The sequence below is a fragment of the Agromyces sp. NBRC 114283 genome (assembly GCF_030268405.1).
GTDB lineage: Bacteria > Actinomycetota > Actinomycetes > Actinomycetales > Microbacteriaceae > Agromyces > Agromyces mediolanus.
Genome location: NZ_BSQP01000001.1, coordinates 1839007 through 1896069 on the forward strand (window position 1 = coordinate 1839007; position 57063 = coordinate 1896069).

A 57063-nucleotide genomic window follows, 5' to 3' on the forward strand; every position below is an offset into this window, starting at 1 on the left:
TCGATCGGCACGATCGTGCACGCCGTCGTCGAGGAGGCGGGCGCGAGCGGCGAGACCGAGCTGGAGACGCTCTGGTCCGGGGTCGAGGCCCGGCTCGAGGCGCTGCGTTTCGAGGCCGGTTGGGTGGCCGAACGTGAACGTCGCGGCGCGAAGCGCATGGTGGAGGGCGCGGCCGACTATCTCGGCCAGTTCGCCGACGACGCGAAGGTGCTGCTCGGCGCCGAGGGCCGCTTCACGCTCGAGCTCGGCCGGGTGCGCCTCAGTGGCACGATCGACCGCGTCGAGGCCTCGCCCGACGGCACGACCGTCATCGTCGACCTGAAGACCGGGCGCACCCCGCCGACCGCCGCCGAGACCGCGGCGCACCCGCAGCTCGCCGCCTACCAGCTCGCGGCCCGGCACGAGCAAGTGCCGAACCTCGGCAGGCTGGGCGGGGCGAAGCTCGTCTACCTCGCCCGGCCGCTCCGCGGCGCCGCCTACACCGAGCGCGCGCAGCAGCCCTTCGACGACGCCGACGAGCAGGCGTTCCGCGAGCGCCTCGACGCGGTCGCCGCGATCATGAGCGGCGCGAGCTTCGAGTCGCCCGTCGAGATCGGGCCGCGCTCGCGCTTCGGCGCCTGGCATTACCGGGTGCACCTCGTTCCGGCGGTGTCCGCATGATCGCCGCGGCGGAGATCGCGAGCCGGCTGGGCCTGCACCCGCCGACCGAGGAGCAGCGGGCGGTCATCGAGGCCGACCCGCGGGGCCGCTCGCTCGTCGTCGCCGGCGCCGGCAGCGGCAAGACCGAGACCATGGCGAACCGGGTCGTGTGGCTCCTCGCGAACGGCCATGTGCAGGTGCCGGAGGTCCTCGGGCTCACCTTCACCCGCAAGGCCGCGGGGGAACTCGCCGAACGCATCCGCGCCCGCATCGGGCAGCTCGTGGCTGAGGGCATCGCCGAGCTCGAGCTCGATCCGCTCGAGGCGGCGACGGTGTCGACGTACAACGCCTTCGCGAGCGCCATCTACCGCGAGCACGCCCTGCTCATCGGTCGTGAGCCGGACGCCGCCGTGCTGGGCGAGGCCTCCGCCTGGCAGCTGGCCCGCTCGATCGTCGCGGCGGCCGCCGACCCTCGCCTCGTCGAGCTCGACGCCTCGCTCGACAAGGTGACCGGTGCGGTGCTCGGGCTGAGCCGGGCGCTCGGAGAGAACGTCGCCGACGCCCGCGACGTGCGGGCGATGGCGCGCGAGTTCCTCGGCCTGGCCGATCTGCCGATCGGCGCGCCGCGCAAGCGCACCCCCTACGACTCCTTCGTCTCCGCGCTGGGCGCGGTGGACGCGCTGCCGCCGCTGCTCGAGCTCGCCGAGGCGTACGCGGAGGCGAAGCGCGCCCGCGGCTACGTCGAGTTCTCCGACCAGGTCTCGCTCGCCCTCGAGATCTGCACGGCGCACCCCGAGGTGGCGGTCGCCCACCGCGAGCGGTTCCGCACCGTGCTGCTCGACGAGTACCAGGACACGAGCGTCGTGCAGACCCGGCTGCTCGCCGCGCTGTTCCGCGGGCACTCGGTGATGGCGGTCGGCGACCCCGACCAGTCGATCTACGGCTGGCGAGGCGCGAGCGCGGCCAACCTCGCCCGCTTCGGCGGCGACTTCGCGGCCGAGCGAGCCGAGGCGCGGGCCGGCGACCGCGACGATGCGAGCGCGGCGAGCGACGCCGTCGTCTACGACCTCTCGACGAGCTGGCGCAATCCGCGGATCGTGCTCGACGCGGCGAACGCGATCATCGAACCGCTCGACGGCGGCATCGACAAGGCCCCGCTCGCCGCTTCGCCGTTCGCCGGCGACGGCGTGCTCGACTGCGCCTGGGCCGAGACCATCGACGAGGAGGCGGAGCACATCGCCCGGTGGTTCGCCGAGCGCCTCGGGCACGCCGAGCCCGGCGGCCCGTCGAACGGGGACGCCGCCCGCCCGCGCGGCAGCGCGTCGGCGGCCGCCGCGCGCACGGGCGCCCTGCTCTGCCGCACCTTCGCGAACGTCGACATCTTCACCGCCGCGCTGCGACGGCACGGGGTCCCCGTGCACGTCCTCGGCGTGGCCGGGCTCCTCGATCAGCCCGTCATCGCCGATCTCGTCAGCACCCTGCGCGTGCTGCACGACCCGACCGCGGGGGCGGAGCTCGTCCGCGTGCTCGGAGGCGCCCGCTGGGCGATCGGCCCCGCCGACCTGTCCGCGCTCGCGGGCCTCGCGCGCTGGCTCGTCGACCGCGACCAGGCGATGCGGCGGCTCGAGGACGGCGTGCGCGCGGGCCTGCGGGCCTCGATCGCAGCCGAGGAATCGCCGTCGATCGTCGATGCGCTCGACTTCCTGCTCTCTGCGCCCGACGACCACCGCGCGCTCGCCGCCTTCACGGCCGAGGGGCTCGCCCGCATGCGTCGGGCCGGCGCACAGCTCCAGTCCCTGCGCCGGCGCGCGGGGCTCGGCCTCGTCGACTTCGTCAGCCTCGTGCAGCACGAACTGCTCCTCGACATCGAAGTGGCCGCGAACGCCGAGCAGCCGCTCGGGGCGCCGAGCCTCGAAGCCTTCGACGAGCTGCTCGCCGGCTTCGTCGACGTCGCCGAGCATCCGAACCTCGGGGCGTTCCTCGGCTGGCTCACCGAGGCCGAGCAGCGCGACCGGCTCGCGCCGCGCCAGGACGAGCCGGAGCCGGGTGCCGTGCAGGTGCTCTCCATCCATGGGTCCAAGGGGCTCGAGTGGGACGTCGTCGCGATCCCGCGGCTCGTGACCGACGAACTGCCGGGCAAACCGCGCTCGGCGAAGGGCTGGCTCGCGTTCGGCGAGTTGCCGAACGAGTTCCGCGGCGACCGCGACGAGCTGCCCGAGCTCATGTGGCGCGGCGTGCAGAGCCAGCTCGAGTTCGACGAGGCCGTCGCCGGCTTCGCCGAGGAGAACCGGGAACGCCATGCCGAGGAGGAGCGCCGGCTCGCGTACGTCGGCCTCACGCGCACGCGCGACGAGCTGCTGCTCACCGGCTCCTGGTGGGCCTCGCAGAAGCAGCCGCGGCAGCCGAGCGTCTTCCTGCGCGAGCTCGTCGCGCACGGGCTCGTGCCCGCTTCCGCGCTGCCCGACCGCCCCGACTCAGACGAGAACCCGCGCGCGATCGGCGAGGAGCGGGTGAGCTGGCCGCTCGATCCGCTCGGTCGGCGCCGGCTCGGTGTGGTGCGCGCGGCCGACGCGGTGCGGGCCGCCGCCGAGGGGCCGAGCGGCGCGGGCATCGGTCAGCGTCTCGGCGACCAGCTCCGGCTCCTGCTCGAGGAACGGCGGCGGCGGATGGCCGGTCAGGCGGCCCCCGAGATCCCCGCGCGCGTGCCGGCGTCGCGCTTCAAGGACTACGTCGACGACGCCGCCGCCGTCGCCGAGCAACTGCGCCGCCCGATGCCGCAGCGACCGTATCGCGCGACCCGCCTCGGCACGCTCTTCCACCGCTGGGTGGAGCATCGCTCGACCGGCGAGCTCGAGGCGAACGCCCTCGACTGGACCGAGAGCGCCGCTGACGACGAGCTCTTCGCGTGGCCGGAAGCCGAGGCCGGGAGCGAGACGACATCCACTGCGGGCGCGGCACCCGGCCACGCAGGCTCGGCCCTCGTCGACGGCTCGGCGGCGCGCTTCGCCAAGCTGCAGGCCACGTTCGAGGCATCCGAGTGGGGTCAGCGTCGCCCGAGCGCGGTCGAGCTGGAACTGCACCTGCCGCTCGACGAGCACGTGTTCGTCTGCAAGCTGGACGCGGTCTACGAGCTTGATCCGGCGAGCGAGCTCGGCCGGCAGGGGCTCCGCTACCAGGTCGTCGACTGGAAGACGGGTCGCGCGCCGCAGGGGGAGCGCGAGCTCGAACTCCGGCAGACGCAGCTCGCGCTCTACCGGCTCGCCTATGCGAAGTGGGCCGGGGTGCCGCCGGAGCAGATCGACGCCGTCTTCTACTACGTCGAGGACGACCGGCAGATCCGCCCCGAGCGGCTCTACGACGAAGCGGAGTTGCGGCGCGCCTGGTCGTCGGCGCTGCGCTCGGCGGAGTCCGTGAACGACGACTCGGCGCCGTCCGCGGCGTCGGCGGCCGTGCTGCCGCGCTGAGCCGGGTCGGCGTCGCGGCTCGCGCCGCTGTCGTCGGTCGACTCGCTCGCGTGCGCCGGGTCCGCGTCCGGGTCCGCCTTCGATTCGGGCGCGGCGTCCCCCCAGTCGCTGAGGTCGAGCGGGATGGGCGCCGTCATCGAGGCGTCCGGCTCCGCGTCGGCCTCGCGACGCCGCAGCGCCGTGAAGTCGTAGCTGTCGGTCAGCATCGCACCTGCGGGCTCGCGCTGCGCGTCGAGCTGCGGCGTGCGGTCGAGCATGCGCTCCACGTCGCCGACGGTGAGGATCGGGCCGGTCTCGGGGGAGAGCGGCTCGCTCGAACGGTCGTGCACGCTCTCGACGAGCGCATCGAGCATGCCGACGGCATCCGCGATGGTGGCGTCGTCGCGCTGCTCGACGCCGTGCAGGAGCCAGCGCGCGAGCTCCAGCTCGCCGTACAGCAGCGCGCGCTGCGGGATGTGCGGGTCCGCGCCGCCCTCCCGGGCGAGCAGATAGGTCTCGAGCGCACGCTCAGCCGAACCGCCGCGCGCGGTGAGCAGCCAGTGCAGGTCGACGGCCGGGTCGCCCTGCCCGAGCTCCGACCAGCCGACGATGCCGGTGACGGTGTCCTCGAGCACCAGGAAGGAATCCGCGCTGAGCTGTCCGTTCACCACGGTCGGCTGGAAGCGCCAGAGCGACTCGTCGTCGGTCGCCTCCTCCCAACGGCGGAGCAGCGCTGCGGGCAGATGCCCGGTGTCGGTCGCGCGCCCCACGAGCGCGACGACCTCGTCGCGCACCTCGCCCGGCGTGCGGCGCGGAAGGCCGGCCTCGCCGATGAACCCGGTCGGGAGGTTGTGCACGGCCGCGATGGCGAGCCCCACCGATTCGGCGATCGGGTCGGAGCCGGTGAGCTCATCGGCCGTTCGGCCAAGCCCGGGCACGAACGTGGTCACGACGCCGCGGGTGCCGTCGACGGGCGCCTGACCGACGTACTCCGCGAGCTCGAACGGCAGCATCGCGCGCACCCCGTCGCTGAGCGCGTGCAGGGCGAGCAGATCGGCGGACTGCTCGGTCTCGGCGGTCTGGTCCCGCGGGACGCGGATGAGCAGCTCGCGGTCGTCGCTCGAGCGGAGCCGGACGGCGTCGTACGAGCCGCCGGAGTTCCGGGTATGCACCCGGACCGCGCGGACCTCGAGGCCGGGGACCGCCGCCGTCGCCAACGCGGCTAGAGTGAGTGGGGGTCTGGCCATGGCAGACAGCTTAAGCAGCCGACGCCTGTGACCGGGCGACCGCCACACCTCTCCGACGAGTCCGCGAGCGCCATGCGAAAGGTGGTCATGCCCGAATCGAGCCTTCCGCCCCTGGCCCGCGCGGCGATCGATCGCGATGCCGCGGCGAGGTCCGATCCGGAGCGCGCGGCGCGGTTCGATGCGGATGCCTCGGCGCTGGTGCTCCCCGTCCACGACGGTCGGCTCCTCCTCGCCGAGCAGCACGAGGGCTCGGCTCCCGAGCTCGGACTCGTCGCGCCGCTCGGGCTGCCGACCGAGGCGCTGCGCTGCTACCTCGGACGCCTCGAGCTCGGGGGCGGGCGGGCGGCGCCCGTCGAGCTGCGCGTCTACGATGACGCGGCGGCTGCGGCGATCGAGACCGAGGAAGCCCGCTGGGCGCCGCTGCGACGCGCGGCCGCGCTCCTCGACGATCGCGGCCAGGCGCTCGCGGTCGAGGCGATCGCGCTCGCCTCGTGGCATGACGCGCACCCGTTCTGCCCGCGCTGCGGGAGCCCCACCGAGGTGAGCGACGCAGGCTGGGTGCGGCGCTGCATCGCCGAGGAGCGGCAGCTCTTCCCGCGCACCGACCCCGCGGTGATCGTGCTCGTCACGGACGACGACGAGCGGGTGCTGCTCGGCTCGAACGCCCTGTGGGAGCAGCGGCGCTTCTCGCTGCTCGCCGGCTTCGTCGAGCCCGGGGAGCCGCTCGAGCACGCCGTCGTCCGCGAGATCGCGGAGGAGGCGGGCATCCCCGTCGACCGGGTCGAGTACGCCGGTTCCCAGCCGTGGCCGCTGCCCGCCAGCCTCATGCTCGGCTTCCGCGCCCGGCTCGCCGCCGGCGCCGACCCCGCGGTCGCGCGGCCGGACGGCGAGGAGATCCTCGAGCTCCGCTGGTTCTCGCGCGACGACATCGCCGCGGCGGGCGAAGAGCTCTTCCTCCCGACCGGCACCTCCATCGCCGGGTGGCTGCTGGAGCACTGGTACGGCGGCCCGCTCCCCACGGATGTGCCGTGGCCGAGCTCGTGAGCGCAGAGGACGAGCTGCTCGACGCGCTCGACGAGGAGCAGCGGGTCGTCGCTGAGGCACTGATCGGCCCCGTGTGCGTGCTCGCCGGCGCCGGCACGGGCAAGACCCGGGCGATCACGCACCGCATCGCGTACGGCGTCGCCTCGGGGGCCTACGACCCCGCCCGGGTGATGGCGTTGACGTTCACCTCGCGCGCGGCCGCCGAGATCCGCGGCCGGCTGCACGCACTCGGCGCCGGCCGCGTGCAGGTGCGCACCTTCCACGCGGCGGCGCTCGCGCAGCTGAACCACTTCTGGCCGCTCGTCGCGGGCGGCGGCCCCGCGCCGCGGGTGCTCGAGTACAAGGGCCGGCTGCTCGGGCACGCCGCCGAGCGGCTGAAGATCCGGGTCGACACGGCGACCCTCCGCGACATCGCGGCCGAGATCGAGTGGCGCAAGGTCTCCGGCCTCGGGATCGCCGCCTACGAGGCTCGCCTGGCGAGCCGGGGCCGCCCGGTCGGTGCGCTGAGCGCCGAGCAGCAGCTCGCGCTCATGCAGGAGTACGAGCGGGTGAAGGACGAACGGCGCTCGATGGACTTCGAGGACGTGCTGCTCGCCACCGCCGGCATGATCGAGTCGGAGCCCTCCGTCGCGATGCACGTGCGCGAGAGCTACCGGCACTTCGTGGTGGACGAGTACCAGGATGTCTCGCCGGCTCAGCAGCGGCTGCTCGAGCTCTGGCTCGGGGACCGCAAGGAGCTCTGCGTCGTCGGCGACGCGAGCCAGACCATCTACTCCTTCGCCGGGGCGAGCTCGGAGTTCCTGCTGGGCTTCGAGCGGCGCTACGACGACGCCACGGTCGTGCGGCTCGAACGGAACTACCGCTCGACCGAGCCGATCGTGGGGGCCGCGAACCGCCTCATGCGCGGGCGATCCGGTGCGCTCCGACTCGAGGCCGCGACGAACGGCGCCGCGGCGAACGCGTCCGCGGTCGAACCGCAGTTCGCAGAGTTCGCCGACGACCTCGCCGAGGCGCGCGAGGTCGCGAACCGGGTGCGGGCCTCCGTCGACGCCGGCACCCCGCCCGCGGAGATCGCCGTGCTGCTGCGGGTGAACTCCCAGTCCGCGATGTACGAGCACGCGCTCGACGAGGTCGGCGTGCCCTACCGGGTGCGCGGCGCCCAGCGCTTCTTCGATCAGCCCGACGTGCTGAAAGCTGTGCACGCGCTGCGGGCGCAGGCGCTCGTGCCGAGCGACGAGCCGCTGTTCAAGTCGGTGAGCGACGTGCTGCGCTCGCTCGGCTGGTCGGCGCAGGCGCCGGAGGGGCCGGGCGCCGTGCGGGCGCGCTGGGAGGCGCTGAACGCCCTCGCCGGCCTCGTCGACGAGCAGCCGCCCGGCACGACGCTGCGCCAGTTCGCCGACGAACTGCGGGCGCGGGCCGAGTCCCACCACGAACCGGCGGTGCAGGCCGTGACGCTCGCGACCCTGCACTCCGCGAAGGGCCTCGAGTGGGACGAGGTGCATCTCGTCGGACTCAGCGAGGGGCTGCTGCCGATCGCGTACGCGAAGGGGCTCGAGGCGATCGACGAGGAGCGCCGCTTGTTGTACGTCGGGCTCACCCGAGCGCGTCGGCGACTCGCTCTGAGCTGGGCGCGACGCGGTCAGGCGGGGCGCGGCGAGCGGGAGCCGTCGCGGTTCCTCCGTGAGCTCGACATCCGCACTCCGGGTGCGGCGGCTGCAGCGAGCTCCGGGGCGCAGCCCCCGAGACGGGGACGCTGAGCCTCCAGCCGGCGACCGCCGCGCGGTCGAGGAGCCGATCGAGCGCGGCCGCGGCGTGCGCAGCGGCGACGCCGAGCACGGCGGCGGGCAGGGGCGGGGCCGGATGCGTCGCGAGCTGCGCCGCGATCGCGGGCCACGCGGGGTCGAGGTCCCGGCGGTGCAGCTCCCCGCAGCGCACGCAGGCGCCCCCTCCGGGGAGGACGAGCGGACCGATCGTGATCGCCTCGCCCTCGTGCACGACCGGCAGGTGCGGCACGTCGCGTCGGAGCCAGCGCACGTGCGCGGCCGGCGGGACGACCCACGCGGCGGTGAGCACGACGGCGGCCGGCCGCTCGGGCCCGTGCGACGCCAGCACGGGCCGGATGCCGAGCGCACCGAGCGCGGTGGCCACGGCGCGCGCGAGCCGCGGCTCGGCATCGTCGATCGCGACGATCGGGGGATCGTCGGTGCCCGCCATGCCGGCCGAGCCCGACGCCGATTCCTCGCGCAGCGCGGGGGAGAGGAGCTCGAGGAGCGCGTCCAGCCGCGCGGCGGGGATGCCGAGGGTCGAGACGATGGCGTGCAGGGCGTCGCGCCCGGCCCCGCGCTGGAGCAGCGCGAGCACCGCGTTCTCCAACTCGCCCGGATCGCGCAGGACCAGGGCGGGACGGCTCGCGCCGATCTGCAGCTCGGTGGGTGAACGCCAGACGAGGGGCAGCGCCGGGTCGAGTCGGAGGGTCATCCCGAGAGCCTGGCGCACGAGCGCCCGGGGTGGCCCGGGCCATCCACAGGCCGTGATCCGGTCGGCGTCCGCGTTCGCGCGACGCCGACCGTTCTGGCTCAGGCCTTCGGCGGCTCCTCGCCGTCCTCGCCGGGCCCGGCGGGCGTCTCGCCGCGGAGCAGCTGCTCGAGCGCCTCGTCGAACTCGGCGTCCTCGGCGTCGATCGGGGTCTCGCCCGTCAGCCGTGCGATGAGCACCGCGGGGTCGTCGAGGTCGGCGGCCGTGGGCAGCAGATCGGGGTGCGACCACATCGCGTCGCGCTGCTCGACGCCGACGGCGTCGGTCACCGCCCGCCACATCGCCGCGGCCTCGCGCAGGCGCCGCGGCCGCAGCTCGAGGCCGACGAGCGTCGCGAGCGCCGACTCCGCAGGGCCGCCGGACGCCCGCCGGCGGCGGATCGTCTCGGCGATCGCGACCGACTTCGGCAGGCGGGCGGTCGCCTCGGCCGTGACGACGTCCACCCAGCCCTCGACGAGGGCGAGCATCGTCTCGATGCGCGCGAGCGCGGCCTGCTGGGCCTCGCTCTTCGGCCGGATGAGCGCACCGCTCACGACGGCCTCGCGCAGCGCCTCGGTGTTCGAAGGGTCGAAGCTCTCGGCGAGCTCCTCGAGCCGCCCGGTGTCGATGTCGATGCCGCGGGCGAAGGAGGTGATCGCCGTGATGAAGTGCAGGCGCAACCACTTCGCGTGCCGGAACAGCCGCGCATGCGCGAGCTCCCGCACCGCCAGGTAGAGCTCGACCTCGCTCGAATCGACGTCGAGGCCGTCGCCGAACGCGGCCACGTTCTGCGGCAGCACGGCGGCGCGGCCGTCCTCGATGATCGGGATGCCGATGTCGCCGCCCGAGACCACCTCGGCCGAGAGCTGCCCGACGACCTGGCCGAGCTGCATGGCGAAGAGCGCCCCGCCGATGCTGCGCATCATGCGGCTGGCGCCCTGCACCATCTGCCGCATCTCCTCGGGCGCCTGCTCGCTCATGACCCGGGTCAGCGCGTCGGAGATCGAGAGGGCGACGGGCTCGGCCAGCTGCGTCCACACCGGCATGGTCGCCGCGACCCAGGCGCGCCGGGTCAGCAGCTCGGGCGGCGAGGGCAGGGCGGTCACGTCGACGGTCTCGTCGAGCCAGAGCGCCGCGACCTGGAAGGCCTGGTCGAAGCGGGAGCGCTCGGCGTCGTCGAGCTGGCGCTGGCCGTTCGCCGCGTGCTGCTCGCCCTGCTTCAGCGCCACTGACCAGTCGATGCCGTCGTCGGCGTGGTTCATCGCCTGCTGCAGCTGCGAGAAGAGCGCGGCGATGCTCGCCGGGTCGTTGGGAAGGCCCGCCGCGCCGGCCAATTTGGACGGGTCGATGCCGCCGGAGCCGGAGAGCAGCTCGCGGAGCATTTCGCGGAACTCCTCCTCGGGGTTCTGCTCGCTCGGGTCTTCGCCTCGATCGGCCACGTGCGCCACCTCCAGTCGCGTCGGGTTCAACGCTAACGCGGGCGCACGGTGACGTGACTGGGAAATGGCCTAGGCTGGGCGTTCCGGGTGTCCGCCCTTCGCGAACAGCGCCCGAGCTGCGCCGAAGGCAGAGCCTGGAAGGATGACCGCGTGAGCCTCTTCGAGGACGAGCCCCAGGCCGACCCCCGCTGGCGCCACGACCCTGCCGTCGGCCGTCGCACGCTGCGGGAGCGCATCGGCTGGGCGGCGGTCAGCGTCGCCCTCGTCGTCGGCGTCGTCTTCGCCCTGCTGCCCTCGCCGTACGTCATCGAGCAGCCGGGGCCGGTGTACAACACGCTCGGCTCGCAGGAGCACGACGGCGAGGAGCGGCCCCTCATCGCCGTGCCCGGCGAGCAGACGTACCCGACCGACGGCGAGCTCAACCTGCTCACGGTCTCGGTCGTCGGCAAGCCGGGGCGCACGCCGAACTGGCTCGAGGTGCTCGGCTCCTGGTTCGACCGCACGAAGTCGGTGGTCCCCGTCGAGGCGATCTTCCCGCCCGGCATCAGCGAGAGCGACCGCGACCAGCGGAACCAGGCGGCGATGGTCGACTCCCAGCAGGACGCGATCGCCGCGGCGCTCGTCGAACTCGGCTACGACTTCCCCCGCGAGGTCACCGTCACCGGCTCCGCCGAGGGCACGCCCGCCGCGGGTGTGCTGCAGGAGGGCGACGTCATCGAGTCGGTCGCCGGGCAGCCGGTGCACTCGATCGCCGAGCTGCGCGAGGCCGTGCAGGCGCACGGGACCGAGTCGCCCGTGGCGCTGGTCATCAGCCGGGACGGCGCCGAGCAGTCGGTCGAGCTCACCCCGGTCGACAACGGCGGCACCGCGATCCTCGGCATCGGGGTGCGCATGGTCTACGACTTCCCCATCGACGTCGAGATCCAGCTCGACGACGTGGGCGGCCCGAGCGCGGGCATGATGTTCGCGCTCGGCATCGTCGACACGCTGACCCCCGGCGACCTCACCGGCGGCGAGAGCATCGCCGGCACGGGCACGATCGACTCGGCCGGGGCGGTCGGGCCGATCGGAGGCATCCGCCAGAAGATGTGGGGCGCGCTCGACGCGGGCTCGACGTGGTTCCTGGCCCCCGCGTCGAACTGCAACGAGGTCGTCGGCAACGTGCCCGACGGGCTCACCGTGTTCTCCGTCGAGACGCTCGACCAGGCGCGGACGATCGTCGAGGACGTCGCCGACGGCGCGGTCGACGGCGAGTACGCGAGCTGCAGCGCGGGCTGACCCCGCGACGCCACCCCTCATCGCGGGGCGGTTCCCCGCCCCGTTCCGGGCAAGCTCCAAGACTCGGCCGCCTAGGATGGGTGTTCGATCCATTCCGACCGACTCCGTTCCGACCGAACCACAGAGGCCAGAGTGTCAGCAGAGACGCAAGACCCCCGTCCGTCGCGCCGCAGGGCGCCCATCGCGATCACGATCGGGGTGGTCGCCGTACTGCTGGTCGGGTTCTTCCTCTTCGCCGGGGTCTACGCCGACATCCTCTGGTTCCGCCAGCTGGGCTTCTTCGACGTCCTCGCCACCGAGTGGATCGCCCGGATCGCCCTCTTCCTCATCGGCTTCGTCGCGATGGCGCTGCCGGTCTGGGCCTCGATCTTCATCGCCTACCGCACGCGTCCGGTGTACGCGAAGCTCAACTCGCAGCTCGACCGCTACCAGGAGGTCTTCGAGCCGCTCCGCCGCCTCGCGATGTACGGCATCCCCGTCGTCCTCGGCGTGTTCGCCGGCGTCTCGACCGCCTCGCGCTGGGACGCCGCGCTCGCCTGGCTGAACCGCACCCCGTTCGGCACGACCGACCCGCAGTTCGGCCTCGACGTCGGCTTCTACGTGTTCGAGCTGCCGTTCTACCGCTCCATCGTGGGCTTCGCCTCCGCCGTCGTGCTGCTCTCGGGCTTGCTCGTGATCGCGACGAACTACCTCTACGGCGCCATCCGCGTCTCCGGTCGCGAGGTCGTCATCTCGAAGTCGGCGCGCGTGCAGATCGCGATCACCGCGGGCCTCTACCTGCTGCTGCAGGGCGTCAGCATCTGGCTCGACCAGTACGCCACCGTGACCGAGCAGGGCACCCTGTTCACCGGTGCGAGCTACACCGATGTCAACGCGGTCATCCCCGGGCAGTGGATCCTCGCCGCGATCGCCATCGGCGTCGCCATCCTGTTCTTCGTCACCGCCATCATGGGCCGCTGGCGGCTGCCGCTCGTCGGCACCGTGCTGCTGCTCGTGTCGAGCCTCATCATCGGCTCCATCTACCCGTGGGTGGTGCAGCGCTTCCAGGTCGAGCCGAACGCGCGAACGGCCGAGGCGCCGTATCTCCAGCGCAACATCGACCTGACCCGCGACGCCTATGGCGTCGACACGGTCGAGGAGATCCCGTACGCGGCGAAGACCGACGCCGAGCCGGGCGCGCTCCGGGCGGATGCCGAGACGACCGCCTCGATCCGCCTGATGGACCCGCAGCAGATCAGCCAGGCCTTCGGCCAGCTCGAGCAGTTCCGCCAGTACTACCAGTTCCCGCAGAGCCTCGACGTCGACCGCTACGAGATCGACGGCAAGTCCCAGGACGCGATCGTCGCGGTGCGCGACCTCAACCTCGAGGGCCTGAGCGACGCGGCCACCTGGTACAACACGCACATCGTCTACACGCACGGGTACGGCCTCGTCGCCGCCGCGGGCAACCAGCGCTCCTCCGACGGGCAGCCGGTGTTCATCCAGTCGGGCATCCCGCAGACCGGCTCGCTCGGAGAGTTCGAGCCGCGCGTGTACTTCGGCGAGCACTCGCCGAACTACTCGATCGTCGGCGCGCCCGAGGGCTCGAAGGCCGTCGAGCTCGACTACCCATCGGGCACCGAGGGCTCCGAGCGCACCGAGACGACCTTCACGGGCGACGGCGGGCCGAAGCTGGACAACGCGTTCACGAAGCTCATCTACGCGCTGAAGTTCCAGTCGGAGCAGATCTTCCTCTCCGACGCGGTGAACGAGGAGTCGCAGATCCTCTACGACCGCGACCCGATCGACCGCGTCAAGAAGGTCGCGCCGTACCTGGAGCTCGACTCCGACACTTACCCCTCGGTGGTGGACGGCCGGCTGGTCTGGATCGTCGACGGCTACACGATGACCGACCAGTACCCGTACTCGAACAAGGTCAGCCTCAGCGAGGCGATCGCCGACAGCGAGGGCGCCGCGCCGTCGCTCGCGTTCGACGAGATCAACTACATCCGCAACTCGGTCAAGGCGACCGTCGACGCGTACGACGGCAAGGTCACGCTGTACGCGTGGGACGAGTCCGACCCGATCCTGCAGACCTGGCAGAAGGTCTTCCCGTCGACGCTCGAGCCGATCAGCAAGATGTCGGGCGATCTCATGAGCCACGTGCGCTACCCGTCCGACCTGTTCAAGGTGCAGCGGGCCGTGCTCGGCCGGTACCACGTCACCGACGCCGACCCGTTCTATTCGCGTGAGGACGCCTGGACGACGCCGAAGGAGCCGACGGCCTCCGCGCAGAGCAACGCGCTGCAGCCGCCGTACTACCTGACGATGCAGATGCCGGGCCAGGACTCGCCGGCGTACTCGCTCTACTCGACGTTCATCCCGGACGCGCGCGGCGAGAACAGCCGGAACGTGCTGCGAGGCTACCTCGCGGTCGACTCCGACGCCGGCTCGAGCGACGGCGAACGCTCGGAGGGCTACGGCAAGCTGCGGCTGCTGACCCTGCCGGAGGACGACAACGTGCCCGGCCCGGGCCAGGTGCAGGCGAAGTTCAACTCCGATCCGACCGTGTCCCAGTCGCTGAACCTCCTGAAGCAGGGGCAGTCCGACGTGATCAACGGCAACCTGCTCACGGTGCCGGTCGGCGGCGGTCTGCTGTACGTCCAGCCGGTCTACGTGAAGTCGACCGGTGGCACGAGCTATCCGCTGCTGCAGAAGGTGCTCGTCGCCTTCGGCGACCAGATCGCCTTCCAGGACACGCTCGACCAGGCGCTGAACGTGCTGTTCGGCGGCGACTCGGGTGCGTCCGCCGGTGACGAGCAGGTCGAACCGGGCACCGGGCAGGAGGGCGGCAACCCCGACGAGCCGAGCACCGATCCCGGTGACGGCACGACGCCGACGGCGCCGAGCAGCGAGATGCAGTCGCTCCTGAACCAGGCCAAGCAGGCCATCTCGGACAAGCAGGCGGCCCTCGCCTCCGGCGACTGGACTGCGTACGGCGCCGCCGACGCGAAGCTCGCCGACCTCGTCTCGAAGATGATCGCGCTGGCGGAGTCCGAGAAGACGGCCGGGCAGTGACCGTCGACCCGCGCGCGGGGGAGTGGCTCGAAGCGAACCGGGCGAACTGGGACGAGCGCGTGCCGCTGCACGTCGCCTCCGAGTTCTACGATCGGAGCGCCCTGCGCGCGGGCGGCAGCCTGCTCGACCCCATCGCGGCCGCCGGCATCGAGCGGCTGTTCCCCGATGGGCTCGAGGGCGTGCGCGTGCTGCACCTGCAGTGCCACTTCGGCTCCGACTCGCTGTCGCTCGCGCAGCTCGGGGCGACCGTCGTCGGCATCGACTTCTCGCAGCCGGCGGTCGAGGAGGCCAGGCGGATGGCGGAGGAGCTCGGCCTCGCCGAGCGCGCCCGCTTCATCGAGGCGAATGTGTACGACGCCCGGCACATGCTGCCCGAGCCCGAGTCGTTCGACCTCGTGTTCACCACGTGGGGCACGATCGGCTGGCTGCCCGACGTGGCCGAATGGGCGCGCATCGTCGCCTGGTACCTGAAGCCCGGCGGACGGCTCTACTTCGCCGATGGGCATCCGGCCGCGTACATGCTCGACGGCGACGACGGCCCCGACGGCCTGCCCAGCCTGCGCTACGCGTACGCGGGCGACGAGCCGGACGTGGTCGACAGCGGGGAGGACTACGCCGATCCCGAGGCGCGCCTGCAGCACACGCGCACCTGGGAGTGGATGCACCCGCTGAGCGCGGTGCTCGGCGGCCTGCGCGAGGCCGGGCTCACGGTCGAGGAGTTCGCCGAGCAGTATCAGGTGCCGTGGCGCATCTTCCCGGCGACGGTGCCGCAGGGGCACGGCCTCTACGGCTGGCCGGGCACGCGCTGGGCGCCGCTCAGCATGGAGCTCGTCGCCCTGGCTCCCTGAACCGGGCTCCGGTTCGGCACGGCAGGAGGGGCCGCGACCATGTCGCGACCCCTCCCGGTGTGCGCGCTCAGTCGAGCGGGCCCTCCTCGGCGTCGCGCAGCGCGTCGCCGAGCGCCCCGCCGAGTTCGTTGCGGTAGTCGCCCGAGAGGTCCCACCACATGGCGCCGCCGAGGCCCTGCTCGGCAAGCCAGGCGGCCTTCGCGCGGACCGAGTTCGCGTCGTCGAAGCTCCACCACTCGCTGCTCGCGGCGTCGTAGCGCCACGATGCGCCGATCGCCGGGTCGAAGTACCCCTGCCCGAGCGAGCGGATCTCGAAGTACGGCTTCGTGCCGATCGCCGTCACCGCCGGGTCGGGCGTCCAGCCCGCCCGGTCCCCGACGGTCACGCCGCTCCAGCCCTGCCCGTAGGCGGCGAGGCCGATGTTCAGCTGGGCCGGGTCGGCGCCGGCCGCGGTGTACAGGCCGACGGCGTTGTCGAGGGCGAGCCCCCAGTTGTTCGTCCCGTCGGGGTGGAGGTTGCCCTGATGGCCGGTGTTCCCGGTCCATCCGCCCGCGTAGTCGTAGCCCTGGATGTTGAGCCAGTCGACGACCTCGAAGAGCCGGGGGTCGGTCCAGCCGCCCGCGTTCGTGTTCCAGCCGCCGGCGGGGGCGAACGCGGTGAGGAGGTAGTCCTCGCCGGTCTGCTCGCCGTAGGCGTCGAGCTGGGCGCGGAACTCCTCCATGAGCGCGAGGAAGTTCTCGCGGTCCGCGGGGGAGGCGTTGCCCGTCTCGCCGCCGTTCACCGGCCACTCCCAGTCGAGGTCGATGCCGTCGAAGATCCCGGCAGCGGCGCCGGGGCCGCCGAAGGTGCCGATCTGAGGCAGGTCGCCCTTCAGGTACACGTCGATGCACGACGAGACGAGCGCGGTGCGGCGCTCGGGGGTCGCGGCAGCCTCCGAGAAGTGGTCGGACCAGGTCCACCCGCCGAGGGAGATGAGCACCTTCGTGTCCGGGCTGCGCTCCTTGAGCTTGAGCAGCTGGTTGAAGTTGCCGGCGATGCGCTGGTGCTTGTTCGTCTTGTCGTTCTTGCCGTCGACGGAGTCCTGCGGGCCGACGAGGCGCAGGTAGTCGTTGTAGGCGTCGCCCTCGCCCGGCACGTTCGTGATCTCGCACCTGAGGTTCGACGTGACGTTGCCGAAGGCGTAGTTCAGGTGGGTGACGTCCTCGATCGCCCCGGTGGTGAACAGGTCCTTGACCTGCACGTCCCGGGTGACGGGGGAGTCGGCCATCAGGTAGCCGACGGCGCGGTAGCCGTTGATCTCCTCCGGGCCGCTCGGCTGATGGTGCGGCTTGGCGGCGGCCGGCGCTGCGGCGGCGACCGCGACCATGGCGGTGGCCGCGCCGAGGGCGGCGAGCGGGTGGAGCAGTCTGCGTCGTGTCATGGGATCCTCATCGATCGGAACGGGCGCTGGGTGATCCGTCGTCGTCGCGCCGCGGCTGCGGCGCTCGGTGGGCGACGTTCCGCAGGAAGCTAGCAAGGCGAGCGGAGTTTGGAAAGACTCCTGACAAACGATGGTGGATGCCTCGTGAGAACTCCTGGATCCGCTGTGGCGCATCGACAGTTCTGTCCCCCGAAGTGTGCACATACTGCACCCTCGGCAGGGGTGGTCTGTGGGGCTGCCGATCGCCTCCGAGGGGCTTCCTGGAGCCTGCGGAAGCGCCGCGCGCGAGGCATCCGTCCTTCCTGTGCCGGGGGTCGATTGGACGGCCTGCGAAACCCGTGCTAGTGTTATCTCTTGTGCCGCGGGGTGGAGCAGCTCGGTAGCTCGCTGGGCTCATAACCCAGAGGTCGTAGGTTCAAATCCTGCCCCCGCAACAAAACGAGGCCCGGAATCGTCAGATTCCGGGCCTCGATCTTTTCCGGCTGCGCGGTCAGAGACGACGGTCTTCCTTGCGTCGCTCGTCCTGGGAGCCGACGTCGCGGGACTCCCCGTCCGCCGCCGCGGGCTCTTCGTCGCGCAGCCTCTGCCGGTGCCGCTCCTGCTCCTCGCGCTCGGAGCGGAGCTCGTCGTTCGTGTCGTGCGGCATCGCGACTCCTGACGTCGGTGTGTCCGATGACGCTACTCCTCCGCGGCCGGGCCCGCGAGACCCGGCCGCGGAGGAGCCGGCGCCCGGACTCAGCCGATCTTCGTGAACACCCCGAGCCCGGAGGGCTCCTCGACCTGCGGGTAGGAGTTGAAGTAGCTCATCGTGACACCGGTGATCGCGCCGCCCTCGCGGGCGAACACTGCGGAGGACAGCGAGCCCGGCAGTGCGTTCTCCCCGTGCGGGGCGAAGGAGAGCGTGTCGCCGTCCCAAGGCTCGATCGCGAAGGTGTAGCCGCCGTCGGGTCCCATCGCGCCCTGCAGCGATCCGCCCTGCTCGGTGACCGTGAGCGTGCCGAAGTACGGGCTCTCGTACGTGCCGACGTAGTCGCCGACCGGCCCCGACGGGGTGGCATCGGCCGGGGGCTCCTCGCCGGCGAGGTCGCCGGCCGGGGCGTTGAAGCTCGCGAAGTACCCGGCGGTCAGCTCCACCCAGTCCCGCGTCTGCGCGCCGTACATGACGTCGTCGAGGAACTCCTGGGCCACCGCTTCCGGGACGCCGATCGGCGCACCGTTCGTGAGCACCACGATGCCGAGCTCGAGATCGGGCACGAGCGATGCCGCCGTCGCGGTGCCCAGTCCGAATCCGCCGGAGTGGCTCAGCACCACGCGACCGCCGGCGCCGGAGCCGACGTTGATGCCGAAGCCGTAGTGTCCCGGCCGCTGGTCGAGCGTCGCGTTGTGCGAGCTCACGATCTGCGCCGAGAACGCCTCGGTGAGCACCGCTGGATCGATGAACGGCTTCCCGTCGAGCTTCCCGTCGTCGAGCACCAGTGTCATCCACTTCGTGAGGTCGCCCGCCGTCGAGGCGATGCCGCCCGCCGGCGCCTCGGCGTCCGGGTCCCGGTCGAACTCCGGTTGGAAGTCCTGCTCGCCGAGACGGACGTGCTGGACGGCGCGATTCGGCTCAGCGAGGAACTCGGCGTGCGAGTTCGTGGTCGACGTCATCCCGAGCGGCTCGAACAGCAGCTCCTCGGCCGTCTGCTCCCAGGTCTCGCCGCGCGAGACGGCGACCGCCTGCGCCCCGGTGGTGAGTCCGAAGTTGGAGTACTGATACGTGATCCGGAAGGGCGCGAGCGGGATCTGGCGGAGGTGGGCCAGGATGTAGTCGCGGTCGAAGCCGAGGTCCTCGAAGTCGTCGCCGCCACCGGTCGGGATGCCGGTGCGGTGGGCGAAGTAGTCGCCGATCCGGGCCTCGGCGGTCACGTAGGGATCGCCCATCTCGAAGTCCGGCATGAGCTCGCGGACCGGCGTCGACCAGGAGAGCTCCGGATCCTCGGTGATGGCCTTCGAGACGACCGTGGACGAGATCGGCTTCGACAGCGACGCGATCATGAAGAGGGTGTCGTCGTCCACCTCCTCGCCGGTGGTGACATCCCGCACCCCGAAGGCCCCCTGGTAGACGGTCTCGCCGTTCGAGACGACCGCGACCTGCGCGCCGGGGACTCCGCTGCGCTCGAGGGCCTCCTCGACGTGGTCGGGGAGCTTCTTCAGCGCGGCCGCGACGGCGGAGGCGCGGTCGGTGGGGAGCGGCATCACGTCCTGATTGGGGGCGTCGCCGGCCTCGACGGAGATCGTGGAGCCGCCCGCGTCGCGCGCGGCGGCCCCGGCGGTGCAGCCGGCGGTGACTCCGATGAGCAGCACGGATGCGGTGACGGCGACGGCGCCTCGACGGCCCGTCGCTCTCGAACTCGTGTTGACGCGTGCGCGCATGGTGCAAGGCCCTTCCCTCGGCGAATTCGTCGATCACGCTAGGACTGCGTGCGCGCACCGGCAATGGACCTAGGTCGGCCATCGTCGGCGCGCGCGAAGATGGGGCCTAGGCCTATTCCGGTGCACCGGGGGCCGGCCGGTAGGTTCAGTGGCATGACGTCGCAGTCGCCGAGTCCGCCGGTGCCGCGCTCCGCTCCATCCCGCCTCCGCGGGGTTCGGGACGGATCGCTCACCCGCGCGCTGCGCGTCATCCTCGCCCTCGCCGTACTGCTCGGGGTCGCCCAGCTCGGTGCGGGTCTCGCCTACACGCCGATCTTCTGGCCGGTCGGGGCCTTCACCCTGGTGTTCTGGACCTGGATCGCCGCGGGGCTCATCGCCTGGTGGCGCCGTCCGGGCAACGGCATCGGGCCGCTGCTCATCATCGGTGGCATCGGCATCTATCTCGGCGGCATGGCGAACGTTCCCGTCCCGGCGTTCGCCGTGATCAACTCGATCTTCGCGACGAGCGTGCTCGCGATCACCGTGCATCTGCTGCACGCGTTCCCCTCCGGTCGGCTTCGGGGCCGGCTCTCGATCGCCGCGGTGATCCTCGGCTACGTGGTGGCCGTCGGGTTCGACCTCGTCAAGGCCGTCCTGCCGCCCCTCACCGGTCGGGAGGTCGAGGTCTTCGACGTGGCGCAGACGGGCCTCGGGATCGCCGTCATGGTCGTGACCGCCGTCGTGCTCACCCGACGGCTCATCACCGCGGACCGGCGACACCGGCGGGTGCTGCTGCCGCTCTTCACCTACGGCATCCTCTCGGTCCTGCTGGTGCCGACCATCCCGCTCCTGGTGCGCGCCTTCGGGCTCGACCAACCGGTCGTGGGCGTGCTCCAGCTCTCGCTGCTCGCGGGGCTCCCGATCGCCTTCCTCCTGGGGGTGCTGCTCGGCGGGTTCCGGCGGACGACCGCGCTCGAGGCGCTCAGCGCTTGGCTCGCGATCGGCGGCGCGAACCGACCGGCGGTCGGCCGTGCGCTGGCGGCGACCCTCGGCGACGACTCGTTGCGCGTCGTCTACTGGGCGGCGGACCGGGAGCGGTACATCGACGAGACGGGCGTCGAGGTCGAGCGGGACGACGCCGAGGATCGCGGCTGGGTAGAGGTGCGCGTCGACGAGCGTCTCGTCGGAGCGATCGAGTACGACGCGCGGATGATCGGGGAGCCGTCGACGGTGCGCCGAGCGGGGGAGGTGCTCGCCATCGCGATCGATCGCGAGCACCTGACGAGCGAACTGCTCGTCAGCAACCGCGAGCTCGTCCGTTCGCGCCTGCGCCTCGTCGAGGCCACCTACCGGGAGCGCTACCGGATCACCCGCGACCTGCACGACGGACTGCAGGTCCAGCTCGTGCTCCTCGCCCTGGAAGCGCAGACGATCGCGAATTCGGCCGACGCCTCGCCGGCGACCAGCGCCGCGGCCGAGCAACTGCGCCGCGGGATCGACGCGGCGGCGGCCGATCTGCGCGGCCTCGTGCACAACGTGCTGCCGGCCAGCCTCCTCGAGCAGGGGCTGGCGCCGGCGGCCGAAGACCTCGTCGACCGGCTCGAGATCCCCGCGACGCTGGATGCGGAGCTCGACGACTCCGGACTCCCGGATGCGACGGTCCACACCGCCTACTTCGTGCTGGCGGAGCTTCTGGCCAACGCGGTGAAGCACGCCCGCGCCTCGATGGTGCATGTCGCGGTGCGACGGAGCGGGGCGCGCCTCGAGCTGGAGGTCCGCGACGACGGCGTCGGCGGTGCCCGCCTGAACGGCGGCACCGGCCTCCGCGGCCTGGCCGACCGCGTCGCGGCCATCGACGGGACGTTCGAGATCGACTCGGACGCGGACGCGGGAACACGAGTGAGGGTGGAGCTGCCGTACGAGTAGTCATCGCCGAAGACGAGGTCCTGCTGCGCGAGGGCCTCGCGCACGTGCTCGAGGAGGACGGGGTGACCGTGCTCGCCGCGGTCGGAACCGCCGTCCAGCTCGAGCGCGAGGTCGGACGGCATCTGCCGGATCTCGCCATCACCGACATCCGCATGCCGCCGAGCCACACCGACGAAGGCCTGGTCTCGGCGCTTCGCATCCGTCGCTCGCACCCCGAGATCGGCGTCGTCGTCCTCTCCCAGCATGTGCAGCGCCGCCTTGCGACCGAGCTCGTGAACCAGGACAGCGGTGGCGTCGGCTATCTGCTCAAGCAACGGATCGCCGATGTGAACACCTTCACTTCGAGCCTGCGTCGCGTCGCGGAGGGCGGGACGGTCCTCGATCCCGAGGTGGTCTCGGTCATGGTCGCGCGCGCCAGCCGAGGGGACGGCGTGATCGGCGCGCTGACCGCCCGACAGCGGGAGGTGCTCGGGCTCATGGCCGAGGGGCGCAGCAACGCCGCGATCGCCGCGCAGCTGTTCCTTAGCGAGAAGGCCGTGGTGCAGCACACCTCGAACATCTACGACGCGCTGGGGCTGCCGGTCGACGCTGACGACCACCGCCGGGTCCTCGCGGTCGTCCGCTTCCTCGCGGCCTCGGCGGACACGGCGCGAACCCGGCCGTGACGCGCACGACGAAGCCCCCGGCACCCGCAGGTGCCGGGGGCTCGCCGCGAACCGGGGCGCCCCTAGCCACCGGTGCGTGCTCGGCGACGTCGGGTGCGGGCGAGTGCCCCGCCGCCGAGGAGCAGGACTGCGCCGACCACGGCCCACGCCAGCAGGCTGGACCCGTCGGTGCCGGTCGAAGCGAGCGAACCGCGCCCGCCCGCCCCGGTGCCGTCGGCGGCCACAGCCGCCACGCGGGCCGGCGGAGTGTCCGTGCCGGGAGCGCCGGGGCCCTGCGGTGCGCCGAGGTACGGCTCGTAGCGCTGCGTGATGACCCACTGCGCGCCTTCGCTGGTGTTCGGGAAATCGGCCGTCACATTGACGATCTCGTAGTAGATCCCGTCCTTCAGCACGATGACGGTGCCCTGCGTGCGGACCATCGGCGGTGATCCCTCCCACCACGACTTCGTGTGCGGCGGGGTCGCGATCGGCAAGCTCAGCGTCGTGGAGGTGCTCGTGGCGACCGAGCGTTGGTAGTTCACCTCGAGTGCGGCCTCCCACTTGGCTCCGAGGCCCGTCCAGGAGCTCTTGATCGTGAACTTGAACCCGCCCGAGTTCGTGACCGTCTCCGAGGAGGTCACGCTCTTCGTCGGGCTCACGGGTGCATCGCCGCCGTTCAGCACGGTCTCCGACATGGGCCGCACCTTGCCCTGCACATCGGTCGCGCTGGCGAGGCTCAACCCGCAGTCGTCGGCGTTGGCGCCGCAGACCTTGTCGATGAGCTCGCGCGCCTCCAGCGTGTTCGGACCGGTGCCCGAGCCGTCGAGCACGGTCATCGCGCGGCGCTTCACGGTGAACTCCGCCTCGTACGCGCCGTAGCCGGGGCCGTTCCAGCGCTCGTTGGTGAGCTCGCAGCTGTAGGGCGAGACCTTGACGCGCGCGGAGTGCTCGAGCGACGGGGCTCCGTCCGCGAGCGGGTCCCGATCGAGGACGAAGCACGTGCCGTCGCGTGCGAACTGGACGCCGCGGTAGTTGTTCGACCACCCGGCGACCCAGAACTTCGTCTTCGTCCCGTCGTCGACGATCTGGTAGACGAACTCGACCCGCGCGTTGTCGGCGTACATGGGGTGATCGCCGTCGCGGACGACGGTCTCGAAGTGGGTGCTGGCGTCCTTCCCGAGCTCGGCGGCCCCGGCGACTCCGTAGGGCACGTCGAACTCGTAGTGCCCGCCGGTGAGGCTGATCGGTCCGGTCGTCTTCATCACGCCGCCGGTCTCGACGTAGCGGTTGAGCGCGACGGTGAACGTGAATCGCGTGTTCGGCCAGTTCTGCGTCTCCACCGTGGCGCAGGTGAACGGGCTGACGGCTGCAGGGACGCCGCCGCTCCGCGGGTCGCCCTGGTACACTCGGCACGAGGCCGAGGCGAGGTCCCCGGTGGCGTGGACCCGGGTGCTGAGCCAGTAGCCGGTGCCGGTGCCGAGCATCACGACCTCGAAGACCGCGGAGCCGTCGATACCGACGCCGAAGCCCGCGGTCTCGCCCGTCACGTGGTACACGTCGCGCGTGTCGGCACCCACCGCGGTGTGGACGGCGGACATCGAGCCGACGGGCGAGCCCATCGCAGCGCCGCCGGCCAGGGTCACCCGGGAGAGCGCGAAGTCGGCGAAGATCGTGCCGGGCGCATCGATGGCGAGCGGGTCGGCGGCAGGTGGGGCTTCGTCGCCCGCCTCGTCCGCCGGGCCTGCTTCGTCGGCTGCATCGGCTGCATCGGGGACGAGCGCTTCGGCGGCCGGGCGCTCGCTCTGAGACGTGTCGGCGGCCGGCACGTCGTTCGGAGGGGGCGCCACGGCGGCGCCGGGTGGTGGCCCGCCGGCGTCCTCGGCCAGGGCGGGTGCGGCGAAGCCGGCGCCGCCGAGGGTGAGCCCCGCGGCGAGCACGGCCACCGTGAGCGGGGTGGTGAGCTTGTTCATTCGTCGTACCTCGGATCGATCGGTGACATCGACCGGGACGCCGACGCCGACCGCTCGGCGACGGGAGCACCCCCTGGGGTCCGCCGCAGAACGACCGCGACAAGTCTGCGGAGGCCCGGGGCGCGCCGGAATGGACCCAGGTCGCGGGTCTGCCCGGCCCGGCCGTCGCTCCCGCCGTTCTGCTCTCAGCGGATCGACGTATCGCTCGGTTGCCGCAGTGCGTAGCCTCGGGACATGGGTGAGCTCGTCGATTTCCAGCCGATCCGTCGCCGTCCGAAGCCGCTCTGGCGCGAGGCGCTCGGCGAGGTCCTCCGCGCCGAGCGGCTCGAGCAGGAACGCATCCTCACCGAGGTCGCCGCCGAGGCCGGCGTCTCACCGCAGTACCTCTCGGAGATCGAGCGCGGACGCAAGGAGCCCTCGAGCGAGATCCTGGGCGCGGTCACCGAGGCGCTCGGCCTCGAGCTTCACGACGTCGTGCGGCGGGTCGGCGCGGCGCTCGAGACCCGCCACGAAGCGGCGCGACGCGAGACGGAGCGCCGCGAGCTCGTGGAGCTCGCACGCTCGGTCTCGCCGGCGCCCCGCGGCGGCACGGAGCTCGCCCCGCCGCAGGGCGGCGCCTATCTGCTCGCGGCGTAGTCGGCCGCGCCAGTCCCGTCGCTGACCCGGGCGCCCAGCACCCGGTCGGCGAGACCGTACTCGACGGCGGCCTCGGCGGGCAGGATGAGGTCCCGATCGGTGTCGCGTCGCAGGGCGGCCACGTCTCGGCCGGTGTCGGCGGCGAGGGCCGCTTCGAGCTCGGCGCGAACGCGGACGACCTCGTCGGCGTGCAGGATGAGGTCGGGGATCGTGCCGCGACCCTGCGAGGACGGCTGGTGCAGCACAACGCGGCCGTGCGGCAGGATCGCGCGCTGCCCCTTCGCCCCGCCGGCGAGGAGCACCGCGGCGGGGCCGGCGGCCTGGCCGACGCAGGTGGTCGCGACATCCGGCCGAATGTGCTGCATCGTGTCGTAGACGGCGAGCGCCGCGCCCGGCGAGCCGCCCGGCGAGTTCAGGTAGAGGCTGATCGGCGTTTCGCTGGATTCCGAGGCGAGGTGCAGGAACTGCGCGATCAGCACGTTCGCGACGCCGTCGTCGATCTCAGTGCCGAGATAGACGATGCGCTCCGAGAGCAGCCGGCTGTACACGTCGAGGGAGCGTTCCGAGTTCCCGCGCCGCTCGACGACGTGGGGGATCGTGTAGCTGGTCATGCCGTCACCTGCAGTCCGGTCAGGGGCCGCTCGGCCCTCGGGAACATCTCGTCGAAGCCGTCGACGACGCGGTCGATGAAGCCGTAGGCAACGGCCTGCTCGGCCGTGTACCAGCGGTCGCGCAGCGAGTCCTCGGCGATCCGCTCGATCGGCTGCCCGGTGTTCGCGGCGGTGATGCCGAGCACCGTGTCCCGCATGTGCCGGAGGTCGTCGGCCTGCAGCTCGATGTCGACGGCCGTGCCGCCGATGCCCGCCGAGCCCTGGTGCATGAGGATCCGGGTGTGCGGCAGCGCGAAGCGCTTGCCCGGGGTGCCGGCGGTCAGCAGGAACTGGCCCGCGCTCGCCGCGATGCCGTAGGCGATCGTCGCGACGTCGTTCGGGATGGAGCGCATGAGGTCGGCGATGGCGAGCATCGCCGACACCGAACCTCCGGGGGAGTTGATCCAGAAGCGGATGTCGCGACGGGGGTCGTCGCCGGCGAGGGCGATCAGCTGCGCGCAGAGCCGGTTGCCGCCCTGCTGGTCGAGCTCGTCGCCGAGCACGATGATGCGTTCGTGGAACAGCCGGGCGGTCAGCTCGGCGTCGATCGGCTGGATGGTGGGAGTCGCTTCGCTCATGCCTCCAGCGTGGGCGGGCGAGGGCCCGGGCGGGGAGCGATGCTGCCACGGGCAGTGCTGCGCTCGGCAGCACTGCCCGGAGCGGTGCCGCTCACGGCAGCGCGGACGGGTGCGGGGCGGCGCGCTTCGTCAGCAGCCGACCTTCGTCACGCCCCACGAGCCGGTGTTCGCGGACCCGTTCGCCGAGACGGATCCGACGACGCCGATGCTGTTGTACGCGCGGACGACGACGGAGCGGGCGTTCGCGATCGACGCGACGGGCGCGCCGAGCGGGGCAACGGACTGGGTGCTGCACGTCGAGAACGTGAGCTTCGAGCCGGACAGCCCGCTGCCGCTGTAGACGCAGTGGGTTCCGGTCGCGCAGGAGCCCACCGAACGGGCCGCGAGCTGCCCCTCGCTCTCGAGCGTGAGCACCACCGCGCCGTCCTGCCAGCTGACCTCGTCGGGACCCGTCTGCGTGCCCCCGGGGAACTCGGCGAGCACCGCGTCGATCCGCTGCTGGAGGCCCGGGTCCTCCGATGCGGTCGCGGCGACGGCGGGCAGCGGGGCGAGCACGACGGCGGCGGCGACGAGCGCGGCGGCGGCGATTCGGGGGAGCATCACGGTTCAGGTCCTCTCGTTCCCGATCCGGTGCGGGTTCGGCTACTCCCAGGCGGTGTAGTTGATGACCGCAGGACTCGGGATATCCGTGCGGTCGTGCCCGATGTACGTCGTCTCGATCGAGAGGATACCGAGTCCTTCGTCGGAGACGATGATGCGCTCAGCGTACTCGCCGGGCGACCGGCTCTCGGTCACGAACGAGAGGCCGGCGCGCCCGAGCCGGTCCTCGACCGCCCCCTCGACTCGGAGATCGGGCCGCTCCGCCAGGAACCGGAGCGCGGCCCGGAGCTGCTCGGCGTCGAGTCGCTGCTCGCTCAGCAGGTTGCCGAGCTGCAGCAGGGCGTCGCCGGTGGTGATGCCGGTCCGCCCGAGCGGCTGCTCGAGGAAGGGGCCGAACTCGGCGGCCGTCGTCGGCGCTGTGCCGAAGACGAAGGCGTACTCGCCTGGGCCGAACTCCTGCTCCCAGATCACGGAGCCGACGTCGTAGCCCTCGACCTCGGTCGGCACGCCGTCGGAGTCGTACGGCTGGCCGCGGCGCACCTCGACCCTCGACCCGCCGTCCCCATGCTCGATGGTGCGGACCTCGGGTTCGATGCTCGACTGCTCGACCGCACCGCCCTCGCCGATGACGAGCGACAACGACCAGGATTGGAACCGCACGGTCCCCGTCGCGCCCGTCGGCGCGATGTTCTCGCTCAGCTGCATCAGCAGGTCCTTCGGTGCGCCGTCGACGGGGGTGGGTTCGAGCAGCGGCGGGGTCGCCGCAGCGAAGCTGGCGCTGGGCTTGCCGAGCGCGACGAAGCCGATCGTCGCCGCGAGGAACACGACCACGGCGGCGGCCACCGAGAAGTAGAGCGGTCGGCGGGATCTCGGCTCGGCCGCGTGCACGATCCCGCGCATCCGCTCCTCCGTCGCCGCCGCGAGCGGATCGCCTCGGCGGGGCAGTGCCGGGCGCGCGGCGTCCAGTCTGCGGGTCAACTCGTCCATGCGTCCTCCTTCACCGTCGATGCCGGATCGAGCGCGAGCAACTGCTCGAGACGTCGTCGTGCGCGGTGCAGCCGGACCCGGACGGCCGCGATGGAGCAGCCGAGGATCTCGGCCATCTCCTCCCGACCCAGGTCCTCCCAGTACGCCATCCAGATCACCTCGCGGTCGGCCTCGTCGAGCCGGTTGACCGCGAGGCGCACCTCGAGCACGTCCTCGGACGCGAGCGCGTGCTGCGCCTCGACCTCGTGCTCGACGCGCTCGGCGCGCCGCAGGTGGCGACTCCGACCGCGATAGGTGTTGCCGACGATGTTGCGCAGCGTGGCGTAGAGCCAGGCGAGCGTGAACACCTGCGCATCGTCGCGGCGGCGCCAGGCCTGCGCGAAGACCTCGGCCGCGGCATCCTCGGCGTCGGTCCGGTCGCTCAATCGGTTGAACGCCGCAGCGACGATCACCGCGTGATAGGTGCGGAAGAGCTCCTCGAACTCGCGCTCGCCTGCGGCGAGGCGCTGCGCTCGGGAACTGGACACCATCACATCATCCCTGTTTCCAGCCGAGGGTGTTTCGTTACTCATCGCTTCGAATCCCGGGCGACCCGGCTGCACGAGCCGCCCGGGACTGAAGTCGAGCCGCTCGGGCCGCTACTCGACGAGCTTGCCGGCCAGCGAGATCTCGCCGCCCATCAGCTCGGCGATCTCGGCGGGGATCTCCGGGATGGACTCGCGCACCACGCCGGTCGAGGGCGACCAGACGAGGTTGACCTGCAGCGTCGGGTCGAGCTCCGGGTAGTCGCTGCGGTTGTGGCAGCCGCGGGTCTCGCGGCGCTCGAGCGCCGCCTCCAGGGTCGCGCGGGCGGCGAGCGCGGCGGACTTCAGGTCGAAGGCGTGCGCGAGGTCCTGGAAGCCGGCGATGTCGGGGTGGACGCCCACCTGGGCGATCCGCGCCTCGATCGCGTCGAGCTCCGCGAGCCCGGCGCGCAGCCCCTCCTCGGAGCGGACGACGCCCGCGTGCTCGGTCATGGTGTCGCGGATGGCGCGCTGCAGGGCCCGCACGTTCTCGGGCCCGTCGGCGGCCAGGAGCGCGGCGATCTCCTCGCGCGCGGTCGTGACCGCCTCCGCGGAGCGGGACTGCGCCGGCAGCCCGGCGGAGTAGGCCGCGGCGGCCTGTCCGACGAGCCGGCCGTAGACGAGCAGCTCGATGAGCGAGTTCCCGCCGAGGCGGTTCGCGCCGTGCAGGCCGCTCGCGGCCTCGCCGATCGCGTAGAGGCCCGGAACATCCGTCGAGTGGTCCTCCGAGCGCACCCAGACGCCGCCCATCGAGTAGTGCGCGGTGGGCGCGATCTCGATCGGCTCCTTCGTGATGTCGAGCATCTGCAGCTCGAGCATCGTCTGGTAGACCCGGGGGAGCCGGGTCATGATCGTCTCGCGGGGGAGGTGCGAGACGTCGAGCCAGACCCCGCCGTTCGGCGTGCCGCGCCCCTCCGCGATCTCGGTGTAGCACGCGAGGGCGACGCGGTCGCGGGTGGACAGCTCGGCGCGCTCGGGGTCGTACTTCGGCATGAAGCGCTCGCCGAGGCCGTTGCGGAGGATGCCGCCCTCGCCTCGGGCCGCCTCGGAGACGAGCGTGCCGGCCGCGCTCTCCGGCTCGAGGATGCCCGAGGGGTGGAACTGCACCAGCTCGGGGTCGCGGATGCGTCCGCCGGCCTCGACGGCGAGGCGGAAGGAGTCGCCCGTGTTCTCGTCGCGGCGCGAAGAGGTGCGCCGCCAGATGCGGTTGTGCCCGCCGGCGGCGAGGATGACGGCGTCGGCGTGGATGAGGTACCTGGTGCCGGTCTCGAGGTCGAAGCCGTAGGCGCCGAAGACCGCGCCGTCGTCGTTCACGAGGATGCGGGTGACGTAGACGGTGTCGAGGACCGGGATGTCGAGCTGCGCGGCGCGGTTGATCAGGGTGCGCTGGATCTCGAGCCCCGTGTAGTCGCCGGCGAAGGCCGTGCGGCGGTAGGTGTGGGCGCCGAAGAAGCGCTGGGAGATCCGGCCGTCCGCTTCGCGGGCGAAGGGCATGCCGTAGCGTTCGAGGTCGTCGATGCCTCGAGCGGCATGCTTGGTGACGGTCTCGACCGTGTGCGGGTCGGCGAGGAGGTAGCTCTCCTTGAGCGTGTCGGCGGCGTGCTGCTGCCAGCTGTCCTCGGCGTCCATGGTCGCGAGCGCGGCGTTGATGCCGCCGGCCGCGAGCGAGGTGTGGGCGTCCGACTTGGGGCGCTTGCCGAGCGCGAGCACGTCGACGCCGGCCTCGGCGAGTTCGATGGCGGCGCGGAGGCCGGAGCCGCCGGTGCCGATCGCGAGCACGCTGGTGGAGATTTGCCGTTCTGAGGTCTGCATGCGCCCGAGGTTAGGTCGATCGCGTCGATTCCTCCAATGCATTTATAGAGTCATCACGATGCGCTTAGGCTATGAATGTGAACCTCGAGCAGCTGCGCGGCTTCGTCGCGGTCGCGCGCCTCGGCAATTTCACGAGGGCCGCGTCGGAGCTCCATCTCGCGCAGCCCTCGCTGAGCCGGCAGATCGCGGCGCTGGAACAGGACCTCGGCGCCGAGCTCTTCCACCGCGCCCGCACCGGGGCGACGCTCACGGTGGCCGGCGAGTCCCTGCTGCCGCTCGCGCGGCGCATGCTCGCCGACGCTGAGTCGGTCCGGCGCGAGCTCGCCGAGCTCGCCGGGCTCGAACGCGGGCGGGTGCGGCTCGGCGCGACGCCCACGCTCTGCATCAGCCTCGTCGCGGAGGTGCTCAGCGTCTTCCACACGGCGCACCCGGCGATCGAGCTGCACCTGTCGGAGCAGGGCTCTCGGCGCCTCCTCGACGAGCTGGCCGGCGGGGAGCTGGACCTCGCGCTGATCACGACGTCGGATGCCACGGCCGCCGACCGCTTCTCCGTCGTCCCGCTCATTGACGAGGAGCTGGTCGTCGTCTCCTCGGCGGCGGCACCGCCGGTGGTCGCGGGGGACCGCATCTCCCTCGCCGAGCTCGCCGCGCTCCCGCAGATCGTGTTCAGTTCGAGCTACGACCTGCGCAGCGCGACCGACGGCGCGTTCCGTGCCGCCGGACTCTCGCCCGAGGTCGTGCTCGAAGGAGCCGAGATGGATGCCGTGCTGCGCTTCGCCGAGCGCGGGCTCGGCGTCGCGATCGTGCCGGCGATGGTGCTCATCGACCGTCCGGGGCTCCGCTCGGTCCGGCTGCGCGGCGAGACGCTCACCCGCACGATCAGCCTCGCCCGGCCGGCCGATGTCGCGCCCACCATCGCCGTGGGCGTGATGCAGCGCACGATCGCGGCGACGGCCACGGCGTTCGCCGCCCGCGCGGGCGACACGATGCGGCTCGTCGGGGCCTGACCCGGTCGCAGGCTGCGCCGCCCGCGTTTCTGCGTCGATCCGAACGGCTTCTTGAGCTGGACTTGAGCTGATCCTGAGCTGTCTGCGTCAGGCTGGAGCCGTGCTCGCAGGGGCCGCCAGCACACCGCAGCTCACCGCTTCCTGACCCGAACTCGAAGCGTGGATCAGCGGCCGGGCGGCCCCTGAGCAGCGCGTCAGCCGACGCGCTCCCAGCCGACGCAGCCCGTCGAGCTGAAGTCCTGCCCGGCTTCGACGACGATCGAGACGGGGTCGCCCGCCCCCTGACCGGCTTCGAGCAACGCGCCGGCCCCCGGTTCCGCCGGGTCCGCGACCGAGATCGACCACATGCACGCCTCGTCGCCGGACACGGCCTCATAGGTCCCCGGCATCATCGAGGTGCCGCCCGTGTACCAGCGCCCGTCCTCGAGCGCCGCGACCGGCAGCGCGGCCTCCGCCGCGGCGACCGCCTGCTCGCGGGCGACGAGCGCCGCCTCCCGCTCGGCGAGCGCCCGCTCGCGGGCCTGCAGCCCGGCATCCTGGTCCTCGTAGGCGCCGAGCTGTTCGACGAGCCGGTCGGCGCGGTCCCGGTCGAGCTGCACCTGCGCCTCGAGCTCGACGATCCTGGCCTCGTCCGTCGCCCAGATCGTGATGGTCGCGGCGACCGCCGCCGTGGCGATCATGGAGATGCCGATCAAGGGGAGCAGCAACCGGTTGGCAGGCAGATGGAACTCCATCGTCCGCTCCTCGGGTCGGTTGCAGGCACTCGTAGCAGTATGGCCTACCGGCACTGAGGAATCCTCCCCAGTTCAGGGGTCGCCTGCGGGGAATGTGCCCCGCTCGCGGGTGCGCATCCGGGGCGGCCATCTATGGCATGCTTGTCCGGCGCCGAACACCGTTGGTTCTCGCCTCCTGGTGCCGCGCACGGCTCATGAAGGAGAGAGCATGGCTTCAACGTCGGTGAGCGCCCCGAGCAAGGGCGCCAGCCTCAAGCGGAACCTCGGACTGTGGGCCATCGTCGGCCTCGGCCTGGGGTACATGACCCCGACCGTGGTGTTCGACACCTTCGGCATGGTCGCTCGCGATACGGACAACGTCGTCCCGGCCGCGTACCTCGTGGCGCTCATCGTGATGATGTTCACGGCGATCAGCTACGGCAAGATGGCCGGTGCGATCCCGAGCGCGGGCTCCGCCTACACCTACGCGCGGGAGTCGATCCACCCCAACGTCGGGTTCATGGTCGGCTGGACCTCGCTCATCGACTACGTGCTGCTGCCGATGGTGAACTGCCTCATCATCCGCAGCTACCTCGAGGCGCTGTTCCCCGAGATCCCGGGCTGGATCTGGGTTGTGATCTACTGCGCCCTCGTCACCTCGGTGATCTACCTCACGATGCGGGGCACCTCGAACATCAACATGCTGCTGCTGGTCTTCTCGATCGTCGTGATGGCCGTCTTCGTGGTGATGGTGTTCGCGCAGCTCATGCGCGGCGAGGGGCAGGGCACCGTCGCCTCCATGCAGCCGTTCCTGCACGACGGCGTGACCCTCGGCGCGGTGCTGATGGGCGCGACGATCGTGTGCTTCTCGTTCATCGGCTTCGACGCGGTCACGATGTACGCCGAAGAGGCGAAGACGCCGAAGATCATGCCGAAGGCGATCCTGCTGACCGTCGTCATCGGCGGCGCGATCTTCCTTGTCGCGGCGTACTTCACCCAGCTCCGCTTCCCGTCCTCCGACGCCTTCCCCGTCGAGGCGATCGAGGACAGCACGCTCCCCGAGATCGGCCTCCAGGTCGGCGGGCCCGTGTTCCAGGCGATCCTCACCGCCGCGGGCTTCGCGGCGACGCTCGCCTCCGGCCTCGCGTCGCACGCCTCCGTCTCGCGCATGCTGCTCGTGATGGGTCGCAACAACGTGCTGCCGAAGCGCTTCTTCGGGTACATCAACCCGAAGACGCACACGCCGACCTTCAACATCGTGCTCGTCGGCGTGATCAGCCTGCTGGCCGCGGCCTTCACCCTCGAGCTCATCGCCGCGTTCATCAACTTCGGTGCGCTCATCGCGTTCACCTTCGTGAACGTCTCGGTCATCGCCTGGTTCGCGATCCGCAAGGGCCGTCGGCGCACCCCGAAGGACATCTTCACCTTCATCGTGCTGCCGGGGATCGGCATGGTGCTCACCGGCGTCCTCTGGGCGAACCTGCACGTCGACGCGCTGATCGGCGGCATGGCCTGGGCCGTGATCGGCTTCGTCTACCTGCTCGTCCTGACCCGCGGGTTCCGCCGGAAGGTCGCGGCCTTCGACGAGGCGCAGCCGGTGACCGGGTTCAACAAGGTGGTCGACGAGTAGTCGCCGCGAGCGATCGCGCCGCTCGGCGCGGACGGGCCCGGGATCGCCGATCCCGGGCCCGTCGGCACGTCTGCTCCGCTCGGCGGTCCGCCCCGCTCAGCGCCGGCGCAGCCGCCCGTACCCGGCCAGCAGGCGCGGCACCACGAGGTAGACCGCGAGCGGCACCACGATCGCGGTGAGCAGCAGCGCGCGAAGCACGGGGTTCCAGTCCGCCCAGAGCGGGGCGAAGGCGAGCATGCCGATCGCGACGAGCGGGAAGATGGCGAGCCAGGTGAGCGCGGCACGCAGATGGATCGAGGGCGGCGCCGCGGGCGCGCCGGCGGGAGCGGTCGGGCTCGGGGTGGGCGGTTCGGTCGACATGGCATTCTCCAACTGTTTGGTTGCTTCCAACTGAACGGTTGCAACCATAGGGCGGGCTCGTCTATTCCGCAACCGCCCGGTTGGACCTTGCTAGCCTGCTGGCATGGCCTGGGACACCGAGGGCACCAAGCGCCGACTGCTCGACGCCGCGACGGTCGAGTTCGCGCAGCACGGCTTCGCCGGCGGGCGCGTCGACCGCATCGCCGCGGCCGCCGGCGTCAACAAGGAGCGCATCTACCAGTACTTCGGGAAGAAGGGCGAGCTCTTCGACGCGGTCCTGGTGAGCGAATTGCGCCGGGTCATGGACGAGGTGCCGCTGCGCGGCGAGGGTCCCCAGGCCGTAGCCGACTACGCGGGGCGGCTGTTCGACCACCACGTCGACGACCCGACCGTCCCGCGGCTCGTGACCTGGGAAGGGCTGGAGCGTGGGCGCGACACGGTTGCCCGGGCCGAGCGGCTCGAGCACCACACGTCCAAGGTCGCGGCGCTGATGCGGATGCTCCCGGGCGTCGACTCTGCCGGGGCCGCCGAACTCCTCCTCACGATCGTCACGCTGTGCGACTCGTGGCCGGTGCTGCCGCAGGTCGACGAGTTCCTGAGCGGGCGCGTCGAGGGCCGACGCGCGGAGCGGCGCGCCAGTATCGTCGGCACCGTCGAACTGCTCGCCCGCGAGCTCAGCGCCGAGTCGGCGCGCCGCTGAGCACGACGAGCCGCCGGGTCGCCCTGGTCATCGACACGTAGCGGTCGACCGCGCCCTCGATGCCGTCCCCGAAGCCGTCGGGCTCGACGAGCGCCACGAGGTCGAACTCGAGGCCCTTCGCGAGCTCCGGGGTGAGCCGGCGCACTCGGGGGTGCCCGGCGAGCGCCGACTCGACGACGGTCCTCGTCGAATCGGTGACGGCGGCCGAGTGGATGACGCAGGAGCTCGCCTCCGGGTGCTCCGCCGACCATAGCTCGAGCACCGTCGCGAGCTCGGCGAGCGGGAGCCGCTCGACCGGGTGCCCGCTCGAGCGGATGCTCGTAGGGACGTTCGCGTCCGGGATGGCGGCCCGAATGCCGGGCGCGGCCTCGGCCATGATCTCGGCCGGCGTGCGGTAGTTCACGGTGAGCCCGGCGAGCTCGACGCGGCCGAAGCCGACCCGGCGCATCCGATCGGCCCAGGACTCCAGGAAGCCGTGCCGCGCCTGCGCCCGATCGCCCACCACGGTGAAGCTGCGGGAGGGGCAGCGGGCGAGCAGCATGCGCCACTCGGCATCCGTCAGTTCCTGCGCCTCGTCGACGACGACGTGCGCGAACGGGCCGTCGAGCGGGGCGGTGCGCTCCGGTCCCGGCAGATCGCCCAGCAGCGTGTGCTGCACGTCCGCGCCGCGCAGCATGGTGACGAGCCCCTCGCCGTCGTCGTCGGCCGCGATGAGCTGATCGACTACCAGATCCATCTGCTCGCGATCGGCCTCGGCCTCGGCGCGCGCGCGGCGGATCCGGCCCGGGGCCTCCGGGTCGCCGATGCGACGGCGGGCCGCATCGAGGTAGGGCACATCCGCGCGGGTCCACCTCCTGGGCTCGTCGCGCCGGAGCGCCTCCGCCTCCGTCCCGCTCAACCACGGCGCGCAGCGCCGCAGGTGATCGGGCGAGGTCCAGAGATCGGCGATCACTCCGACCGGGTCGAGCAGTGGCCAGGCCCGATCGAAGCGACGCCGCAGCGCTTCGTCCGCCTCCAGCTCCCGCCGCAGGAGCCGGGCGGGGACCCCGGCCGGCTGCTGGTCGGCGAGGATCTCCAGCACCGCCTCCCAGACGACGCCGCGCGCCTCGTTGTGCGGCGTGCCCGGCTCCGGGGCGGTGAACGCCTCGGCCCACTCCGTCGGGCCGAGGAACGACTCGCCCCACTGAGTGTCGACCAGGAGTTCCGCGGTCGGCGGCACCTCGTACGCGTCGACCGCCGCGCCGACGGCGTCCAGCAGGCGGGCGCCGGCCTTCAGCGCGCCCGCCGCGGGGGAGCGCTCCGGCGCCAGCGCCGCGCCCTCGGGGACGAAGTCGCTCGGCACGGCCATCGCGACCTCCTGCTCGCCGAGGCTCGGCAGCACGTCGGCGACGTAGTCGAGGTAGGGATGCGAGGGGCCGACGACGAGGACGCCGCCGCGGTGCGCGGCGACCCGGGCATCGGCGTAGAGCAGGTAGGCGGCGCGGTGCAGGGCGACCACGGTCTTGCCCGTTCCGGGGCCGCCGTCGACCACGAGCGCGCCCTCGGAGCCGGCGCGGATGATCGCGTCCTGGTCGGCCTGGATCGTGCCGAGCACGTCCCGCATCCGCTCGGAGCGGTCGGTGCCGAGGCTGGCGATGAACGCGGACTGGTCGTCGAGCGCGAGCGCACGCCCATCGCCGCCGGGCTCGAGCAGCTCGTCCCAGTAGTCGACGATCCGGCCCCGGGTCCAGCGGTAGCGGCGGCGGCTGCGGAGCCCCATCGGCTGCGCGGGCGTCGCGGCGAAGAACGGCTCGGCCGCCGGCGTGCGCCAGTCGACGAGGAGCCGTTCGCCGTCGGGGCCGGCGAGTCCGATCCGGCCGATGTAGCGTGGCGCGTCGCCGCCGTTGACGACGATGCGCCCGAGGCAGGCGTCGATGCCGTAGCGCCGGAGCGTGCGGAGCCGGCTCTCGAGCCGGTGCACCTCGAGGTCGCGATCGAGCGCAGCCTGACCGTGCCGGGCCGGTGATCGGAGCGCCGCGGCGAGGGCCTCGCGGGCTTCGGCGATCGCGGCGGCGAACGCCTGCTCGATGGCGGCGAAGTGCTGCTCGTCCTCGGCGAGGAGCGCTGGGCTCGACTTCTCAGCGAGGTGGGCGGGCAGGTGGAAGGGGCTCGCGGACAGGGGTCCTCCAAGGGCGGCAGACGGGGTGGGTCCGCCAGTATGCGCCCCCGAGGGGGCCTTGCGGCAAGCCCCTGGGCCCGCGGTATCCTGGAACTGCAGGCGAGCGCGGCCCACCGAGGCGTCGGCGCACGCCCGACGCTCCGGGTGATCAGGCCCGCTGGATCCTGCATAGGGGGTCTGGCCTGGGCGATCAGGCCTGGGCGATCAGGCCGGACGACGCGGCCGGTCTGCGGGCCTCGGCAGCGGCCCGAGCACCTCGGTGCGCCGTCGTCGGCGATCGGCCTCGTGACGTGACCTGATCGCGCGCTCCGCCCCGTCGGGATCGGCCGCCCGGATCGCCTGCGCCAGGCTCAGGTACGCAGCCGCGCCGCGCCTGGAGAGGCGAACGGGGGAGCGCTCGGCCAGCAGCACGAGGGTCTCGAGCAGCAGCGGCGCCTGCGCGGCCTCGGCGAGGCGGCGCACGAAGGCCAGCTCGACGGCGTCCACCTCGCGCCCGGCGGATTCCGTGCGCGCGTCGGGCTCGGCTGGATGGGCGGCTTCCGTCGGATCGGCGGCTTCCGCTGGATCGGCGGGCTCCGCTCGCTCGACGGCGGCGACGAGCCGCTGCGCCGCGTCGAGCAGGGCCTCGGCGTGCGCGCTCGAGCGGTGCACGGCGGCGCGCCGAGCCGCGGCGACCTCGAACGCCAGGCGGGACTCGCGATGATCGTGCTCGGAACTCGACTCGGCCTGCGTTCGCATCGTGGCGGCTCTCCCTGTGCCGGTCCGCGCCGTTCGGCGCGTGGTCGGTGCATCCCCGTTCCCGGCGTCGCACGCTGCGCCGCCGACTCAGCTCGATCGAGCGGGATGCCAATTCAACCTGAGCACGAGGGGGCCCGGACCGTTTCCCCCAGGTTCCGGACCCCCTCTCCGCACCGATTCCCAGTCGCGCGGAAGCGTCGACATCAACGCTCGCGATGATGTGGACGTCCCGAACATAGCACATGGGATACCATTGTCTCGATCTGTGTTGCCTCATGCTTCGCTCGGTTGCGAGTCCCGCCTTCTGGGGTGGGCCACCCGGGCGAACTCGGCGCGCCCGCGCGCATCGTTGCTGATACAGTTCTGCTATGTCGTTCAGGATGCAGTTTTCGCGTGGCAGTGCGGCCGCGCGCGTCGGCAGACTGAGCGTGGCGGCATGACCGACCAGGTGCGTACCGAAGCCGAGCGGGTCGCCGACGCCTTGCGCGAGTCGATCATCGCCCGCACTCGTCCGCCGGGGTCCCGCCTCATCGAGCGCACGATCGCAGCGGAGCTCGGCGTCAGCCGGCTGCCGGTTCGCGATGCGCTCCGGGTGCTCGAGCGCGAAGGACTCGTGGCGCGCGTCGGCCGCAGCATCGCGGTGCGCCAGCTCGGGCTCCGCGATCTCGGCGAGCTCGCCGAGGTCTCCGAGGCGTTCGACGTGGTGGCGGCGCGCCTCGCCGCCGAACGGCGCGACGACGCAGAGGTCGAGCGCATCCGCAGCACCTTCGCCGAGGTGGGCCGGTCGATCGGCGGCGACGACGCCGGCGCGACGGCCCGGTCGGTCCTCGCGTACCGTGGCGCCATCGCGGACGCCTCGCGCAATCCGTTCGTGCTCGAGATCAGCACGCTGCTCCGCGGCCGTGAGGCCGGAGCGGTGCTCGCGCCTCGGCTGATCGCCGAGCACGGTGCAGCCGTCGTGCGGGCGATCGAAGCGCGCGACGCCGCGGCGGCCGACGAAGGGGTGCGCGCCCAGTACGCGGCCGCTCGGTCGGCGCTGCGCGCCGAGGTGCTCGACGAGCTCGAGGCCAAGGTCGCCGCGAGCCGCGCGGCGGGAGGGCGATGATGGCGAGCGAGCCGGCGGCCCGGGTCCCCGAGGCGAAGCGCATCCAGATCGCGTTGCGGCAGCAGATCGTCGAGGGCCAGCGCGTGCCCGGTACCCCGCTCGTCGAGCGGTCGATCGGCGAGGAGTTCGGCGTCAGCCGCTTGCCGGTGCGGCAGGCCATCCAGGGCCTCGTCGCCGAGCAGCTCGTCGTTCCGGGCGGTGCGCGCTCACCCGCGACCGTGCGCGGCTTCGACGACGAGGAGCTCGACGCGCTGAGCGTCGTGCACGCCACACTCGAGCGGCTCGTCATCCGCTGGGCCGCGATGCGCCGCACGGCCGAGCAGGTCGAGGCGCTCCGCCTGATCGTGCCGGAGACCGCGCTCGACGGCCCGGTCGACGCCGCCGCGATGCGCCGGGCCGTGCTCGAGTTCCGTGCGTACCTCTTCGTCATGGCCGACAGCCCCATCCTCGACGAGCTCAACCAGCTCGTCGGCGCCCGAGTGACGCAGGTCATCTCGCACGCGCTCGAGCCCGCCGTCGCCGGCCACTACCTCGAGGCGCTGTACCGGGCGATCGCGCTCGGCGACGCCGAACTGGCCGAGACGGTCCTCGGCGAGTACATCGCGCCGGGCAAGTTCGACTCGGCCAAGCGCGCCTGACGCCCGTCCGGCCGGGCGGCGCGGGCGGCTCGGCCGCTGCCCGCGCCCAGCGTGTCTGCGGGCGGCCGTGGCGGCGCACACGCCCGCGCCCGCCTCGAATCGTCGGCGCCCGGTGCTGGAGCCCGTGCTGGGGTGCGTTCGACACTGACTGCGCTGGCTCGCGTCGGGATGCCATGGATTCACATTGGACACGGCATTGTGCCCGGAATCATTGGGGTGGAGCAGTGTTTTGATCTGGAGTTGCATCTTGCGGATGATTCGGGATACCATTATCCTCGTCGCGAACGGCGCTCGATCGGGTTGAGGTCGAACAAGCCTGTAGTGCCGAGCGCGATGCTCCGTTTCCTCGGGGCTTGCAACGCAGTTGCAAACGGGCTCCCGAGACCTGGATCCCCCCGGATCACCCGAGTCTCGGGAGCCCGATCTCTGCCCCGGGGCGATCGGACGGCCCAGGGCGATCGGGAAGGGTGGACATGCCGACACGACGTGAGCTCGACGGAGCTCCGGGGCGGATCGCCTCGATGCAGCAGGCGCTCGCCGGGGCGGCTCGGGCCAGCGTGCTCCGGCACGTCGTCCACCATCCGCGCAGCTCGCACACCGAGATCGTCGCCAGCACCGGGGTGAGCCGTGGCTCGGCGACCACCGCGCTCCGCGACCTTGAGCAGCTCGGCTACCTGGTGGTCGACGGTCCGAGGGAGGGGCGAGTCGTCCGCTATCGAGCGGTCGACGACCAGCTCGCGGCCGACCTCGCTGCGCTGTCCGACTGGCTGCTCGCCTGAGTCCATCCGCCCGAGCTGCGCGCGAGGCATCCGTCTACGATGGGACCATGCCGACTCCGGAGACGCAGATCGCCCTGCAGGCCGCAGCGATGCGGGCGTTCCGGAACCTCGAAGCGGTTTTCGACGCCATCCCGCCGTCGGAGCGCGACGCTCCGTTCCGCGATCGCGACCGGCGGGATCGCGATCTCCAGGACGTCCTCGATCACGTGTTCGCCTGGCACGAGCTGCTCCTCGGCTGGATCGCGGCGATCGAGCGCGGCGAGACTCCGGCATACCCGGCCGAGGGGTTCTCCTGGAACGAGCTCGACGAGCTGAACCTCAGCCTCCGCGACCGTTCGCGCACCCGTGGCGGCGCCGAACGCGCGTTCGCGCGGCTGCAGGGCAGCCACGCCGTCGCGCTCGCGAAGGTCGGGGCGCTGGACGCCGACGTCCTCTTCGATGCCACGCGGTTCCGCTGGCTCGGCGGCCCGCTCGCCGAGCCCGTGCACGAGTGCCTCGGCGGTCACTACGACTGGGCCGTCGGAGCGATCGGGGCGGCGCGGTGACCGCGGGTGCGGCGCTCGGCGTCGCGGTCGGCCAGTTCGCGCCGGTCGCCGACGTCGCAGCGAACCTCGCGCAGATCGAGCGGCTCGCACAGCTCGCGGTGGCGCGGGGTGCGAAGCTCGTCGTGCTCCCCGAGTACGCCATGTTCTTCACGCCCGAGCTCGGCCGGGAGATGGCCGAGGCGGCCGAGCCGGTCGACGGCGCCTTCGTCGGCGCATTCAGCGCCCTCGCCGGGCAGCTCGGCGTGCACCTCGTCGCCGGCATGCTGGAGCGACGGGACGACGGCCGGTTCTCGAACACGCTCGTCGCGGCCGACGCCGACGGGGCCGTGGTCGCGCGCTATCGCAAGCAGCACCTCTACGACGCCTTCGGCCAGCGGGAGTCGGAGCACGTCGCGCCGGGCGAGCTGGCCGCGCCGGAGCTCTTCCAGCTCGGCGGCTTCACCGTCGGCATGCAGACCTGCTACGACCTGCGCTTCCCCGAGGTCACGCGGACCCTCGTCGACGCGGGCGCCGAACTCGTCCTGGTGCCCGCGGAATGGGTGCGCGGACCGCTGAAGGAGCACCACTGGCGCACGCTCGCCACGGCCCGCGCGATCGAGAACACGGTGTACCTGGCCGCTGCGGACCAGACGCCGCCCGTCGCGGTCGGAGCGAGCCTCGTCGTCGACCCGATGGGGGTCGAGATCGCGGGCCTCGGCGAGGAGGCCGGGGTGGCGGTCGCCTGGCTCGAACGGGACCGACTCGATCGCGTGCGACGGATCAACCCCGCGCTCGAGCTCCGCCGCTACCGCGTCGTCCCGCGCTGATCGGGCACGCGGCCGGCCGCTTCAGGCCGCGCCCAGCGCGGCGAGACGCGCGGATGCCTCCCGCAGCACGTCCTCGCGCTTGCAGAAGGCGAAGCGCACGAGCCGGGCGACCTCGTGCCGGTGCTCCGGCCGGACGAACGCCGAGACCGGGATGCCGACGACGCCGGCGAGCTCCGGCAGCCGGCGGCACAGCTCCTCGGCGTCGTCGAAGCCGAGCGGACCCGCATCGGCCACCACGAAGTATCCGGCGCGCGGGCGGGAGACGACGAAGCCCGCCGCTTCGAGCCCCGCGGAGAGCAGCTCGGCGCGCCGGCCCAGCGATGCGGCGGCGGCCGTGAACACCGCGTCGGGCAGGTCGAGGCCCGTCGCGATCGCGGGCTGGAACGGGGCGCCGTTCACATAGCTGAGGTACTGCTTCACGGCGAGCACCGCGGTGACGAGCTCCGGGCGGGCCGTCACCCAGCCGATCTTCCAGCCCGTGGTGGAGAACGTCTTGCCGCCCGAGGAGATGCTGATCGTGCGCGAGCCCGCGCCCGGGCGGCCCGCGATCGGGCGGTGCGGCCCGTCGAAGCGGAGGTGCTCGTAGACCTCGTCGGTGACGAGGAGCGCGTCGTGCCGTTCGGCGAGCTCGACGAGGAGCTCGGCGGTGGCGTCGTCGAGCACGGCCCCGGTGGGATTGTGCGGGTCGTTGACGATGATGAGCCGGGTGCGATCGGTGACGGCCGCGCGCAGCTCGTCGTGGTCCGGGCGCCACTCGGGGAAGCGCAGCGGCACGGTGCGGTGCACGCCGCCCGCGCGGGCGATGAGTGCGGCGTGCGCGTCGTAGTACGGCTCGAAGGTGACGACCTCGTCGCCGGGCTCGACGAAGGCCAGCACCGTCGCCGCCAGGGCCTCGGTCGCGCCCGCGGTCACGAGCACCTCCCGCTCGGGGTCGACCTCGATCCCGTACCAGTGCCGCTGGTGCCGGGCGATCGCCTCCCGCAGCACCGGCATGCCGGTCCCCGGCGGATACTGGTTCATCCCGCTCCGGATCGCCTCGATCGCGGCCTCGAGCACCACCGCCGGGCCGTCCTCGTCGGGGAAGCCCTGACCCAGGTTGATGGCGCCGGTGCGCTGCGCGAGCGCGCTCATCTCGGCGAAGACGGTGGCCGCGATGCGCCCGTCTGGGCCGAGCAGCCCGGCGCCGGCCGCGGTGCGCTGCCAGGGGGAGAGGTGGCCCTGAGCGAGGGAATAGGTCACGCTCACACCGTACCCGCAGCGCCCGGCGCTACGCTGGCGAAGGCCGGCCGCCGGCGGCTCGTGCCGTTCGGAGGCTTCACTGCCGGCCGATAGCCGATCCATAGACTTCGCCGATGCCGTGCACAGCTTTCGCCGCGAGAGTGGGGTCAGCTTGGAAGGAGCAGACATGACCGATCACACCACCGGCCCCGTCTCGGAGGAGCCGCGGGACCCCGAGGAGCGTGACGTCACGGAAGCCGCCGACGTCACCGGAACGAACGACGACGCCGCCGCGCCGAGCGCCCCCGAGGCCGCCGCAGCGGCTCCCGCTGCCGCGACGAGCGGCACCGAACCCGTCGCAGCGGCTCCCGCCGCCGCGAACGAGGCACCGGCCCCGGCATCCGCCGGCTGGGTCGCCCCGAACGCCCCCGCGGCGCCGAACGCCTCCGCCCCCGCCGCGCCGCAGTCGACGCCGCAGGCCGCGGCGCCCCAGGCGTCCGCCCCGCAGGCCGCGGACCAGCCGGCCGCACCGGCCGCGCCGGCAACCGGCACGCTCTACGAGCCCGGCCGAGCGCCGCAGCCGTATCACGCGGCCCAGTACCCGCACCCGACCGCCGCGCAGCCGACCCACCCCGCGACGCAGCCCACGCAGCCGCTGCCCGGCGCGCACCAGCCGCAGCCGGGCCAGGTGCCGCCGGGGCAGGTCCCGCCGGCCTTCGGCGGGCAGCCCGCCGCGGCGCCCGCGCCGAAGAAGCGTCCGGTCGGCCTTGGCATCGCCGCAGCCATCGTCGCGGCCGCCCTCATCGGCGGCGGCGCCGGCGCGGGCGTCACCGCCCTCGCCATGGCGAACCGCACGACCACGACCTCCGCGAGCGCCAACCCGCAGAACGTCGTCGTCAACGACACCGACTCCGTGAACCAGGTCACCGCGGTCGCGGCGAAGGCGAGCCCGAGCGTCGTCACCATCTCGGTGTCCTCCGCCGACGGCGCGGGCACGGGATCGGGCATCATCCTGTCCGACGACGGCTACGTGCTGACGAACACCCACGTCGTCACCCTCGACGGTGCGACCGGCACGCCCACGATCCAGGTGAAGACCGACGACGGGCACCTCTACACGGCCGAGCTCGTCGGCACCGACCCGCTGAGCGACCTCGCCGTGATCAAGCTGAAGGACGCCTCGGGGCTGACCCCGCTCGCCTTCGCCGACTCGAGCAAGCTCAACGTCGGCGACACCGCCATCGCGATCGGCGCCCCCCTCGGGCTGTCCGGCACCGTCACCGACGGCATCGTGAGCGCGCTGAACCGTTCGATCGAGGTCGCGTCCTCGGCGGCGCCGTCCACGCCGGACGACAGCGGCCAGGGCGACCAGCAGCAGGGCGGACAGCAGCCCTTCGACTTCTGGAACTTCGACATCCCGGGACAGGGCGGTCAGGGCGGACAGCAGACGCAGCAGGGCGGCGGCAACATCTCGATCCCCGTGATCCAGACCGACGCCGCGATCAACCCCGGCAACTCCGGCGGCGCGCTGCTCAACAGCAAGGGCGAGCTCATCGGCGTCAACGTCGCGATCCTCGGCACCGGCGACTCCTCGTCCGGTCAGTCGGGCAACATCGGCGTCGGCTTCGCGGTCCCGTCGAACCTCGCCAAGCGGGTCTCGGACGAGATCATCGCGAACGGCTCGGCGACGCACGGCCTGCTCGGCGCGACCGTGACGGCCGCCCAGAGCGACGAGCAGAGCAGCACCGTCGGTGCGCTCATCACCGATGTTCCCGCCGGGGGCGCCGCGGCGAACGCGGGCCTGCAGAAGGGCGACGTCGTCACGCAGTTCAACGGGCTGCCGATCACCGACCAGACCGACCTCACGGCGCAGGTCCGCGCGCTCGCGGGCGGTGCCGAGGCGGAGATCACGTACCTCCGCGACGGCGAGGCGCACACCGTGACGGTCACACTCGGCACCTTCGAGGGCTGATCCCGAGACCGACGCAGCATCCCGGCGAGTGGCCGGAGCCATCGCGGCTCCGGCCACTCGGCGTTTGCTAGGCTCGATCGACCCAGCAGCAGAGTGAGGAATCTTGCCCGATCAGCCCGACGGCAACGCCCGGTCGACGCTCGGCGTCTCCTACGTGATGCCGGTGCTGAACGATGCCTCGCACGTCCGCGCCGCCGTGGAGTCGATCCTCGATCAGCACTACGACGGCCCCGTCGAGGTGCTCATCGCACTCGGGCCGTCGATCGACGGCACGTCCGAGCTGGTCGCCGACCTGGCCGCGCGCGACACCCGTGTCCGTGTGCTCGACAACGAGGTGGGCTCGACGCCCGCGGGGCTCAACCTCGGCATCCGCGCGGCCCAGTATCCCGTGGTCGTGCGCGTCGACTCGCACTCGATGCTGCCGGCCGACTACACCCGGATCGCCGTCGACACGCTCGAGCGCACCGGTGCCGACAACGTCGGCGGCATCATGGCCGCGCACGGTGAGACCGCGTTCGAACGGGCCGTGGCACGGGCGTACACCACCCCCGTCGGGCTCGGCGGCTCCGCCTTCCACGTCGGCGGCACGGCGGGACCGGTCGAGACCGTCTACCTCGGCGTCTTCCGCCGTTCCGCCCTCGAACGCGTCGGCCTCTTCGACGAGACGATCAAGCGCGGCCAGGACTGGGAGCTCAACCGCCGTCTGCGGGCGAGCGGCGGCATCGTCTGGTTCACCCCGGAGCTGAGCGTGACGTACCGGCCCCGGTCGAGCCTCGAACGCCTCGGCCGGCAGATGTTCTCCACCGGGCTCTGGCGCGGGGAGCTCGCCCGGCGCTTCCCCGCTGCGAACGGCGTGCGCTACTTCGTCCCGCCCGTCATGGTGCTCGGGGTGCTGCTCGGCCTGCTCGCGGGCCTCGGCGGCCTCATCCAGGCGCTCGCGGGCCAGACGCCGTGGCTCGCCGCGGGGCTCGTCGTCCCGATCGTGTACCTGCTCTTCGTGCTCGTCGCGGCCCTCCTCTACGGTCGCGGCCAGGGTGCCGCGTCATGGCTCTGGTTTCTCGTAGTCTTGCCGTGCATCCATGTCGCGTGGGGCGCCGGCTTCGTGCTCGGCTATCTCTCGCTGACACGGAACATCGCCAGCCATACGGGAAGGTAACGGATGTCGCACCCGCACTCGACGTCGTCGGAGCCGTCGAGAACGCACCCATCGAGCCTTGCCGAGTTGAAGGCGGTCACCCAGCCGCCGGAGGTCCGCGGGCGGCGCAATGCGGAGCACTGGACGGCATCGCTCTACCTGCGACGGCTCTCGCCGTACCTGACCTGGCTGCTGCTGAAGACGCCGATCTCGGCGAACGGCGTGACGGGGCTGATGATCCTGGTCGGCTGGTCGACGGCTGCGGCGCTGCTCATCCCCGGCATCTGGGGTGCGCTGCTCGCCGTGATCCTCGGGCAATTGCAGATGCTCGTGGACTGCTGCGACGGCGAGGTCGCCAGGTGGCGGCGCACGTCGTCGCCCGCCGGCGTGTTCCTCGACAAGGTCGGGCACTACTCGACCGAGGCGCTCATCCCGATCGCGCTCGGCATCCGCGCCGCCGCGTACCCGCTCGAGTTCCCCGCCGACTTCCTCTGGACGACCGTCGGCGCCCTGCTCGCGCTCGTCATCGTGCTGAACAAGGCGCTGAACGACATGGTGCACGTCGCCCGGGCGAACGCCGGTCTGCCGAAGCTCGCCGACACCCACGGCGAGACGGCGCCGCGCGGCGGCCTCGTCGCGAAGCTCCGCCGCGTCGCCCGGTTCGTGCCGTTCCACCGGCTCTACCACTCGGTCGAGCTCACGCTCATCGCGTTCGCCGCCGCCGTGGTCGGGCTCTTCGTCGGTCAGCCGATCGTGGACCGGGTCGTCGTGGCCGCCCTGCTGCCGCTGGCCGTGCTCGCCGTCCTCGGCCACTTCGTGGCGATCATGGCGAGCCGTCGTGTCCGCTCCTGAGCCGGCGGCCGGGGGCGTGACCCCCCGCTTCGGCGTCGTCGTGCTCACGATGGGCCGCCGTCCGGCGGAACTGCTGCGCGGCGTGCGCAGCGTGCTCGAGCAGCGCGGGGTCGCGGTCGACGTCGTCGTGGTCGGCAACGGTTGGGACCCGGCGACCGCGGAGCCGGCCCTGCCCGCCGGGGTGCGGACGCTCGCGCTCGCGGAGAATCTCGGCATCCCGGCCGGCCGCAATCGCGGGGTGCCGGAGGTCGAGGGCGAGCTGCTCTTCTTCCTCGACGACGACGCGTTCCTGCCGGACCCGGAGTTCCTCGCGAAGGGGGCGGCGCTGCTCGCCGCCCGGCCCGAGCTCGGACTCGTGCAGCCGCGGGTCGTCGACCCCACCGGACTCGCCTCGCCGCGCCGCTGGATCCCGCGGATCCGCAAGGGGGATCCCGCGCACTCGAGCGACGTCTTCTCCTGCTGGGAGGGAGCGGTGCTGCTGCCGCGCGACGTGTTCGACCGGACCGGAGGGTGGGCGGACCCGTTCTTCTACGCGCACGAGGGGGTCGAGCTCGCCTGGCGGGTCTGGGACGCCGGGCATCGCGCCTGGTACGCGGGCGAGCTCGAGGCCGCCCACCCGGTCATCGACCCGGCGCGGCACTCGTACTACTTCCGGCTCAACGCCCGCAACCGCGTCTGGCTGGCCCGGCGCAACCTGCCCGCCGTGCTCGTCCCGTTCTACGTGGGCTCGTGGACGGCGATCCAGGTGCTGCGCTGGGCGCGCAGACCGGCGCAACTGCGCGCCTGGTTCGGCGGCTGGCTCGCCGGCTGGCGAGAGGATCCGGGGGAGCGACGGCCGCTCCGCTGGCGGACGGTCTGGCGGATGACCCGTGCCGGTCGGCCTCCGATCGTCTGAGCCTCGGATCGCTCGGTAACGATCGGCTCTCGGTGCGGCCGCAACGCCCGCCCCGGGGCATCCGCTCAGCCGGGCGTGGCTACCCTTGCCGAGTGGGATTGAAGACTGACGCTCGCCGTGCCGTGAAGCTCGCGAGGAACATCATCGCCTCGCGGCGCGCGCAGCGAGCGCTCGGCACGGCGCTCGCCCGGGTGGCGCCGCTCGAACCCGGCCGCTACCGGATCGGGGTGTACTTCGCCGACGGCAAGGTCAATCTCTACCAGCTGCGCCAGTGGTACAAGCCCCTCGCCGAGCTCGCGAAGACGCATCCCGTGGTGATCCTCAGCCGCGCCTCCGGTGCGGCGCTCGCCCTGCTCGACGAGTCGCCGGTGCCCGTCGCCTACGTGCGGCGCGTCGCCGATCTCGAGCAGCTCATCCACGATCAGCAGCTCCAGCTCATCCTCTACGTGAACCAGAACGCGAAGAACTTCCAGATGATGCGCTACGGGCGGCGCTGGCACGTGTTCATCAACCACGGCGAGTCCGACAAGATGTACATGACCACCAACCAGTTCAAGGCCTACGACTACGCCCTCATCGCGGGCGACGCGGCCAGGAGCCGGCTCGGCAAGGTGCTCTGGGACTACGACTTCGACAAGCGGGCGATCCCGATCGGCCGACCGCAGGCCGACCACTACCACGACGGGCGCGAGCTGCCCTACCCCGACGACGGGCGAGAGGTCGTGCTCTACGCCCCGACCTGGGAAGGCGACCGCGCGGCGGCCGCCTACGGTTCGATCGCCTCGCACGGCGTCGCGCTCGTCACCGCGCTGCTCGCGACGGGCCGGCACCGGGTGATCTACCGCCCGCACCCGCGATCCGGGGTGCTCGACCACGAGTATGCGGCCGCAAACCGGGCGATCATCGACGCCATCGGCGCCGCGAACCAGGCTGATCCGAGCGCGATGCACGTCTACGACGACGGCCCGGAGCTCGGCTGGCAGCTCGCCGCCGCCGACCTCGCCGTCGTCGACATCTCGGCGATGGTCTACGACCGGCTCGCGACCGGCAAGCCGCTGCTCGTCACCCGGCCCCTCGCCGAGGAGGCGGAGATCGACACGGGCGGCTACCTCTCGGCGTGCGAGTGGCTGGTCGCCGAACCCGGGATGCCGCTCACGCAGGCGGGCGCGGCGATGGTCGCGCGGGTCGACGAGGTCGCGCACGATCCGGCTGCACTCGACCGACTCGGCCACTGGGTCGAGCGGTACTTCGGCGACACCGCCCCGGGGGCCGCGACCGCGCGCTTCCACGCCGCGATCGACCACCTCATGGCGGAGTGGCAGCGCTTCGCCGCCGAGCACCGGGACGACGAGGCCATCGACGAGCACGACGTCGAGGGTGAGCGGGCCGAGAGCCGGTCCGACGAGGACGCGCACGGCTGAGGTCCCGCGAGCCTGCGTGGTTCAGTGGAGCGTCGGCGCCCCGCCCGAGGTCGGCGCCGACAGCCGCTCCAGCTCGAGCAGCTCGCTCAACCGGCCGTCGCCGCGTCGCCAGGCGTCGACCGCCTCCTCGCCGAGCAGCACGTAGTGCCAGCGGCGACCGCTTCGCGCGGCGGCCGGCAGACGGTTCAACGTCTCGACCCAGTCGAGCGCCGCGCGTCGCTTGCGCTCGACGTCCGGATGGGCGAGCGCGGACTGCGCCTTCGTCTCGACGACGTACACCGCCTCGGAGGTGCGCACCAGGAAGTCCGGCGAGTACCAGGCCGGCAGGCCGTCGGAGCGGAGGTACGGCCGGCGCAGGAACGTGTGCGCGTACTCGTCGATCTTGATGAACGCCTCGACCCGGCCGTCCCGATCCGCCCACTCGATGAAGCGTCGTTCCAGCCCGCCGCCGCGGCTCGCGACCCGCAGCGCGGGGAAGACGCATTTGCGGCTGGGCACCGCGTCGCGCGCCCGCATCAGGGTGCTGCCGATCTCGGCGACGCTGCGCTGCTCGACGAGCGCGGTCGCGACGGTGCGGTGCTGCTGCGCCTCCACCAGTGCGGTCGAGAACACGCCGGCGACGTGCTCGGCGACGCCGGGGAGCAGGAGCACGCGCCATCCCTCATCGAGCGTGGGGTCGAACGGCTCGCCGAAGAGCCGGTCGCGCACGTAGCGGTCCACCCAGGCGGCGATGCGGGCGCGGTGGGTGACGAGCAGCGGGTACCGGCTCGCCGCGCTGAAGCGCGCGGCCGCCGGCGTGAAGGTGCGCCCGACGACCGTGGCGATGCGCCGGGTGATGCGGGCGAGGAAGTCGTTGTAGCCGGTCGCGGTCATGACGCCGCCGTCGACCCGGTAGTCGCCGTACTGCGTCCGCGTCTGCAGGTCGTGCGAGCTCCACCGCTCCCCGCGGCCGACCGCGCGGCGCAGGACGGCGAGCTCGAAGCGGCACGGCTCGAGCGAGCGGGGGTCGATCCGGGGCTCGACGAGCTCCTCCTCGTGCTCGCGCACGATCTCGGGCACGACGAGGTCGTACTCCTGCCAGCCGGGTCGCAGCTCGACGCGCTCGAGGTCGCCGACGGCGGCGATCCCGTCGTCCTCGACGATCGCGAGCAGGCCGTCGCCGAGCAGCTCGTCGTAGAACGCCTCGAAGGCCGGGTGCTCGACGATGAACAGCACGTCGAAGTGATTGGCCGGTTCGAGTCCGCGGCGCATGCGTTCTCGCGTCTCCCGTTTCAGCTCCTCCACCACGGGGTCGCCCCGCCACATCAGCCGGAGGCCGCGGCCGATCGTCTGTTCGAGCAGGATTCCCGAGCCCGCGGAGCGGAGCGGCACGACCACGCAGATGCTGTCGACGTCGAAGCCCTCGCGGAGCATCAGTACGCTGACGACGACGCGCGGCCGCGCCTGCCGGTCGAGGTCGAAGAGCCGCGCGCGGATCGGCTCCCACTCCCTCGGACCGAGCTCGCTGCGTCGGCCGCTGTCGACTCTGAGCACGTCCTCGGGGTCGAGCCGCTCGGCGTCGAGCAGGAACTCCTCGACGTGGCGGGAGACGATCGTGTCCTCGGTCACGATCAGGAGCTTCGGGCGTCGCTCGGGGTCGATCTCGGCGAACTGCGCCTCGAGGAGGGCGAGCTTGCTGAGCCCGGCGCGGATCATGGTGCGCTGGCCGGGGGAGAGCCCCACGACCGCGCCGTGCTCGTCGCGCTCGGCGGTGAAGTCGAGGGGGAGCGCGGCCAGCTCGCTGCGCTTGTCGAGCGCGATCGCCTTGACCAGCCCCCGCCGCATCGCGGCGTGGAGGTCGAAGTCGACGACGATGTGCGGGAAGTAGCGACGGCGGGGCCGTCCACCGCCGCCGGTCTCGTCGAAGGGCGTCGCCGAGAAGTCGAGCTGGAGGAATCGGCGGCCCTTCGTCGAGGCGATCGCCGTGAGGCTCTGCTGCCACTCGACGTCGCTCGCGTCCTGGCCGGCCCGCAGCGCGTGCACGTGGTGCGCCTCGTCGTTCAGGACCACGAGGTCGGGGAGGTCGACGAGCGACTGCAGCGGACGGCCCCGCTGCGCCCGCCGGTCGAGCGCCTCCAGCGCGTGCCCGGCCGCGCCGGGGGAGAGCGGGAACATGCTCTCGACGGCGGCCCGCGCCGGATCGTCGGCGCTGCGCCGGCGGCTGCGGGTGCCGCCGTTCGCGTCGCCCGCGAAGTCGGGGTCCTCCGTGCCGGCGAGGAGGTGCCAGTTCGTCACGGCGATCATGCCGCCGGTGGGGACGCGGAGCCCGATCTCGTGCTTCTCGACGACGCCCGATGCGAGCAGCGCGGCGATGGTGCGTTCGTGCCGGGGCGGAGTGAACAGCGCCCGCCTGGCGTGCAACTCGCTCGTGCTCGGATCCCGCACGCCGTCGACGCGTCGGCCGCGGAACGAGTCGAGGAGCCGTTCGTAGACGATGAGCCCGGGCGCCACGACGAGGAAGTTGCTGCTGAAGCGCGGATCGGCGGGCGTCGCGAGATGGTTGAGGTGCTGCCAGACGAGCAGCGCGTTCATCACCCAGGTCTTGCCCGTTCCGGTGGCGAGCTTCGCGGCGTACTTGGGATGCCCGTGGCGTTCGTGCGCGAGCTCCTGGCGCGCGGCCGCCGAAAGCGCGCTCGGGGCGAGACGCTCGTAGAGCTCGCGAAGATTCGACGCGCCCAGCACCTCGTGCGCGTAGACGATCGCGAGGATGGCGTCGCGCTGCCCCTCGTGGAAGGCATCCGGCCGCCCGGCGGAGAGCGAGGCGTCGAACCACCAGCGGAGCAGCTCGGCCGTCGTCGGGGTGACGGCCTCGAGGAGCGCGCACGGCTCGCCGGACTCGATCGCCCGGGCGTCGTCGGCCAGCCTGATCGAGATCTCCCTGGCGAGCGGCAGCTCCTCGTCGACCGGGATCCTCACGAGGCATCCGCCTCGACGGCGTCGAGCTCCAGCACGACCTCGGACTCGAAGCCGAAGACGTCGACCGCCCGGACGCAGATGCGGCGGACGCCGGGGCGCCACGGGGCGCGCAGCGTCGCCGAGGCGACGACGCGCAGCGGGTCATCGTCGTTCAGGGTGTTGCCGCGGTAGTCCTGCCAGGTGGAGCGGAAGAGCTCGCCGTCGTAGTCGGGGTCGACGGCCCAGTACTCGATGAGCGAGAGCGGGTCGCGGTTCATCAGCTGGAGCACCTTCTCGCGGTCCTCGGCGCGAAGGCTGATCGCCTCGGGGGAGAGCAGCACGTAGTTGTCGAGCCCGACCACGAGCTCGAGCTCGTCGCCGCGGCGTCGCGCCGTGCGGAGGCCCGCCTCGAGGTACTGCAGGGTGGAGAAGCGCACGGTGTCGCCGAGCCGCCCGCCCTTCTTCTTCAGCCGGTCGATGAGGTCGGGCGGGATGACGCGCACCTCGAGGCGGGCGTCGGCGAGCGCCTCGATGTCGTGGCCGATGCCGGCGGGGAAGTTCCAGCCGAGCACGACCACGCGCTCGAAGCCCCCGAGCGCCGAGTCGCGCTGCGACTGGGCGCGGCGCAGCGATTCGACGGTCGTGAGCCGGGCGGGGCTCTCCGCGACGACGAGCGTGCGGCCGCCCGGCAGGCTGCCGAGGGCGCCGTTCGGGTTCTGCGCCTCGGGCAGCGGCTCGGCGCCGTAGAGCCCGAGCACCGTGCGGGCGAGGTCGCCGACGCGGTAGCGGCGGCCCAGGCTGGAGCGCATCTGCTCGACCTGGTAGTCGCCGATCTCCTGGTAGAGGAACGGCCGCGCGTCCTGGTCGATGAGGCGCTTGCGGATGATCATCGCGGCCGGGCGGCCGAGGTCGCTGGTGATCCAGCGGCGTCCGGATGCCTCGGCCGCCGCGGCCGTCGTGCCGGAGCCCCCGAAGAAGTCGGCGACGAGGCCGCCCGGCGGGCAGGAGGCCTCGATGACCCGGTCGAGCAAAGCGAGCGGCTTCTGCGTGGCGTAGGCGACGCGTTCCTTGGCGACGGGGTTGATCATCGAGAGGTCCCAGACGTCGGGCATCGCGACGCCCTTCGTGGCCTCCTCGCTCAGCACCGAGCGGCGCACGCCGTCATCGCCGATCGTGCTCACCCAGGCGCGGCCCTGCCCGCTCGACTTCTCGGACTTCGGGATGTAGAGCTGCTTGAAGTAGTGCTGCCCCTTGCGCTTCGCGTAGACGAAGAGGGTGTCGTGGTTGCGGGCGAAGCTCGTGCTCGCGATGTTCCAGCGGCGGTAGTACCAGACGACCTCGTTGAGGAAGTTCTCTCGGCCGAACACCTCGTCGCAGATGAGCTTCACGTAGTGCCCGACGTGCCAATCGATGTGGAGGTAGAAGCTGCCGGTGTCGGCGAGGAGCTCCCGCGCCAGCACGAGCCGGGGCGTCAGCATCGCGAGGTACGAGGCGGTGCCGTCGGCCCAGGTGTCGGAGTAGGCGAACTGCTCGACCGCCGTCGGCCGGGTCTCGACCTCGTGGCCGGGGAGCCTGAGCTTCGTGCGGTAGTCGGCCTTCGAATCGAACGGGGGGTCGAGGTAGACGAGGTCGACGCCGCCCGCGAGTCCCGCCGTCGCGTCGTCGCCGGCGAGGAGGGCCGACATCGCGAGCAGGTTGTCGCCGTAGATCAGCCGCCCGGAGGGCTCGGGCTGCTGATGCGCGGAGGCGTGGTGCAGCGGCAGGCCGCTCGCCTCGCGGCTCGGCTGCACGAACTCGCGCGTGTGCAGGCGCACGCGCTGTTCCCCCGTGAGTTGCTCGAGCACCCGCGCGGCCTCGCGCTTGCCATCGGCGACGATCTTCGGCAGCTGATCGAGCAGCGATCTCATGGGTCTCCTCATGGCTGGATTGGCGATGCTCTCAGAATAGAGGCAGAAACGCTGGAGGTGAATGCACACTGGATCGGAGAACTGGGGGCGGATAGGCATGGAGCTATGCCTGAGCCTCAATCACGTGCTGCGCAGATCCTCGGTGAGCGTCTGAAGGCGGTCAGGCTCGAGCGAGGCGTGAGCCAGGAGACGGTCGCGCATCTCGCCGACATGCACGTCACCAACCTCGGCAAGATCGAGCGCGGTCAGGCGAACCCGAGGATGACGACGATCGTGCGCATCGCCGGCGTGCTCGACGTCGATCCCGGCGAGCTGCTCGCCGGGATCGGGCTCGCCGAGCTCCCCGGCGTCGACCGGGTCAACGTGCGCGATCTGATCGAGGAGCTCAAGCGCCGGGGCAAATGAGCCGCAGTCGAGCGGCTCCGCCGCTCGACCGCCTCAGAACGCGATGCGCCAGAGGTACTCCTCGCCGCTTGCGCGGAACCACCGCAGTACCGCGACGCAGTCGCGAGCCGGGTCGTCGGCGCGGAGGACGAACGCGACATGCTCGCCGGGTTCGACCCGAAGCAGTGGCTGCCAAAGCAGACGGCCGTCGCCGAAGAGCGAGAGGTGCACGCCGTGCGCTGCTTCGTCGCCGGCGTTGCGCAGCGTGTACCACGGGGCGCGGCCTCGATCGATGCGCCAGGGCACGCGGTAGGCGATGGGTGATGGGACGGGGTGGGCGTCGACGGCCACAGGCCGGGCCCCGTGCGGCATGGCTCCTCCTCGGGTCGGGATGCGGCACGACACCGTCACGGTACCCGGGACCACCGACGTCGAGCCGTCCGCGCGCCGCCGGCTAGCTGCGGTCGGGGGCGGGCGCGTCCGGCGAGCCGTCGGGGGCGGGCGCGTCGGCCGGTGCCTCCGCGTCGGCCGGGCCATCCGCGTCGGCCGGGGCATCCGCCGAGTCATCGGCTCGGCTCCGCGCGCGAGCGGCCGCGAGCCGGCCGAACGGCCGCCCTGCGGCCCGGCCGACCGCACCGACCGCGCCGGCGACGCGGCGACCGGCCGAGGAGAGCGTCGGGGCGTCGTCCCGCGGCTCGAGCTCGGACGGCACGACCGCCGGAGCCGCCCCGAACGCGAGCCGCGACTGCGCGAGCACCCGCCGGCCGAGCACGTGATTGCCGACCCCGCCGACCGCGGCGCCGATGCCGAAGGGGAGGGCCTTGCCGATGAACCCCGCGCCGCCGCGCACGGCGAACTGCTTGACGAAGGTGGCTCGGAGGCGGTCGACGACGGTGCCCATCATCGCCTTCGGGAGGGTGTTCGTGATGAGCTCGCCCCAGTAGGCGCTGCGGGCGACGCCGGTGCCGCTCGCCTGCGCGGCGAACTGGCGCACGAGGTCGCTGCCCTCCGCGCCGAGCATGAGGGTCATCACGAGCGCGCGTGCCCGCTCCGGATTCTCCACCGGGATGCCGTGCACCTCGGCGACGGACTGGGCGAACAGGGCGGTCGCCTCGAGGAAGCCGGCGGTCTCGACGCCGGAGAGGGCCAGGGTGATCCCCGTGGAGATGCCGGGGATCACGGCCGTCGCGCCGACGGCGGCCCCGCCGGTGGTGACGGCGGCGAGGTAGCGCCGCTCCAGGATGCGGACGAGCTGGTCGGGCGTCGCCTGCGGGGAGCGACGACGGATGCTGCGCAGGTGTGCCACCACGACGGGGCGGTGGATCGCGAGGACGCGGTCGATGGTGCGCTCGACCCCGTGCGCCCGGCCTTCGTCCTGCGGCGCCGCGGTACCGTCGCCCGCGGGCGACTCGCTCGGGGCGTCCCGCCCCATCGAGGTGATCCGGTGCACGCGCTCGGGCATGCAGCGATTGTACGCACACCGGCCTGGACGGCCCCGGTGCGCACGGCTTCGACGCCGCGCACCATGGCGTCACGCATTCGTCCTGGCCCCGAGGGCCCGATACGATCGAAGCTCAGCGTCTCGTCGACCCGCAGGAGTCTCGTGAAGTACCGCTCGACCCGCGGCGGGCTGTCGCCCGCCCTCTTCACCGAGATCCTCATCGAGGGGCTCGCGCCGGATGGCGGCCTCGTCGTTCCCGAGGAGGTGCCCGCCGTCACCGCCGAGGAGCTCGCGTCTTGGCGCGACCTCGACTACGCGGGCCTCGCCACCGAGGTCATCGGCCGCTACGCGAGCGGCATCCCCGCCGAGGAGCTCGCGCGGATCTGCCGGGCCGCGTACGATCCCGCTGTCTTCGGGGGCGACCCCATCGTGCCGCTCACCGCGCTCGGGGAGGTCACGCTCGTCGGGCTGTCCGAGGGGCCGACGCTGGCCTTCAAGGACATGGCGATGCAGTTCCTCGGCCAGCTCCTCGAGCACGAGCTCACTGCGCGCGGCACGACCCTGAACATCCTCGGCGCGACCTCTGGCGACACCGGCTCCGCCGCCGAGTACGCCCTGCGGGGCAAGCACGGCGTCGCGGTCTTCATGCTCTCGCCGCAGGGCCGGATGAGCGCCTTCCAGCGCGCGCAGATGTACTCCCTCACCGACGACAACATCCACAACATCGCCGTCGAGGGCGACTTCGACGACTGCCAGCACCTCGTGAAGGTCATCGCGGGCGACACCGCCTTCAAGCGCGAGCACCGGCTCGGGGCGGTCAACTCGATCAACTTCGCGCGCATCGCGGCCCAGCTCGTCTACTACTTCTGGGCGTGGTTGCGGCACAGCGACGCGGTCGCGCCCGAGCATCGCGCCGCGCACCGCGTGTCGATCACGGTGCCGTCCGGCAACTTCGGCAACATCTTCTCGGGCTGGCTCGCCCGCCGCATGGGGCTGCCGATCCACCGGCTCGTGCTGGCCACGAACGAGAACAACGTGCTCGACGAGTTCTTCCGCACCGGGGTGTACCGGCCGCGAACGGGCGAGTCGACCTTCGCGACGTCGAGCCCGTCGATGGACATCTCCCGGGCGTCCAACCTCGAGCGCTTCGTCTTCGAGGTCGTCGGCCGCGATCCGGAGGCGCTCCGCGAGCGCTGGAGCGGGCTCGAGCGCGACGGCGTGCTCGACCTCTCCGCCGAGCAGCCGCGCTTCGCCGAGGAGTTCGGCATCGTGAGCGGCTCCAGCACGCATGCCGACCGCGTGGCGACCATCCGCGAGATCCACCGCTCCAACGGCGTGGTCGTCGACCCGCACACCGCCGACGGGCTCGCGGTCGCCGCCAGGCACCTCGAGCCGGGCATCCCGATGCTCGTGCTGGAGACCGCGAAACCGCAGAAGTTCCCCGAGATCGTCGCCGAGGCGATCGGCGAGCCTGCGGAGCTTCCCGAGGCGCTGCAGGCGCTGCTCGAGGCCCCGCAGAACGTCGTCGAGGTGGCGAACGACGCCGTCGCCGTACGGAACCTGATCGCGCGCGACGCGGCGCACTGAGCGGCTCGGGCGCAGCCCGGAGGCGGGGTGCGCGCGGGCGAGCCTCAGCGGCTCGCGTGCTCCGCGTTGTAGCGGTCGAGCACGGCGTCGATCGTGGAGTCCAGCACGAGCCGTCCGCCGTCGAGGTAGAGGCCGCGCGTGCAGAAGCGACGCAGGTCGCGCTCGTTGTGCGAGACGAAGAACAGCGTGCGCCCGCCGGCGAGCAGCTCGTCGATGCGGCGGTAGCACTTCTCGCGGAACGCCTTGTCGCCCACGGCGAGCACCTCGTCGACGAGCATGATCGGCTCCTCGAGCTGCGAGATCACGGCGAACGCGATCCGCACCTTCATGCCGCTCGACAGGTGCTTGTACGGGGTGTCGAGGAAGTCGCCGATCTCCGCGAAGCCGATGATCTCGTCGAACTTGGCGTCGATCTGCGCTTTCGACATCCCGTGCAGCCCCGCGGTGAG

47 protein-coding genes and 1 tRNA gene (2 of these 48 cut by a window edge) are annotated in these 57063 nt (G+C 72.3%); 26 read left to right on the plus strand and 22 right to left on the minus strand.

Annotated features, from left to right (window positions below; translation table 11 throughout):
* Together QSJ60_RS08890 and QSJ60_RS08895 are read left to right on the plus strand one after the other, a co-directional pair.
* Positions 1–660, plus strand: the end of a protein-coding gene (locus tag QSJ60_RS08890; protein ID WP_285463356.1) for a UrvD/REP family ATP-dependent DNA helicase. Its footprint begins 2466 nt before the window's first position; only the last 660 of its 3126 coding nucleotides appear in the window; its start codon lies beyond the left edge, outside the window; it ends in the stop codon at positions 658–660.
* Positions 657–4103, plus strand: coding sequence for an ATP-dependent DNA helicase (locus QSJ60_RS08895; RefSeq protein WP_285463357.1), 3447 nt, complete (start codon positions 657–659; stop codon positions 4101–4103). The genes QSJ60_RS08890 and QSJ60_RS08895 overlap by 4 nt, the downstream gene beginning before the upstream one ends.
* On the opposite strand, the gene QSJ60_RS08900 is transcribed toward QSJ60_RS08895, so the two are convergent.
* Complete coding sequence (locus tag QSJ60_RS08900; RefSeq protein WP_285463358.1) at positions 3992–5329, minus strand: phosphotransferase; 1338 nt, start codon at positions 5327–5329, stop codon at positions 3992–3994. The two genes, QSJ60_RS08895 and QSJ60_RS08900, sit on opposite strands and share 112 nt — an antisense overlap.
* A gap of 87 nt (positions 5330–5416) precedes the next feature.
* On the opposite strand from QSJ60_RS08900, the gene nudC reads away from it, so the two are divergent.
* Together nudC and QSJ60_RS08910 are read left to right on the plus strand one after the other, a co-directional pair.
* Positions 5417–6373 carry an NAD(+) diphosphatase gene (nudC, locus tag QSJ60_RS08905; protein ID WP_285463359.1) on the plus strand — a complete coding sequence of 319 codons (957 nt, stop codon included), beginning with the start codon at positions 5417–5419 and terminating at the stop codon, positions 6371–6373.
* Positions 6358–8130 carry an ATP-dependent helicase gene (locus tag QSJ60_RS08910; protein WP_285463360.1) on the plus strand — a complete coding sequence of 591 codons (1773 nt, stop codon included), beginning with the start codon at positions 6358–6360 and terminating at the stop codon, positions 8128–8130. The genes nudC and QSJ60_RS08910 overlap by 16 nt, the downstream gene beginning before the upstream one ends.
* A gap of 819 nt (positions 8131–8949) precedes the next feature.
* Here the strand turns inward: QSJ60_RS08910 and QSJ60_RS08915 are convergent.
* Positions 8950–10269: a zinc-dependent metalloprotease gene (locus QSJ60_RS08915; RefSeq protein ID WP_285465283.1), complete on the minus strand. Its 1320-nt coding sequence runs from the start codon at positions 10267–10269 to the stop codon at positions 8950–8952.
* 207 nt (positions 10270–10476) lie between these two features.
* On the opposite strand from QSJ60_RS08915, the gene QSJ60_RS08920 reads away from it, so the two are divergent.
* The 3 genes from QSJ60_RS08920 (at position 10477) to QSJ60_RS08930 (ending at position 15509) form a co-directional block, all read left to right on the plus strand.
* On the plus strand, positions 10477–11604 hold the full coding sequence (locus QSJ60_RS08920) for a YlbL family protein (protein ID WP_285463361.1): 1128 nt from the start codon (positions 10477–10479) through the stop codon (positions 11602–11604).
* 132 nt (positions 11605–11736) lie between these two features.
* A complete protein-coding gene (locus QSJ60_RS08925; protein ID WP_285463362.1) occupies positions 11737–14661 on the plus strand; it encodes a UPF0182 family membrane protein in 2925 nt (974 codons plus the stop codon).
* Positions 14658–15509: a class I SAM-dependent methyltransferase gene (locus tag QSJ60_RS08930; protein ID WP_285463364.1), complete on the plus strand. Its 852-nt coding sequence runs from the start codon at positions 14658–14660 to the stop codon at positions 15507–15509. The genes QSJ60_RS08925 and QSJ60_RS08930 overlap by 4 nt, the downstream gene beginning before the upstream one ends.
* Positions 15510–15576: 67 nt before the next feature.
* Here the strand turns inward: QSJ60_RS08930 and QSJ60_RS08935 are convergent, their stop codons facing one another.
* Positions 15577–16929: a glycoside hydrolase family 18 protein gene (locus QSJ60_RS08935; RefSeq protein ID WP_285463365.1), complete on the minus strand. Its 1353-nt coding sequence runs from the start codon at positions 16927–16929 to the stop codon at positions 15577–15579.
* Between the two features lie 360 nt (positions 16930–17289).
* Here QSJ60_RS08935 and QSJ60_RS08940 point away from each other — a divergent pair.
* Positions 17290–17363, plus strand: a tRNA-Met gene (locus tag QSJ60_RS08940).
* 56 nt (positions 17364–17419) lie between these two features.
* Here the strand turns inward: QSJ60_RS08940 and QSJ60_RS08945 are convergent.
* Together QSJ60_RS08945 and QSJ60_RS08950 are read right to left on the minus strand one after the other, a co-directional pair.
* Positions 17420–17575, minus strand: coding sequence for a hypothetical protein (locus QSJ60_RS08945; RefSeq protein WP_285463366.1), 156 nt, complete (start codon positions 17573–17575; stop codon positions 17420–17422).
* Between the two features lie 89 nt (positions 17576–17664).
* The gene (locus QSJ60_RS08950; RefSeq protein ID WP_285463367.1) at positions 17665–19344 is read right to left on the minus strand and encodes a serine hydrolase; all 1680 of its coding nucleotides are present in this window, start codon (positions 19342–19344) and stop codon (positions 17665–17667) included.
* A gap of 153 nt (positions 19345–19497) precedes the next feature.
* On the opposite strand from QSJ60_RS08950, the gene QSJ60_RS08955 reads away from it, so the two are divergent.
* Together QSJ60_RS08955 and QSJ60_RS08960 are read left to right on the plus strand one after the other, a co-directional pair.
* Complete coding sequence (locus QSJ60_RS08955; protein ID WP_285463369.1) at positions 19498–21249, plus strand: sensor histidine kinase; 1752 nt, start codon at positions 19498–19500, stop codon at positions 21247–21249.
* Between the two features lie 2 nt (positions 21250–21251).
* The gene (locus QSJ60_RS08960) at positions 21252–21914 is read left to right on the plus strand and encodes a response regulator transcription factor (RefSeq protein ID WP_285465285.1); all 663 of its coding nucleotides are present in this window, start codon (positions 21252–21254) and stop codon (positions 21912–21914) included.
* A 62-nt stretch (positions 21915–21976) separates the two neighbouring features.
* On the opposite strand, the gene QSJ60_RS08965 is transcribed toward QSJ60_RS08960, so the two are convergent.
* Positions 21977–23863: an LPXTG cell wall anchor domain-containing protein gene (locus QSJ60_RS08965; RefSeq protein WP_285463370.1), complete on the minus strand. Its 1887-nt coding sequence runs from the start codon at positions 23861–23863 to the stop codon at positions 21977–21979.
* Between the two features lie 234 nt (positions 23864–24097).
* Here QSJ60_RS08965 and QSJ60_RS08970 point away from each other — a divergent pair, with 234 nt between their 5' ends.
* Entirely contained in the window at positions 24098–24499 is a 402-nt protein-coding gene (locus tag QSJ60_RS08970; RefSeq protein WP_285463371.1) for a helix-turn-helix domain-containing protein, read from the plus strand.
* Here QSJ60_RS08970 and QSJ60_RS08975 read toward each other — a convergent pair.
* The 6 genes from QSJ60_RS08975 to QSJ60_RS09000 form a co-directional block, all read right to left on the minus strand.
* A complete protein-coding gene (locus tag QSJ60_RS08975; protein ID WP_285463372.1) occupies positions 24481–25110 on the minus strand; it encodes a ClpP family protease in 630 nt (209 codons plus the stop codon). The two genes, QSJ60_RS08970 and QSJ60_RS08975, sit on opposite strands and share 19 nt — an antisense overlap.
* Entirely contained in the window at positions 25107–25727 is a 621-nt protein-coding gene (locus QSJ60_RS08980; protein ID WP_230766145.1) for a ClpP family protease, read from the minus strand. The genes QSJ60_RS08975 and QSJ60_RS08980 overlap by 4 nt, the downstream gene beginning before the upstream one ends.
* A gap of 129 nt (positions 25728–25856) precedes the next feature.
* Positions 25857–26330 carry a hypothetical protein gene (locus QSJ60_RS08985; RefSeq protein ID WP_352230683.1) on the minus strand — a complete coding sequence of 158 codons (474 nt, stop codon included), beginning with the start codon at positions 26328–26330 and terminating at the stop codon, positions 25857–25859.
* A gap of 39 nt (positions 26331–26369) precedes the next feature.
* Entirely contained in the window at positions 26370–27314 is a 945-nt protein-coding gene (locus QSJ60_RS08990; RefSeq protein ID WP_285463374.1) for a hypothetical protein, read from the minus strand.
* Complete coding sequence (locus tag QSJ60_RS08995; protein ID WP_285463375.1) at positions 27302–27844, minus strand: RNA polymerase sigma factor; 543 nt, start codon at positions 27842–27844, stop codon at positions 27302–27304. Before QSJ60_RS08995 ends, QSJ60_RS08990 begins: the two co-directional genes overlap by 13 nt.
* Positions 27845–27952: 108 nt before the next feature.
* Complete coding sequence (locus QSJ60_RS09000; protein WP_285463376.1) at positions 27953–29689, minus strand: L-aspartate oxidase; 1737 nt, start codon at positions 29687–29689, stop codon at positions 27953–27955.
* 71 nt (positions 29690–29760) lie between these two features.
* On the opposite strand from QSJ60_RS09000, the gene QSJ60_RS09005 reads away from it, so the two are divergent.
* On the plus strand, positions 29761–30696 hold the full coding sequence (locus QSJ60_RS09005; RefSeq protein ID WP_285463377.1) for a LysR family transcriptional regulator: 936 nt from the start codon (positions 29761–29763) through the stop codon (positions 30694–30696).
* Between the two features lie 194 nt (positions 30697–30890).
* Here QSJ60_RS09005 and QSJ60_RS09010 read toward each other — a convergent pair whose 3' ends face one another.
* Positions 30891–31430, minus strand: coding sequence for an Rv1352/Rv1906c domain-containing protein (locus tag QSJ60_RS09010; protein ID WP_285463378.1), 540 nt, complete (start codon positions 31428–31430; stop codon positions 30891–30893).
* A 208-nt stretch (positions 31431–31638) separates the two neighbouring features.
* Here QSJ60_RS09010 and QSJ60_RS09015 point away from each other — a divergent pair, with 208 nt between their 5' ends.
* Positions 31639–33039 carry an APC family permease gene (locus tag QSJ60_RS09015; RefSeq protein ID WP_189084616.1) on the plus strand — a complete coding sequence of 467 codons (1401 nt, stop codon included), beginning with the start codon at positions 31639–31641 and terminating at the stop codon, positions 33037–33039.
* Between the two features lie 96 nt (positions 33040–33135).
* Here QSJ60_RS09015 and QSJ60_RS09020 read toward each other — a convergent pair whose 3' ends face one another.
* Positions 33136–33399 (minus strand): putative antibiotic biosynthesis monooxygenase, encoded by a 264-nt coding sequence (locus tag QSJ60_RS09020; protein WP_230766125.1) that lies wholly within the window; start codon positions 33397–33399, stop codon positions 33136–33138.
* A 103-nt stretch (positions 33400–33502) separates the two neighbouring features.
* Between QSJ60_RS09020 and QSJ60_RS09025 the strand changes: the two genes are divergently transcribed.
* Positions 33503–34099: a TetR/AcrR family transcriptional regulator gene (locus QSJ60_RS09025; RefSeq protein ID WP_230766123.1), complete on the plus strand. Its 597-nt coding sequence runs from the start codon at positions 33503–33505 to the stop codon at positions 34097–34099.
* On the opposite strand, the gene helR is transcribed toward QSJ60_RS09025, so the two are convergent.
* On the minus strand, positions 34074–36371 hold the full coding sequence (gene helR / locus QSJ60_RS09030; protein WP_352230684.1) for an RNA polymerase recycling motor ATPase HelR: 2298 nt from the start codon (positions 36369–36371) through the stop codon (positions 34074–34076). The two genes, QSJ60_RS09025 and helR, sit on opposite strands and share 26 nt — an antisense overlap.
* A 90-nt stretch (positions 36372–36461) precedes the next feature.
* On the minus strand, positions 36462–36995 hold the full coding sequence (locus tag QSJ60_RS09035; protein ID WP_285463379.1) for a hypothetical protein: 534 nt from the start codon (positions 36993–36995) through the stop codon (positions 36462–36464).
* 436 nt (positions 36996–37431) lie between these two features.
* Between QSJ60_RS09035 and QSJ60_RS09040 the strand changes: the two genes are divergently transcribed.
* From QSJ60_RS09040 to QSJ60_RS09060, 5 genes are all read left to right on the plus strand, one after another.
* On the plus strand, positions 37432–38100 hold the full coding sequence (locus QSJ60_RS09040) for a GntR family transcriptional regulator (protein WP_285463380.1): 669 nt from the start codon (positions 37432–37434) through the stop codon (positions 38098–38100).
* A complete protein-coding gene (locus QSJ60_RS09045) occupies positions 38100–38738 on the plus strand; it encodes a GntR family transcriptional regulator (RefSeq protein WP_285463381.1) in 639 nt (212 codons plus the stop codon). The genes QSJ60_RS09040 and QSJ60_RS09045 overlap by 1 nt, the downstream gene beginning before the upstream one ends.
* Before the next feature lie 473 nt (positions 38739–39211).
* Complete coding sequence (locus QSJ60_RS09050; protein ID WP_189084622.1) at positions 39212–39517, plus strand: helix-turn-helix domain-containing protein; 306 nt, start codon at positions 39212–39214, stop codon at positions 39515–39517.
* 47 nt (positions 39518–39564) lie between these two features.
* Entirely contained in the window at positions 39565–40062 is a 498-nt protein-coding gene (locus QSJ60_RS09055; protein WP_230766119.1) for a ClbS/DfsB family four-helix bundle protein, read from the plus strand.
* Complete coding sequence (locus QSJ60_RS09060; RefSeq protein WP_230766116.1) at positions 40059–40868, plus strand: carbon-nitrogen hydrolase family protein; 810 nt, start codon at positions 40059–40061, stop codon at positions 40866–40868. Before QSJ60_RS09055 ends, QSJ60_RS09060 begins: the two co-directional genes overlap by 4 nt.
* A gap of 21 nt (positions 40869–40889) precedes the next feature.
* On the opposite strand, the gene QSJ60_RS09065 is transcribed toward QSJ60_RS09060, so the two are convergent.
* The gene (locus QSJ60_RS09065; protein WP_285463382.1) at positions 40890–42107 is read right to left on the minus strand and encodes an aminotransferase class I/II-fold pyridoxal phosphate-dependent enzyme; all 1218 of its coding nucleotides are present in this window, start codon (positions 42105–42107) and stop codon (positions 40890–40892) included.
* A 166-nt stretch (positions 42108–42273) separates the two neighbouring features.
* On the opposite strand from QSJ60_RS09065, the gene QSJ60_RS09070 reads away from it, so the two are divergent.
* From QSJ60_RS09070 to QSJ60_RS09090, 5 genes are all read left to right on the plus strand, one after another.
* Positions 42274–44058 (plus strand): S1C family serine protease, encoded by a 1785-nt coding sequence (locus QSJ60_RS09070; protein WP_285463383.1) that lies wholly within the window; start codon positions 42274–42276, stop codon positions 44056–44058.
* 157 nt (positions 44059–44215) lie between these two features.
* Positions 44216–45214: a glycosyltransferase family 2 protein gene (locus QSJ60_RS09075; RefSeq protein WP_230763531.1), complete on the plus strand. Its 999-nt coding sequence runs from the start codon at positions 44216–44218 to the stop codon at positions 45212–45214.
* A 3-nt stretch (positions 45215–45217) separates the two neighbouring features.
* A complete protein-coding gene (locus QSJ60_RS09080; protein ID WP_189084626.1) occupies positions 45218–46045 on the plus strand; it encodes a CDP-alcohol phosphatidyltransferase family protein in 828 nt (275 codons plus the stop codon).
* 49 nt (positions 46046–46094) lie between these two features.
* On the plus strand, positions 46095–46940 hold the full coding sequence (locus QSJ60_RS09085; protein ID WP_502871400.1) for a glycosyltransferase family 2 protein: 846 nt from the start codon (positions 46095–46097) through the stop codon (positions 46938–46940).
* Between the two features lie 92 nt (positions 46941–47032).
* Positions 47033–48361: a CDP-glycerol glycerophosphotransferase family protein gene (locus tag QSJ60_RS09090; protein WP_285463385.1), complete on the plus strand. Its 1329-nt coding sequence runs from the start codon at positions 47033–47035 to the stop codon at positions 48359–48361.
* 21 nt (positions 48362–48382) lie between these two features.
* Here the strand turns inward: QSJ60_RS09090 and QSJ60_RS09095 are convergent, their stop codons facing one another.
* Together QSJ60_RS09095 and QSJ60_RS09100 are read right to left on the minus strand one after the other, a co-directional pair.
* Positions 48383–51316 carry a DEAD/DEAH box helicase family protein gene (locus QSJ60_RS09095; RefSeq protein ID WP_285463387.1) on the minus strand — a complete coding sequence of 978 codons (2934 nt, stop codon included), beginning with the start codon at positions 51314–51316 and terminating at the stop codon, positions 48383–48385.
* Complete coding sequence (locus QSJ60_RS09100; RefSeq protein WP_230762861.1) at positions 51313–53202, minus strand: site-specific DNA-methyltransferase; 1890 nt, start codon at positions 53200–53202, stop codon at positions 51313–51315. The genes QSJ60_RS09095 and QSJ60_RS09100 overlap by 4 nt, the downstream gene beginning before the upstream one ends.
* A gap of 105 nt (positions 53203–53307) precedes the next feature.
* Between QSJ60_RS09100 and QSJ60_RS09105 the strand changes: the two genes are divergently transcribed.
* Complete coding sequence (locus QSJ60_RS09105) at positions 53308–53607, plus strand: helix-turn-helix domain-containing protein (RefSeq protein ID WP_189084631.1); 300 nt, start codon at positions 53308–53310, stop codon at positions 53605–53607.
* A gap of 33 nt (positions 53608–53640) precedes the next feature.
* Here QSJ60_RS09105 and QSJ60_RS09110 read toward each other — a convergent pair whose 3' ends face one another.
* Together QSJ60_RS09110 and QSJ60_RS09115 are read right to left on the minus strand one after the other, a co-directional pair.
* On the minus strand, positions 53641–53958 hold the full coding sequence (locus QSJ60_RS09110) for a hypothetical protein (protein ID WP_230762865.1): 318 nt from the start codon (positions 53956–53958) through the stop codon (positions 53641–53643).
* An 82-nt stretch (positions 53959–54040) separates the two neighbouring features.
* On the minus strand, positions 54041–55048 hold the full coding sequence (locus QSJ60_RS09115) for a hypothetical protein (RefSeq protein ID WP_285463390.1): 1008 nt from the start codon (positions 55046–55048) through the stop codon (positions 54041–54043).
* A gap of 141 nt (positions 55049–55189) precedes the next feature.
* On the opposite strand from QSJ60_RS09115, the gene thrC reads away from it, so the two are divergent.
* Positions 55190–56614, plus strand: coding sequence for a threonine synthase (gene thrC / locus QSJ60_RS09120; RefSeq protein WP_285463392.1), 1425 nt, complete (start codon positions 55190–55192; stop codon positions 56612–56614).
* A gap of 44 nt (positions 56615–56658) precedes the next feature.
* Here the strand turns inward: thrC and QSJ60_RS09125 are convergent, their stop codons facing one another.
* Positions 56659–57063: the 3' portion of an ABC transporter ATP-binding protein gene (locus QSJ60_RS09125; protein ID WP_230762871.1), read on the minus strand. Its footprint extends 384 nt past the window's final position; 405 of the gene's 789 nt are visible here — the last part of the coding sequence; the start codon falls outside the window, past its right edge; it ends in the stop codon at positions 56659–56661.

Coding starts and splice junctions, on each gene's coding strand:
- QSJ60_RS09080 (WP_189084626.1), top strand. CDS start 45,218: ATGTCGCACCCGCACTCGACGTCGTCGGAGCCGTCGAGAACGCACCCA.
- QSJ60_RS08935 (WP_285463365.1), bottom strand. CDS start 16,929: ATGACACGACGCAGACTGCTCCACCCGCTCGCCGCCCTCGGCGCGGCC.
- QSJ60_RS09035 (WP_285463379.1), bottom strand. CDS start 36,995: ATGCGAACGCAGGCCGAGTCGAGTTCCGAGCACGATCATCGCGAGTCC.
- QSJ60_RS08975 (WP_285463372.1), bottom strand. CDS start 25,110: ATGACCAGCTACACGATCCCCCACGTCGTCGAGCGGCGCGGGAACTCG.
- QSJ60_RS09000 (WP_285463376.1), bottom strand. CDS start 29,689: ATGCAGACCTCAGAACGGCAAATCTCCACCAGCGTGCTCGCGATCGGC.
- QSJ60_RS08990 (WP_285463374.1), bottom strand. CDS start 27,314: ATGGACGAGTTGACCCGCAGACTGGACGCCGCGCGCCCGGCACTGCCC.
- QSJ60_RS09040 (WP_285463380.1), top strand. CDS start 37,432: ATGACCGACCAGGTGCGTACCGAAGCCGAGCGGGTCGCCGACGCCTTG.
- QSJ60_RS09055 (WP_230766119.1), top strand. CDS start 39,565: ATGCCGACTCCGGAGACGCAGATCGCCCTGCAGGCCGCAGCGATGCGG.
- QSJ60_RS09010 (WP_285463378.1), bottom strand. CDS start 31,430: ATGGAGTTCCATCTGCCTGCCAACCGGTTGCTGCTCCCCTTGATCGGC.
- QSJ60_RS09020 (WP_230766125.1), bottom strand. CDS start 33,399: ATGTCGACCGAACCGCCCACCCCGAGCCCGACCGCTCCCGCCGGCGCG.
- QSJ60_RS08955 (WP_285463369.1), top strand. CDS start 19,498: ATGACGTCGCAGTCGCCGAGTCCGCCGGTGCCGCGCTCCGCTCCATCC.
- QSJ60_RS09005 (WP_285463377.1), top strand. CDS start 29,761: ATGAATGTGAACCTCGAGCAGCTGCGCGGCTTCGTCGCGGTCGCGCGC.
- QSJ60_RS09025 (WP_230766123.1), top strand. CDS start 33,503: ATGGCCTGGGACACCGAGGGCACCAAGCGCCGACTGCTCGACGCCGCG.
- QSJ60_RS08945 (WP_285463366.1), bottom strand. CDS start 17,575: ATGCCGCACGACACGAACGACGAGCTCCGCTCCGAGCGCGAGGAGCAG.
- QSJ60_RS09015 (WP_189084616.1), top strand. CDS start 31,639: ATGGCTTCAACGTCGGTGAGCGCCCCGAGCAAGGGCGCCAGCCTCAAG.
- QSJ60_RS09075 (WP_230763531.1), top strand. CDS start 44,216: ATGCCGGTGCTGAACGATGCCTCGCACGTCCGCGCCGCCGTGGAGTCG.
- QSJ60_RS09085 (WP_502871400.1), top strand. CDS start 46,095: ATGGGCCGCCGTCCGGCGGAACTGCTGCGCGGCGTGCGCAGCGTGCTC.
- QSJ60_RS08970 (WP_285463371.1), top strand. CDS start 24,098: ATGGGTGAGCTCGTCGATTTCCAGCCGATCCGTCGCCGTCCGAAGCCG.
- QSJ60_RS08900 (WP_285463358.1), bottom strand. CDS start 5,329: ATGGCCAGACCCCCACTCACTCTAGCCGCGTTGGCGACGGCGGCGGTC.
- QSJ60_RS09100 (WP_230762861.1), bottom strand. CDS start 53,202: ATGAGATCGCTGCTCGATCAGCTGCCGAAGATCGTCGCCGATGGCAAG.
- QSJ60_RS08950 (WP_285463367.1), bottom strand. CDS start 19,344: ATGCGCGCACGCGTCAACACGAGTTCGAGAGCGACGGGCCGTCGAGGC.
- QSJ60_RS08895 (WP_285463357.1), top strand. CDS start 657: ATGATCGCCGCGGCGGAGATCGCGAGCCGGCTGGGCCTGCACCCGCCG.
- QSJ60_RS08980 (WP_230766145.1), bottom strand. CDS start 25,727: ATGAGCGAAGCGACTCCCACCATCCAGCCGATCGACGCCGAGCTGACC.
- QSJ60_RS08965 (WP_285463370.1), bottom strand. CDS start 23,863: ATGAACAAGCTCACCACCCCGCTCACGGTGGCCGTGCTCGCCGCGGGG.
- nudC (WP_285463359.1), top strand. CDS start 5,417: ATGCCCGAATCGAGCCTTCCGCCCCTGGCCCGCGCGGCGATCGATCGC.
- QSJ60_RS08995 (WP_285463375.1), bottom strand. CDS start 27,844: ATGGTGTCCAGTTCCCGAGCGCAGCGCCTCGCCGCAGGCGAGCGCGAG.
- QSJ60_RS09070 (WP_285463383.1), top strand. CDS start 42,274: ATGACCGATCACACCACCGGCCCCGTCTCGGAGGAGCCGCGGGACCCC.
- QSJ60_RS09115 (WP_285463390.1), bottom strand. CDS start 55,048: ATGCCCGAGCGCGTGCACCGGATCACCTCGATGGGGCGGGACGCCCCG.
- QSJ60_RS08915 (WP_285465283.1), bottom strand. CDS start 10,269: ATGCTCCGCGAGCTGCTCTCCGGCTCCGGCGGCATCGACCCGTCCAAA.
- QSJ60_RS09045 (WP_285463381.1), top strand. CDS start 38,100: ATGGCGAGCGAGCCGGCGGCCCGGGTCCCCGAGGCGAAGCGCATCCAG.
- QSJ60_RS09050 (WP_189084622.1), top strand. CDS start 39,212: ATGCCGACACGACGTGAGCTCGACGGAGCTCCGGGGCGGATCGCCTCG.
- QSJ60_RS09105 (WP_189084631.1), top strand. CDS start 53,308: ATGCCTGAGCCTCAATCACGTGCTGCGCAGATCCTCGGTGAGCGTCTG.
- QSJ60_RS09110 (WP_230762865.1), bottom strand. CDS start 53,958: ATGCCGCACGGGGCCCGGCCTGTGGCCGTCGACGCCCACCCCGTCCCA.